Genomic DNA, 57,671 nt, shown 5'->3' on the forward strand with positions numbered 1-57,671 from the left:
TGAACTGCCCGCCCCCGACCCGGCCGCCTACGTCGCCGACCATCTGGCCGCAGCCCCCGCCCGCTACACCCTCCACGCCACCGTCCCCACCGACGCCCCCACCGTCCGCGCCCGCACCTACTCCCTCTCCGGCCGCGTCCACCCCCTCACCGAGACCACCAGCACCCTCGACCTCGCCGGCAACGACCCCCGCCGCATCGCCGAACAACTCCTCGGCATCGACCTCGGCCCCACCAACGCCATCACCGGCACCCCCGAACTCGCCCCCCACCTCGAACAGTTCGGACGGCGCCTGCTGCGCGCCGCCCGCGCCCTCGCCAGACCCGGCCCGCACAGCGGCGGCACGGGTGCAACAGACAGGGCGGCTCACGACGACTGTGCCGGGTAAGCGTGAGCACGTCCCCGGCACAAGGCTTCCGGCGGGCAGGGCCCTTGGGGCGGGAGTCCGGTAGTGACCTCCATGGCCCATCTCAGCCAGTCGTCCAGGACCCCGTCGTCGAGCCTCTCCTCTGCGAGGGCCGCCCAGCGCTTCCGCTCCTTGCCGGGAAGACGAGCTGCCGGGTGCCGGGCCGGGCCAGGGCCTCATCCATCCCCTCCGGCCCAACCCGCACCATCAGGCGCTCCTCGTACACCTTGGCCAGCGCATTGCCCCGCAGGAGGAAAGTGATCCCGCCGAACATCTTCTTTCGCGCTCGCCCGCTCCGGCTCCAGCCGCTCCTCGGCCCGCTCGCCAGCACCTCGCCGTACGCCCATGGCCCTCACGCCAACCGCCCCAGCGCACACCCGCGCGCCGACCGGCCGTGTCCGCACGCCGGATGAAGGCCGCGCTCCCGGCAGGCGTCACAACGGCGACGGCCGGGAACCGCAGCGGGCAGCCAGCCGAGCAAGGCACCGCGCGCCAACGCATGGCCATGGAAGCGCAGGCCAGCGGATTGTGCAGGTTGACCGATGCCCGGCAACGACGCTTTCAGACCGTGACGATGGCTCTACTTCCCCAGCCCCACGTTCCGAGGCCGTTGCCGCCTCAGGCGCCAGCCCTTAGGTGCACCCGCTTGTCAGCGGACAGCCTGCCGCTACCGCTGCCCTCGAAGGTGGAAGAGGACGTGCCACTTTTTCCTGTGCCGCAGGGGCTCTCGATCCTCTTCCACGACTCACCGCTGCCGCCGTACTCGAGGGCCATGTCCGGATTACGTGCGAGGAAACTGCCCCGGAGGCACTCGCCGTACAAGTACACGGTGAGCGAGTACCGGTCACTGCCGACGCTTGTCACCCTGACGTCGGCTCTCACGTCATACGAATTCGGCGAAAATCCGCTGGCGGGATGGGAGTAGTAAACGGTCCCACCAGCTGTGGCCGCAGCGGCTGAAGTAGGGTCAAACCCACCCATCACCATGGCCACCAAGGTGACCGTACAGGCCATCAGGCGTGCCCGCGCACGACTGCGCCCGCGCTGGCGAACAGCCGTATCTCCTGCTGCTGTACATGGTTGTGGTATCACTCCCCCTCCCAGGGACGATGAGCTGTGAAGAGCGGAAAGACCGCTCTGAAAGCTGGATTTCGGCCCAGCAGGTCCAGGAACAGCGCGATGATGCCCAGCAGTTCAAGGACATAACTGCATCACGGATTGGCGTTAACGGCGGGCTGACTCCTAGAAGCACGGCGGCAACGCTCAGTGCTGCCGCCGCCTGGCGTCAAGACACGTTCAGAGCAGCCCGGTAGGGCCTTCGATGAGGGCACCGAGTTCCGAGGAGATATCACTCGCTGCCTCTCCGGTCCCGGGTAGCACATCGCTTACGACATGCGGCAGATCGGACAGGAACGTCAGGCCCGCCGGGTCCGCCCATGCCGGTCCGGCAGAGCCACGGCCACCAATACGCCAGCCACAACCAGAAGACACAAACGCTTGAGCACAGCCACCCCCTAGGCCTTCTCCAGCCCGCCGATGCTGGGCCGGTACGGCTCTACCCCTCACGACGGTTCATACCAAGCGACTGATGCGACAACCCCACGAGGGGTAAGTGGGAACGAGCGTCCACACGGCTTGGCTCAGGCCGCACGATCAACGGCACCGGCCGTCCAGGGAGCGGGATCGCATCTCACCGAGCATACGGATCATTCTCTCCGTCCAGGCGACCGAACGGGCCGCCGTGGATTCAATGGCGGGAACGTTCGGATTGCCCCCCGAAGGTGGGGAGTGGCGTCAGGATAATGGGAAATAAATCTCGCTGTTTTCCAAAAAGTGAAACCTGCTGGCCGAACCCGGGCCGGCGAGGATGATCGCAGGGGATGCCGTGATGCAAGGCCGCCGAGTGTTCCGAAAGTCCACCGTACTCGCCATGACCATCATCGGCCTCGCATGCGCCCAGCCGTCCTACGCACAGGACCGCCTCCTGGGCCCTGCCAGCAGTGTCGAAGCCCTGACGCACAGTCCTTACCTCCCGTCGCCGCTGAGGCCCTCGAACTCTGTGGACGTGCTGCCCACGAATATCGCTGTGCCGCCTGTTCTCTGAGAGAGCGGCAGGCCCAGTGGGAACAGGCGGCCATAACCGCCAGCACCGCCCCAGAGCAACGGGCATCCGCCACCCCGGACCAACCGCCAGCACCCCGGCGCATGCACAGCAGACCGAAGAGAGCGGCACAGCCACCGCCGACCGCCGGACAGGAGGACACGACATGCCCGGGGCTCCTTCCCTCTTCAGACGAACAGCCCGCAGCATGGCCCGCCCCGCGGGGTGCCTGCTGGCAGCCACCGTTGTGGCGCTCGGCGGACTGCCCGCCCAGGAAGCATCCGCGGCAGTGCAGTCCTTCAGCGTCGGCTACGTCTCCAACGGGGGCGCGGGCCGCTACTACAGGGTCAGTCTCTCCGGCCGTGTCTACTCCATCGGGGAGAACCGCTACGGGATCGACGCCATCCTGCGGCCCTTCTGCAACGCCGAAGCCTTCCTCGGAGGCCGGGCCAAGGCAGCCGGGCAGTTCGGCTCCGACAGCGAGTCATGGCGGGCCTCCTGGCACTACTGCACGACGGAGCAGCCACAGACGTACCGGGTGGTTTCGGAAGGGGAACTGTCCCCGTCCGGACGTGTGCACGTACGGGCATGCGCATGGGGCGGGTTCATCCCGACCACCGGATGCGGCCCCTCCCAGATCCTGAACCTCCGCGCCACGGCATAACGCCCCCCTGGAAGGCCCGGGAGAGAACGACCTGCGCCGCGCAGAAGCCTGTATGCCCACAGAAGTGAGGCTCGGGCCCACAGCCATGCCGCTGACGGCCCAACAGCTTCTGACCAGCGAAGACAGACCGGCCGTTCCCAGATCACCCTCGACGCGTTCCGGCCCCGGAGCCCGCTCCCGCCCTGACCTGCGGTTGACGACTTTCACGCAAGCCCCGTCCCGGGCCCTCCACCTCACCTACGCAGACAGGCAGTTCACGTATGCCTCCCTGGGTGCAGGCAAGGGCGCGGTCCTCCGCGGTGACCATGACTCCGAGATCTGTGTGACCCCGGGAACGCACGCAACCGGGCCGGCGTCGTAAGCCTCGGCACGGCCGCGGAGGGCACCGACGCGGTAGACCTTGCGCTCGCCCTGATTTTCGAAGGCCGTGTCCACATCCGGCAAACTCCCGAATAAACAATCCCGTTCGAAGTATTGTTCGAGGCGGGGTCGTGAAGAACGAGCTCAGGAGAACGAGCTCAGGAGCCGGTCGGCCCGACCGGTGGCGGAGGCGGCTCCAGGGGCGGCGGTAGGGGCGAGTAGCGGGCCCGGTTGGCGTTGAAGTGGGCCAGGTGATAGGTCGCGCTCTCGAACTCCAGCTCCATAGGCGGAGGATCGGTGACCGGCGGGGCCCATCGAGTGTAGTCCGTGCCCTCGACCTCAACCTGCGTTTCCAGCCTCGGCGTGCCCCAGTACCGCACGTAGCTCTCCGCACGCTCTTCCGTCCAGAGCGGGCCACCACCGAGCGCGCTCAGCAGTGCTGAGCTGTACACGGCACGGACCCGAAAGTTCTCCAGGAACCGGCGCGGGATCACCATCGCGCTGTAGCGGCGGCTGTTGCCCCGACGCCGACCGACGACAGGCACGCTCGGGCTGCCTCCGTCCCACCTCAGCGGTGCGATCCAGACCTTGGCCCCAGGAGCGAAGTGCCGCAGTCCGGTACGGATCTCCAGTCCGCCGTCGCCATGGCTAGTCTCCCGCGCCACGTTAGCCACCACACAGAGGCCCAGCGATTCGGGGCCAGTCTCGTCCGTCATGGCCACCATCATGGTCGAGCGGTACCCGCCGCCCGGTACCGGGTTGCCGGGCGGGTGGCTCGGCACCGTTGATCACGTCGCGATCAGTGGTCGCCCGGATCAAATGAAGGTCGTGTCCAAGTCCCGCGAACTCCTGGATGAGCGATCTCATTCGACGCCAGACCATAAAGAAAAGCCTACGACCCGTTCCAAAACTCGGCGGCACGCCCATACGAGTCCCGGATCGGGCTATGTCAGTGGCTGGTGCCAGGATCCAAGGATGCTGATCAAGGGATACGACGACGGCCCGCTCGTTGCAGGCGAGTCACTGCTGCCTCGCCCAGGTTTCTGGTCGAACTACCTCATGGCGATCTGCGGCAATGAACCGGGGGCTTCGTACGTTCCGGAGTGGTTTGGCGATGACGGCGCCGATGCCGATGACTTGTCCGAGGTCCTCTTCGATCCCGAACGCTGGCCGGTCTTCCGGGCGCCGGCGCAGGGCGGTCCCGGAGTTGTGGTGATCTACCGCAACCTGCTCGGCGACTACGGCATTGACTACCTCCTCACCCATCCAGGCCGGAGTCACGCCCAGCACGTCGCCAGCTGGGAAGGCGACCTTTCGGGGACCGGGCTGTCGTGGGACGAACTGATCCGCATCGCCGACACCCCGGCCACGGGCGAAGGCGTCAAGGACTCGGCCGCCCGACTCCTGCTGGTCCTTCCCCTCCTGACCGACCCGGACCTGCCAGATACGGCCCCGGCAAGGCTCACCGCCGCCCTGAGTGAGGCTGGCGCGCCGCAAGACACTGCCTCCACCACGGCGGAGCACCTGCTTGCCCAGCTCACGAGAAGATCCCAACACGATCCGACGTGGGAGTCTCCTTTGAGTGGCGCCTGAGTGCCGATACGGGACTGGCGAAGGTTGGAGTGACTGTGAGCGCGCAGCGGCCGTCTGGGTGCTGTGCATACTTCTAGGATGACTGTCCCGCTCGCCGCCCGCATCCATCTGCTGATCACGCTGATGCTGGTGACCTGCGCGTCTGTGAGTGGCTTTGGCGTGGGTCTGCTCCTGGGCGGCCGGATGGCGGCTGTGGTTGCCGCGGGAGCGGCTGGGTTGGGGGCAGGGATCGGTTCATGGCTTGCTCGCCGGCAGTTCAGGGTCTGCGTCTCACGCGGCAATCAGCAGGCGTCGGCTGATGGATACGCGCAAGGCATTGCCGACGCGGTCATCTCCCATATCGCCATCTACCAGGCCGCGGTCTTCCCTCGTCCCCGGCGGCGTGAGTGAAGAGGAACGAAAGGCGCGCCGCACGCTCGCGTACCGAGTCTCTGCCTTCGACGCCCTGCCGCGCCCGGTACAGCTCGCCGCGGCCGCTGCGCTCGAAGCTATCGATCAAGGAACGGACGCCGAGCAGGTCGAAGCGGCGATGAAGGACCTTGCCCTTACGGCCTACGACCAGCGTTGCAGCCACTGAGCAGCCGTCTGGGTCTCCGGCAGACCTCTGGCCGGCCCGCGTAGCGCAGCGGCCTGGGCAACAGTGCCGGGGGCTGGCGTGACAATCAGGCTGGCAAGTCGTTCACCAAGCGGGTGCACAAAGTGCCACCGGGCCGCCGGACCACGGCCCGGAAGGCCACTCGGGTGATACATGCGGGACGTGGTGGCAGCGCGGAGGTTGGGTAATCGGTCGTGGCCGAGCGCCCCGCTCGGACCGTGCCGGTTCCTTCCCCGGTGACCGAGGGGGCCGCCGCCGTACGGCTGGGCTCAGCTGATGATGTTGTCGGGGGTGCCGAGCCAGACGTGCTGGCCCTCGGAGGTGACGGTCATCCCGGCCCGGTCGCGTTCCGGCCGGCCGCGCTCCTCCCAGAGCCGGAATGCCGCTTCCACCTCGTCCCACAGGCACCGTGGTCCGTACTGCTCGACGGCGAAGGTGTCGTGTCCGGGAAGGTAGTCCACCGATGCCCATGACTTCTGGTCGTCAGCGAGGAGCCACAAGGTGGCCTCGCCGCTGCCGTCGTCGGCCTCGACGGTCAGGGGCCTAGCATCGGGAAGGGCAAGGCCAATAGAGAATTTCGCTTCGTACTCGGCTTCCAGGTCCCTGGGCGAGAGCCTGGTGGTACTGCGGGTGACCTCGTCTCGGTGGTGGAGGAAGTCGCGCAGGTAGCCACGCGGGGGCCGGTTGGTTCGGGTGCGCATGAAGGCCGGGTAGCCCGTGAACCGGCCTTCGGCGATGCCGTCGCGGGTGTTGAGGACGGCGAACGAGTACGCGTGGTAGCTCCCGCCCCACGGGGCGACGATACGTCCGGCCGGGGTCTGCTCAACCCATGCGTAGGGGATTTCGGGGACGGTGAAGGTCGCGATCCACCGGTCGTACGGTGCGCCGTCGGGGTGTCCCTTCTCGGCGTCGCCGCAGATAACCTGTGGGGTGTATCCGGCTGCATGCAGGTTCTTGATCGCCTGTTCCACGATCGCGGCGTCGATGTCCATGCCGAAGACGTTCTGGGAGCCGAGCCGGTGTGAGAGCCAGGCCAGGTTGTAGCCCGTGCCGGCTCCGGCATCCATGACCCGGTGTCCTTCATGCACGTCCAGCAGCTGGAGCATCTCCAGCATGAGCGAGGGCATGGAGGACGAGGACGTCGGTAGCCGGTATGCGTCCTCGCCCAGGTCCTGGCCGTCGTTGAGCCGGGTGACGAGCGGCAGGTCGCCGTAGACCACGGTCAGCCACCGTTCGGGCCGGTCACTGCGCGAGAGTGGCCGGTCGTCGACCTCGATGGTCTCGGGCACGAACAGCTTGCGATCGACCGAAGCTACGGCGTCCTTCCATTCCGGGAGAACCGCCCCTTTGTTGGTGAGGATCTCCAGGAGCCGTTCCGGTGAGCTCATGCCGCCTCACTTCTTCTTGGGAGGATCGGTCACCGGTTTGTTCCACTGACCGTCCTTTTCCTTGTTGGACTGGTTCTTGTTGCCTTCCCCGCCGCCTTTGCCGTCACCATGCGTACCCATCGCCGGTGGTCCCTTCTGTCGAGCGGTGCTGTGTGGGCCAGGAAATTACAGAACGAGAGCCGTCAGCGGCGGATGGGACCACAGCACGCTTGCGGACATCACCAGCACCACGCCCGCCGACCTGCCCGCCACGGTCCGCACCAGCCCTACTACCGGTCACTCGGCGCCCTCCGCCACTGAGTGAGCGGCGCGCCTCCGCCGCCCTGCGGGCTCTGGCCCTGCGTTACACTGCCCGGCCCGACGCCGACGCGCTGCGGTTGGCCGCGGCAAAGGGCCGCGCACCCGGACAGCGAGTCGAGACCCAGCGGGAGTGCGGGAGCTGCGCGAACGCCAGGCGCACATCGCCGAGCGTGCCGCCTACCACCGGGAGCGCGAGAAGCAGTACCTCGCCATGGCCGCCTAATCCAACGTCCCCGCCGCACACATGCCCCCACCTGGAAGGAGCCCGTGGAGATCTCTGCCAAGGTCCAGCATCGGCACAACCACTGCGGCGCCCCGGGCGCGCGCTGGCCGTCGCCTTCAACGCCGACGGCGGCCCGGCGCGCGCGGCGCGCTCACGGGCGTCCAGCCATGCGACAACCGACCCTTCAGCCGCCGCGGCAAGGCTGGCGGCGAGGACCGGGTCGTCGGCGAAGTGCGGCAGCCGGACGGCGAGTCACGCGTGACGCTGCTGGAACGCGGCGACCTCGAATGGGCCCAGGTGGCAGCCGCGGGCGGTGGCCCGGGAGATCAAGGCCACGGACTCCCTGTCGTCGTCCGCCATCGCCCGCAGCACATCGGCGTCAGCCGTGGGCTCCGGCCGCGACCGGTCCCGCAACAGCGCCTTGGTCTCCTCACGGACCCGACTGGTGGTCTCGGCCGTGGTCCCCTGATCCGTCACCGTCTCGCCTCCGTCGCTGTGTGCTGCATCAGGATGGCACGGACTCGATCCTGTGCGCCGGACTCCGTCAAGCCGGGGTGCAGGAGAACATGCACCGACCACTGTCAACGAGCTGACCGGATCGGACGATACTGCCCGAAGGAGTGGTAGTGATGAGTCGAACAGGAGGCAGGCTCCGGAGCGTTGGTCCAACCACATGCAATAATCGTCTGCATGACGATAACGGTCTCGGATGTGATGCCCGCCGCGCGTGACATAGCTGCCAAGCTTGAGGTATCGGTGCGGCGCGTGATCGCCTTCAGCGCCTGTAGCGACTTCTCCACGTATGTAGATATCGATGGTGATGGCCTCCACTGGATCGTGGCGGAGCGGGCAGGCCGGGAGGTCAAGCGCCGCACCACTGACAGCATCGACGAGCTCATGCACTGGCTCGCCGTCGAGGTCACCTTCCAGATGGCTGGGGAGTGGGCGTGGGAGCAGCGGAGCCGCTTCCCCGAGCGTGAGGTCACCGGCACCGACCGACTGGCCAAGCAGGTCGAACTCCTGCGGCGCCTTGACGGCTCCTGGGCCGTGCAGGCCCAGGCGGAGTACGACGACGCATACTCACCCGCGTTCGGCTGACGGCATCAGTGACCAAGGGGCTATCGGCGAGCCGGCGCCACCGAAGAGGCCGTCGGTGTCTTGAACAAGCACGAAGGATTTTGTAGAAAAAGATGACTACACCTGCAGGTTTCCGCTTCCCGGTCAAGGGCGAGGTCGCCGTCTTCCGCGGTGAGCTCTACCGGGCCCGTGCCGCTGCGAGGCTGTGGCCGTGCGCCGAGCTGCTGCCCGAGCCGGGCCACCCCGCGCCCGACGGACTCACGCCGCGCGAGGCCGCCGACGGGTCGGTGGGATACCCGGTTGCGCCGGAGCGCCTGGACGCCTGGGATGCCGTGCACTGGTCGTTCCGCTGGCGCGGCGAGCTCTTCAAGTGCACCCGTGCCACGACCTCCGCCTACTCGGGCGACTATCTCGGCTCCGACGAACGCTTCGCCAAGGAACACCTCAAGCGTCTGGCCGTCACTTACTACGGCGTCTTCCCGCGTGACGAGGTCACCGAGCTGAAGATGCACCGTAAGGACTTGATCCAGCCCCTGCACGCCCTGGTGCGGCGTCTGGACGAGGTCGACCACTTCCGCCCCAAGGCCTACGCGGTCCACCACGGCCGGACGTACCCGGCCGCTGCCGAGGCCGACGCCTCGGGCCTCATCGCCCTGACCGCCGGGGACGACCGGCCCGATGATCTCATCGCCGACCCCGAAGACCCGAGCGGCGAGCGCTTCCTGGCCGCCCCGGAGCAACTGGACGCCTGGTACCGCACCCACTGGACTTTCTGCTGGCAGCGCGGCCCCTTCGACGCCGTCGGGACGGTGGACGGCAGGATCAAGGGCGTCTACACAGGGGGCAGCTGGGGCTTCGCGGACAGCTGGCAGCTGACCCACGAGCCGGAGCCCAACGGGGCGTATACCCGGTACACGGTCACGGCGGGCCTCAAAGGCGTCACCGACCTCGAACACCAGCGCACCGACCTGATCGCGTTGGCAGGAGCGCCGCTGGATCTGCAGATGGGCGAACGGGTGTACCGATTCATTCGCGACCGCCAAACCGAGGATGAGAAGCAACGCCCGGAGGGGTACGACTGGGAGGTAGGGCGCGAGCTTTGGAGCCTCAGCCGGAACTACGCCAACGCCGTGCAAGCGGGCGACACGGGTGAAGCCGGCCGGCTTCTCGGCGCGCTCATGGCCAAGGCCGACCAGTGGAAGAGTCATCCCCACCACGCGGTCGTCTCCGCTGGCGTCCCCATCCCCTGAGCTGCGGTGGCATCTCGGTCTCTGCTGCGCCACCGGCTGGTACGCGCCAGCGATCCGCCGCCGCCGCATCCGGGCAGTCGCACCCATTCCTGGGAAGTGAGTGCCGCTGCCCTGTACTTGGCCCCGATTGTCGCAGTCGAGCTGGCCGTCGAGCAGAGCGCCCCCTGATCGGATACGCCGTCCTCAAGCACGGCTGTCCGGTCCCCATATGCAGGCGTGCGCCACAGGGCGTGACCGTCAGCCGCAACGGCACGGCGAGCGGCCGTTTCGTCCACACCGCCAGCTACATGTGGCTGCGCTCGCACCGCGGCCCCAACGGCAAACCGCCACAATTGGGCGAACCCCGCTGCTCCGCTTCAACGGCCGCACCCAATCAGGTCCTCGACGACAGCCTGCACGCCACCTTTGCCATCGGCCTGCAGATCCCGGGCCTGACCATGCGGCGAGCCGGCGCTGGAGATGACCGGCGCATCCTGCTGTGGGATGGTCACGAGTCGTTCGCCTCCGTGTACTGCGAAGGCTGGAATGACCCCGACGCCGTTCTCCAGCAGGGGCCCCGGTCCCTGTGGTCGGAGATCACCAGCGCCCGCACATGGTGGGAAGAGACGGGAAGGCCCGAACTGACCCGCTTCGGGGTATCCGTCGACGGTGCGGGACGCCATCATGTCTGGCTCGACTCACCCGACACGGTGGTGAGATCGCCAAACATGGTCCGGTCCCACACGTAAACGCGGTGAGGCTCTGCTTCGGGGGCCCGGCTCAGCGGGCCCACGGCGAAGCCATGGCGGGTCTGGTACCGCTCAGGCTGTTGGGCTGTCGAGGAGTGCGAGGAGCCTCGTGAACGGTGAGGTCGGGGATGACGTGGTCGGCTCCTGCGTCCTTCAGGCTTGAGGCTGTGGTTGTCCCGGAGGCGAGAGCGATGACCCTGGCACCTCCCTCGATGCCGGTGCGGACGTCCTGGAGCGAATCTCCGATGATGACCGTGTTGTTCCGGGTGAATTCCTGCCCGTACGCCGCTTCGGCTCGCTGTTGGGCGATGCGTACCAGTGCCGGCCGGTGGGCGTCGTCTGAGGCATAGCCTCCCAAGTCCGTGTCGAGGTATCCGGTCAGCCCGAATGTCTCCAGCTTGATCTCCGCGCTGCCCCTGAGGTTGCCGGTGACCACGGTCGGGATGAGGTGGGGGGCCTGGTGTACTGCGCGGAGCGCCGCCACCGCTCCTGGCATCAGGCGCCCGTTTGTGCGGAGCTCCGCTTTGTGACGGCTGAGCTGCGCCGGCATCTTGTCGGTGATCTGTGTGACGAGCTGGTCGGCTGCAGGGCAGTCGTTGGTGAGGAGGAGCTCGCGGACCGCGGCGGGCATGGTGACGCCGGTGCCTCGTTCCGGCAGCACCTGTGGCGGATGGCCTATGACCTCTTCAAAGATCTCGCGGTAGACGAGCCGGTCGGTATCGCCAACGTAGAGGAGGGTCCGGTCGATGTCCCACAGCACCAAGATCATCGGGTGGTTCGTTCCTTTATGACGGTGCGCCCGCGTTCCAGGAGGGAGCGTGCCGGGGCGGTGGTGTTGTATCGGCGTGCTTCTTGGAGCATGGAGTGGAGGTGTTCGTCCAGGCGTGCGGAATGGATGCCGTCTACCAGTGTCAGGACTTCCTGGCCTGTGGCGCAGCCGGCATCGACGTCTCCCGCTCGCATCTGAGCGGTGGCGGCGCGGGAGAGGAACTGGGCCCGGGTGCGGATGTCGTCCTGGTTGAGGGCTCCGCGCGCTTCAGCGAAGGATGCGGCCGCTTTGGCGGGGCGGGCGAGTTCCAGGTAGCAGCTGCCTCGCTGGCCGAGGATCTCACCCTTGTTGATCCAGTAGAGCCAGTGAGGATCGTGTTCTCCCGGGCCTCGCATGCGCCACTCTTCCGCTTCGTCAAGGGCAGCGAGGGCGTGCCGGTCTTCGCGTAGGCGGGCGTGTCCGCGGGCTTGGCGGGTCAGGAGCATGGCGTGCAGGGCGGGTGAGTCCTGGTCGCTGATGCTCGTGCGGGCAGTGCGTGCGGCAGTGATCGCGTCGCGTGGGTCCCCGACGGAGTAGCTGTGGGTGGCCAGGAAGGACAGGGCGGCGGCTTTGAGGCGGGAGTCGCCGGATGCGTGAGCCGCTCGCAGGGCGCCAAGGAGAAGGTGCTGTGCTTCGGTGTGCGTGCCGCTGTCAAAGGTGTACCAGCCGGTCTGGATGGCGGTGTCCGCGGTCACTGCGGCAAGTCGGCGTCCCATTTTTTCGTCGTAGGTTCCGTGTTTCACCAGCCCGAGGAGCACCTTCAGGTGTGCCCGGGCATCGCCGTAGAGGGCGGAGACGACGAGGGTCTGCGGTCCTTGACCGGAGGCGTTGGTGTACTGGCCGGCGGCTCCCTTCATGTTCCGTTCGTTGCCGTCGCTGCGCTTGCCTGCTATGCCGTTGTCCAGCATTCGGCTGAGGTCTTTCTCGATGGTGTAGTCACCGCCCAGAAGAGAGGACGGCACGGAGAGCCGGTATCTCGTGGGAGAGCTTTCCCTGTTGCGTGAGTCGCCGCGGTCGGCTCCGTTGGGGGCCGGAGTCGATGTCCGGGCCGGCTGGTCATTCCCGCCGAAGGCCAGGAGAACGAGCGTGCCCAGAGCAACGACACCGGCCAGTGCTCCGACGACGATTCCGGTGATCGCCCAAGGCCCGATCTTGCGGGGTGCTGGTGCGGCCGGCGGCGGTCCCCACATGACGGGCTGCGGGTGCGTCGGCCACTGCTGCGACGCGCCATAGGGCGGAGATGGGGTCCGGGGCGCCTGGTCGGGCGGCGGAGTCGTCATTGGATCGGCTGTCCTCTCAGAAACTTGGCGCTTCATCGTGTGGTGCCCTGGGTGTCATCGTTGCTTGTCAGTACAGGCCAGACGACACGATCAGACGATCTCCCAGTCCAGTTCTCCGTCATCGACGTTCCGCTCGTAGTAGTGGAGTGCGTTGCCGGTTTCCAGGGTCGAGGCAACCTGGGCGAACAGTTCCGGGAGCGAGGACCACATCGGGTGGGGGTCAAAGCGGCAGCCGTCCTCATGACAGGCGTCGCCGATCCTGCCGAACTGGTCAATCACCAGGTGGTTGCCGCTTCCATCACTCGCGAAGGGGACCCAACGGCGGTCCCACCACGGCCCGAACTCCGCAGCAGGGTCATCGTGGACATCGTCCGCATCGCTCCCGGCGATCTTGGTGCGCAGCGCCCAGGTGTCAGCGATCTCCTTGGCGCTGAGGAGATGCCATCCCGAAGGAAAGAGCGTCCGGAAGTCCGTTCCGTCATGGCGCAGCAGGGACTCGGCCAGCGGTGCGGGCAGCGGCATACCGATCACCTTCTCGGTCGCGGTACGTGCTGCCGGGTCGGCAGGGGAAGCCAGGTCGGCGTAGGTGACTGGAGCATGCTGAGCCAGCCACGTCTCTATCCGCGACCAAGATTCGGCAAATGGAAGAAGTCATGAGTGGATGCTGTCAGACCCGCGCCGCCCAGCCGGAGCAGACGTTGTCGGCGTGCCAGTGTCCCAGCGGCGCTCACCCGTCGCTGCCCCGGCCGGGCCCGGCTAGGTGAGCGGGATCTGCAGCAGCCATGCCGACGTGTGCCCGCTCCCGCGCGCGACCCGTACGTGCTTGAGTCAGCCCGCCGCCACCAGTCAGCTGTTGCTGTCCTTCGACTTCGCGTGGCGCATCGCCTCCGGCTGCCACACCGACACGTCTGGCTTCAGGCTGTTGCTCCACCTTCGGAAGGGACGTGCTTGTCCACAACGCCGAAGCAGCCGTTCTGTTCGACCCGGTGCGCTGCAACGTCATGAGGTGGATGCTCTCCCTGCCCCCTCACGAAGGCAGCCGACCGCGGATGCCTGACCGGCACGCCACGTGCCCCGTCGCCCTCTCCCGACTCCGCAGCGTCCTGTTCGAAGGCCCGTGCCATCAAGGCCTGAGGCGGATCGAAACCGGAGTCCCGGCCAGTGATGACCTGTCAGCCCTCGATCAGGGCACTCTTGCCCCCTCCATCCACCCCGGCGGAACCCGGCGCCTGATGTACCGGCCGAGCCTGAACCAGACCGGGATGCTGAATGCAGCAAGCCTGCGAGCCCTTGGCTTCCATCGGCGTCCGCGCGCTCTTCCTACACTGGACCCCTCAGAAACACCTACACATTGCCGGACAAACTGCCCGACACGCTCCAGAGTGCCGCATGGCTACCGGGCAAGAATCGCCGTCCGGGTCCCGGTAACCCCTATACCCCACACCTACGGCACCACAGAGTCAGGATGACCGCCCTCTGGGCGGGGTCAGGCGGCCTGGCCGAAGCCGGCCGCGGCCAGGCCCTGCTCGCGCAGCAGGGCTTTTGGACTTCGGTCCGAGACCCATTCGCACTCCTAGCATCAATTCCTTCAGGCCATCAATACCCCGGGATGCTCGCGGAGTTAGCCAAAGGCGGGCTGGATGGGCGATGACGCGTCAGTCGACACGGTTCATTCGCCCGCGGTGTCCTCGGACTCCCAGCGCAGCAAGTCGCCCGGCTGGCACGTGAGTACCTCGCAGAGCGCGGCGAGCGTCGAGAAGCGCACCGCCTTGGCGCGGCCGTTCTTGAGTACGGCCAGGTTGGCGGGCGTGATCCCTACACGGTCTGCGAGTTCGCCCACGGACATCTTCCGTCTGGCCAGCATCACGTCGATGTCGACGACGATCGGCATCAGATCACCTCGTCCAGCTCGGCCTGCATCTGCGCCGCTTCGGCGTCGCGGGCGACGGCCTGGGCGAGCAGCATCCGCAGCACGAGCACGATGAGCGCGACTCCCAGGATGGCCACGCCGATACCGCCCATGATGAGGGTGACGCCCGGGTCGTCCCGCTGGCCGGGCGCGTTCAGGGCCGTGACCGCGAACCATAGGAGAGCAGCCGCAACAATCGCGCCGATGATGACGTCCACGTACCGGAAGGCGGCGTGGGAGAACACGGTTCCGCGCCGCACCATCGTTACAAGCCGCCATACACAGACCAGGGCGACCTGGGCCGCCCCGATGCCCAGGATCGTGATCACGCGCAGCGATGTCAGCGGGAGCGACCCGTCCTCCGGGTCGCTCCCGCTGACCAACACCCACACCATCAACGCCTGCACGCACACGGTGCCGGTGAGCACCACCACGAGCACGGTACGCAGCGCGCGCACTGCCAGCTTTCCCATCGCTCATCCTCCCATCGAACTACGACAGAAATCTATCGAATGTCGATAGATTGAGCAAGAAGGGTGAGCCGGAGAGCGGCTGCAGCCTCGCTGCATGACATGGTCCCTCCATCCCCTCCTACGACATCGCGTGACCCGACGGCTTCCGACCTTGACCAAACCGACCCGCCAAGCCATTCACCGGACACCACACAACGACGCCAAAATCTCGTCCACCCCCGCGCACGTGGGGAGCACCCCCTTGGGGAGGGCATCGCGGAAACTCCCGTGATACCACCCGCATAACGCTGTATCCCTGGACGAGGACAGGGCAGGTCCCGTCCGAAACCGACAACGATTGCGAAGAACCACACGCTGAGGACCGAGATCCAGGAGTTCCTCGACCAGGGATGGAGCCCCGAGCAGAGCTCCGGGTACCTGCGCATGACGCACGCCGGCGGCAGCCTCATGACGGTGGCGCACGAGACGGTCTACCGCTCGTTGTATGCGGACGGGAGTGACGAGCCGCGGCGCGCGGCGAAGAAGACGCTCCGCTCCGGGCAGTCGCGGCGGCATCGGCGGATCACCAAGCCGGTGTGCGTCAGGCCGGTGCGTCCTGGGCGAAGTGCTGGAGGAGGCCTCAGCCGAGTACCCGGGGCACCAGTCATTCGCACCGTGCTGGAAGGGCCCGGGCGCACCGGGTGCTGCTCGACCAGGTGGCCGGGGCCGGCCTGCTGGTGCTCGGCGTCGGCCCGGCCGCAGGACCTGCTCGGCCTGCATCTCGGCCGCCACGCCGCTCTGCACCGGGCCGCCTGCCCGGTCACGGTGGTACCTCACCGGTGAACCGCCTGCGCCACGGAGCTACGGAGCCACGAAGCCACGACGGATCGCGCAGCGGCCGGGCGGTGTGTCCCGGTGTGGTGACGCACGCGAGCGGTGGGATCTTCCGCGAATCCTGCCGGGCATCGCCCAGGCGGGAGGGCACGGAGTGCCGGGCCGGGTTGCAGTGCCCTCGACGGGATCGAGCCGCCGACCGGGGCGGGCCGGTCGGCGGCAGTGCGGAGGGGGCGGGAGCGAGGGGGTCAGGGCTCAGTAGTGAGGGCGGGCCAGAGGTTGGCGGCGGTGAGGGGCCGGGCCAGGCGGCGTGCCCAGTGGGTTTCGTCGCCGTCCTCGTCGCGCCAGGACCACAGGCGGGTGGTGGCGAGGTGGAGCGGGTTGAGCCGGGTGGTGCCGATGGCGCCGTGGAGCTGGTGGGCGATGCGGGCGATCTCGGCGGCGGAGGCGGATGCCTGGGTCTTGGCGGCGGCGACGGCGAACCGTGCGGCCGGGACGCCGGTGTCCAGCGGTGCGGCGGCGGCCTGGACGGCGGCGCGTACCAGGGCGGTCTCTTCGATCAGCCGTGCCTCTTCCTGCTTGACGGCCTGGAAGCGGCTGAGCGGGCGGCCGAACTGGGTGCGGGCGGTGGTGTGGGCGACCGTCAGTCCGACGCAGCGTTCGGCGGCTCCGGCGATCAGGGCCGATCGGGCCAGGGCCGCGCGGAGCCCGGCTTCCTCCAGCAAGTCCGGAGGAACCCGCCGGACCTGTGAGGCGGGGATCTCGAGGGCGGCGAGGTGCAGGTCGTCGCGAGGTTCCCCGGCGAGGTTGGCACCGGGGGTGAGGACGGCCTGGTCCGGGGTGAGGGTGAACAGGACGGGGCCGAAAGGGGCGGTCGCCAGGACGACCACGGCGCCGGCGGCGCGGGCCCAGGGGACGCGGCGCAGAGTGCCGGTGACCAGCAGGGCGTCGTCGTCGCCCGAGCAGCCGGCCGAGCCGACGCCCGAGGCGGCAGGGTGGGCGTAGCGGATCGTCAGGTCGGGGGCGAGAGCGTAGCTGAGCGGGCCGTCCGGGATGGGGAGGCGGGCGCGCCGCAGCAACGGGCGGGCGACCAGGGCGGTTTCGGCGAACGGGGCGGGGACGGCGCGGCGACCTGCTTCCTGGGCTGCGGCGAGGAGTTCTGCGGTGGAGGCGTCCGGGTGCGGGAGGGCCACGGCATCTGCCGCGGTGGTGTGGGCGACGACGGCGATGGCGTCGGGGTCGGCGTAGAAGACGGTGGCGTCGTAGGCGTCGGCGCAGATGACAGGGGCGCTGGTGTCGATCGTGTGGGCGTTCATCAGTGCTGCTCCAGACCACGGGTGATGATGCCGCGAAGGATTTCGTTGGTGCCGCCGCGCAGTGTGTATCCGGGGCTGTGCAGCAGGGCGAAGGCGAGGAGTTCGGGGTGACTGCCGGGGGTGGCGTGCGGGTCGGCCGGGGTCGGCAGGACGCTGCGGACGGTCTCGGTCAGCGTGCCTTCCAGGCGGGTGCCGAGGTCCTTGACCAGGGCGGCCCGGATGTCGGCCGGGGCTCCGGCGTCCAGTGAGGCGGCCACGCCGAGGGAGAGCCGTCGGATGCTGTGCAGGCGGGCGGTCAGGATGCCGACATGGGTGAGCTGCTCGGCCGTGACGGAGCGCTGTTCGAGTTCGCGGAGCAGGGAAACCAGCAGGGGAAAGGTGGACAGGTAGCGTTCCGGGCCGCTGCGTTCGAAGGCGAGCTCGCCGGTGACCTGCTTCCAGCCGTCGCCTCGCCGCCCGAGCAGCATGCTGCCGGGGAGTTCGACTCCTTCGAGGTGGAGGGCGTTGAAGCGGTGCTCTCCGCTCATCAGCCGGATCGGCTCGATCCGCACGCCCGGGGCGCGCAGGTCGACGATGAACTGGCTGAGGCCGGCGTGCTTGTCCTCGGTCTCGTCGGTACGGGCCAGCACGATGGCGTAGTCGTTGGCGTGGGCGCCGCCGGTCCACATCTTGGTGCCGGTCAGCCGCCAGCCGCCGGTGGTGGTGCGTTCGGCGCGGGTGGCGACCGAGGCGAGGTCGGATCCGCTGCCCTTCTCGCTCATGCCGATGGAGAAGAAGCACTGCCCGGCGGCGATCCGGGGCAGGAAGAAGCGGCGCTGCTCGTCGGTGCCGTGCTCGAGGACGGACGGGCCGGCCTGCCGGTCGGAGACCCAGTGGGCACTGACCGGGGCGCCGGCGGCGAGCAGTTCCTCGATCACCACGTAGCGCTCGAGGAAGCCGCGTCCGGCGCCGCCGTACTCGGTGGGCAGGGCCATGCCGACCCAGCCGCGCTCGGCGAGGCGGCGGCTGAAGCCGGGGTCCCAGCCGGCCAGCCAGGAGTCAGGACGGCCGAGCACGGTGCCGCGGGCGCGCTCCTCGTCGAGGAAGGAACGGACCTCGGTGCGGAGCTGGCTGGCCGATTGAGGCAGGATGACATCGGGGAATGCGATCGGTGAAGGTGTCGCAGGAGACATGGATGATTCGCTCCCGGGTTGGTGAGTCGGTCGGGGCATTTCTTTTCGCTACGGAGATCGGTCAGCCCGTGGGGTTGGGGTGCAGCAGGGAGGGGTCGAAACCGACCTCGCGGAGCACCTCGTCGGTGTGCTGGCCGAGGCCCGGGCAGGGCCGTAGCTCGGGCTCCCGGTCGGCCGAGTAGCGGACCGGCCGGCCGATCACCCGGTACGGGCCTTCGGTGGGGTGCTCGGCCTCGCGCAGCAGGCCGCCCTCCTGGGCGTAGGTGCTGGTGGCGGCGGTCTCCAGGTCGAGCACGGGGGCGGCGGCGATTCCCGCCCGGTTGCAGAACTCCTGCCATGCGGCGCTGGTGTGACGTGGTGTGAGCTCCGCGAGCAGCGGATAGAACGCGTCGGCGTTGCGGGCCCGGTCGGGGCCGGTGGCGAAGCGCGGGTCGTCGGCCAGGTCGGGGCGGCCGACGAAGGCGGTGAAGTCCCGCCAGTTGCGGTCGCTGTGCGGCAGGATACACATCCAGCCGTCCGCGGTGCGCTGTGCCCGGCGCTGCGGGCTGAGCGAGCGGGCCGAGCCGAACGCCCCGTCGGTCTCCAGGGCAGCCGCACCCAGGTGCTCGACCAGGTTGAAGGCGAGCATGGTGTCGGCCATGGGGACCTCGATGTGCTGGCCGGTGCCGCCGTGTTCCCGGTAGTGCAGCGCGGCGAGCACCGACAGCGCGATCTGCATGCCGCAGACTTTGTCGGCGAGGACGGTGGGGACGTAGTGGGGCCGGCCGGAGACCTCGTGGTTGAGCCAGACCAGGCCGCTGGCCGCCTGGATGACGTCGTCGTAGGCGGCGTGGGTGCCGTAGCGGCTGTCGCTGCGGAATCCCTGGGCGTTGGCGTAGATCAGGCCGGGGTTGACGGACGCGACGTCGTCGTAGCCGAGGCGGAGCTTCTCCAGGGCCTGAGGGCGCAGGTTGGTGATGAAGACGTCGGCGGTGCGCAGCAGGGCGAGCAGGGCATCGCGGCCGTGCGGGGCCTTGAGGTCGATGACGGCGCTGCGCTTGTTGCGGTTGAGGTTGAGTGCCGTGCCCCCCATGCCGGGGTGGCGCCGCGGCGGGTAGTGGCGCGTCATGTCGCCCGCGGGCGGCTCGACCTTGATCACATCCGCGCCGAGGTCGCCGAGTTGCTGGGCGGCGTACGGGGCCATGATCACGCCGGCCAGCTCGACGACGCGAACTCCGGCGAGGAGTCCTCGGCCGGACGGGTCTGACGGACCGGACGGGTCTGACGGACCGCTTGGCTTCTCGGCCGTCTTCCGGCTCTCGGCCGTCTTCCGGTTCTCGGCCGTCTTCCGGTGGGACATCTTGCGGTGCCTCCTGGGGTATCTGGTGGGGCGGACGAACGGTGGGGTGGGCAAGCAGTGGGGCGGTACGGGCAGCGGGGCGGTACGGGCATCGGCCGGGCGCTTGGTGCTGTTGCCGGGGCGGCGGCTCACTGGCCAGGTGAAGAACGGCGGTGGTGAGGCGGAGTCCGGGCCGGAAGACGGTTGCGGTGGTGCCCGATGTGAGTCGAGGGACGTGGCCTAGCGCCACTGGAGCGCGGCGGACCCGAGCGGGGAACGCCGGCCGGGCTGGGGAACGGTGCGCCCGCTGTACGCGAACGGTGTCGCCGGTTCGGTGAGCGGGCCGAAGTCGGTCCGGGTGGTCGACAGCGCGGCGAACGGTGCGCGTCCGGGCCGGGGCAGGCCGAGGACGTCCTCCCGCGCCAGCAGCCCGAGTTCCTGCACCCAGTGACACACCCCTGCCAAGGTCACGCGGATCCGCCATGAGCCGCCCTCCGCCGCGCGTCGGCGCAGGACCGTGGCCACGGCGGCGGCCCCGAGGTAGGCGGCGAGGTAGTCATTGAGGAGGTACGTCGGCGGCAGCGACGGCCGGTCCGTCCACTCCTCGACGGCAAATCCGGTTGCCGAGCAGGCGAGTTGGTCGAATCCACCGCGTTCGCCCCAGGGGCCGTCGGCGCCCCAGGCGTGGTATTCGAGGGTGATGAGTCCGGGGCGGCGCCGGACGAGTTCCTCGGTCGACGCCCCGTGCCGGGCGAGTCCCCGGTAGGCGTGCACGAAGACGTCCGCTTCCCGGAGCGCGTCATGGAAGGCCGCGCGGTCGTGAGCGTCACGCAGGTCGCAGTAGGCGTTGCGCTTGCCGCCGCCGGTCATCGCGATCATCGGGATCGGGTCGGGGCGGTCGGGGCGCGTCAGGTGCAGCACGTCGGCGCCGAACTGGGCGAGGAGCCGCGCCGCGACGGGACCTGCGATGACATGGGTGAGATCGAGCACCCGTACGCCCGTGAGCGCCTCATCCGCCTCACCGATCGGCTCCAGGGGCCGGGCCGGACCGTCACCGACGCGTTCGATCTCGACGACAGGGCGCTGCGCGAGATACCGCCCTGCGGGGTGGGCGAGCCACTCGTCCCGGCTGCGGACCGCGCAGGCGACGCCGCCCCGCGCGCAGATGGCCTCCTCCAGCGTGAACGCGTCCCAGTCGGCGGTGGCCCGCGCGATCCCCACCTTGTCGGATCCGCACCTCAGCACGGAGTGGACCGCGTCCCGCAGGTGGGGATAAGTGGTGATGATGAAGATCCACCGGCCGTCGCGCGCCCGGTAGAAGTCGTTGTTGCCGAGCAGCGCCGGATCGTCCAGCAAGACGCCGATCGGTCGCCCCGACAGCGTCGTGTGATGCGTCGCCATGAGCTGGTCGATCGCAGCGCCGGCTTGCACCTCCACCCTCTGGTGCCGGTGACCGCGCTGTTCGCCGAGCATCGCCGTCTGCCGTCCGAAGACACCGATCGCGGCGGACATGGCATCGGCGAGGCGGTGCACCGAGGGCACCAGGGGATCGGCTCCGACGACGGTGATGTCCTCGGCGCCCCGGGACGGATCGGCGTCGCCGAGGGTGTGCAGCAGCCGGGAGATGATCTCGCCGGAGGGTGCCGGCGGCGCCGGCTCGCTCGTGGTCAGCGTGTTCGAAGTCATGCCCGGATGTTCGTTCCCGCCACTGCACGAGCGCCCGGATTCACGGATATCCGTGAATCGATGCGGACGTCACGTCCGGCTCTCCTGGAGGTGCGCGAGCAGCCGGGCCGCCGCCCGGTCCAGGCGCAACCGCTCCGAGCGGCCACGACGCCGGTGTATGAGAGCGAGGGCTCCCGTGATGACGGGGCCGTCGGTGACGGGGATCGCGAGTGCGCTGACCTCAGGGTCGGCCAGACCCTCGCTGCGGCTGATCCGCGACGCGCGGATCGCCGGAAGAGCGGATCGGAACTCGGCGACCCCTTCGGGGTCGTCGCGGGCCAGCTCGTCGAGCAGCCCACGGCGCTCCGCCTCGTCGGTGAAGGCCAGCAGCAGACGGCCCGCGGCGGTACGCAGCAGCGGCCGGGCCACATGCCGGTCGGCGAGCGGCACGAGGCGGGGAACCTCGTCCTCGCCGCCACGCGCGACGTACACGGCGTCAAGCCCGACCCTCACCGTGAGCAGCACCGGCGCACCCGCGACACGGCTCAGTTCGCTGAGCTCGGCCTGACTGATCCGCGGGACGACCCGGCCGGCGATGAGGTTGAGGACGTGCGGGGCGGGCCCGAGCCTGAAGCGCCGGTTCTGTTCCAGCAGAAAGCCGGTCGCGACGAGGCCGTTGACCAGATCCTGCACAGAACTCGCCGGCGCCCCGACCGTCCGCGCCAACTCGGCCACGGTCACCCCGCCCGGCGCCCGCGCGGCGGCCTCCAGGATCCACACGACCCGGTCCACCGTACGGTGACGCCGCCGTCGACCGTGCTCGCTCATCCCGCCCCACCTTGTCCTTTTGTCCTTCTCATGCATCGCCGACCGCTCGCGCCGACACGGCCCGCCGATCCTTTCCCGCACCACCCCGACGAGCAAGTCGGCCCCGGTCTTGCCGACGCCACCGGCCCCGCTGATGCCGATCGGCCATCCCGGCGGCTTGCGCGGAAGAAACCGTGGCTGGTGGCCCAGGCCCGGCACTCCGGGGCGTACGGCTTCGCGGCGACCGTCATCGACCACCCCGGGCACGGTGACCGGCGGCAGGTGGCCAACGGGAACTTGTGGAAACTGTCCAAGGGGGCGGCGGCCCGGCGGGACCTGCCGGAATGGTACGGGCCGTGGAAAACGGTCTACGAACGTTCCGACGATCGGTCGGCGAACGGTACCTGGGCCGGTCCACCTGGCCTGCGACGGACACAGCCGGCCGCCGGCCTTCACCGTCACCAGTGGGAACGTCAACGACTGCAGCCGGGCCGGCGCCGAGCTCTGGCCACTGCTGGCGCACAGACCCGCTGTCGTCAGGCCCGTCGCCACCGCGCAGGGCGGCTTTTGGTGTGGCATCGGGGCGTCAGCTCTTCACTGCGCGGCGTTTATTGAACCACTCGCGTTGTCCGGTGACGGAGGACAGGATCCCGTAGTCCTCTTGGGTCACCTCATGGAAGGTATCGACCATGAAGGGCCTTCCCTCCGGAGGCCATCGGTAGGCGCGCAGCCCACCGCCCATGTCCAGCGCCATACCGCTGGGGTAGACGTCCTGGCGGGCCCCTTCGACGGCCGGTAGCTCCTTGAGCAAGTAAAGGTCCGTATGAGCTCGTAACAGGATCTTCTAGGTTGGCCCAGGGTGAATCGGTCGGGAGAGATCTTCGAATGGTGCAAGCTGACGAAGCGATCTTCCGGGCTGCTACTCGCTCGGTCGCTTTCCGTAATAGCGGCTGACTGTCCGGGCCAGCTTCCGCTGGATTACGCGCAGCATCCTGATCGTCGCCTCGTCATCGCGCCCCGTGGTCGTTGACCATTCGACGCCCGAACCAGCGAGGTCGCTGACGAAGACGATCTCCGTAGCCAGAAGTGTCCGCGCCCAGTCCGCTGCGTTGAGGGGGGCGTCTTCGCGGAGCGCGTTCCGGAGCCTACGGCCCTGGTCGAGTAGGTCCTGTGCGCCGCCGAACCCCATGCCGACCGCGAGTTGATCGCTGCAGTGCGCGGGTCCGCCCCATTCCAGGAGTGCACGAGTCAGCAGTTCGACCTCGTCCTGGGTCAGCAGCTCGCTCGCTCTCACCATGCCGTGCGACACAGGTGCATCCTTCCCCATAGTCCGCCGATGTGGTCGGGCCCGGTGCCGCCCAGACGGACGCCACGGACGCCACGGTCCACCGGATCCGGGATGGCATTTGCCGTCGCATCCGGTCTGGTCCGGTCTGGATTTTCACTCAGCCCTCAGGTGGTCACGCTACCTGTCTCTTGAACCGGCGCCAGCAGATGATGCTGCAGGCCGGCGAGACGAAGGCGTCGTGGAGTGCGAGTCGTCGTTCCCAGCGGACGGCGAGGCGTTTGGACTGGTGGAGTAGTGCGAAGGTCTGCTCGACGACGAATCGGAGCTTGCCCAGGCCCTTGATGTTCGGGGATCCCTTGTGGGAGATCACCGGCAGGATCCCGGCGGCGACGCGGTTCACGCCGCACAGTCTTCGAGTCGTACGCCTTGTCGCCCAGAACACACTCGGGCCGCCGTCGCGGTCAGCCGGGTCGCCCGGCGACGGGCGCGATGCCGTCGGCCAAGGGGAGCGCCTGAGTGATGTCGTTGAGGTTGGCGGCGGTCGTGATGCCGTGGAGCGGGGGACCGCGTCCGTCGCAGATCAGGTGGTGTTTGCTGCCCGTCCTCCGCCGGTCGACCGGTGACGGACCGGTTGCGGCTCCCCCTTTTTCGCGCGCACGTGGGAGCCGTCCACGCACGCGCGAGTCCGGTCGAGTGCGCCGGCCGCGTTGAGCGCGGCGAGCAGGAGACGGTGCAACTGCTCGAAGGCCCCCTGCCTTCTGCCAGCGGTCCAGGCGCCGCCAACAGGTCTGACCGGATCCGAATCCCAGCTCCAAGGGCAGCAGTTGCCAGGCAATGTCTTGATGCGGGACATAGAGAATGCCCTGCAGACACAGCCGATCCGGAACCGGTCTCGGCCCAGGTGAACGCTCCGGCCACGGCGACAGCAACGGTTCGATCAGCACCCACAAGCCATCGTCCACGATCCACGGCCGAGTCGTCACACACCACGAACGGTCGAATCCTCAGAGCGGTCACGCCCGGCCAGGGCACTTCGGCAAGATCCTGTTACGAGCTCTATGAGCGTGGATCCGAATTCCGCTGTCCATGGTCAGCAGCCATCATCTGAATCCGTTCTTGGGAATCCCGCCGGAATCCGCCGCGCCCCCCGGCCTCCCAACCGGCCCGGGTGAGACACCGGCCCTGGCGTGCCGCCGCCGTGAGGACTGGCCGCTGTCCGGCGGGCTGCCAGGCGCAATACCCCTGCCAGCGGGTTCGCCGAGGTCCTCAGACCGGACCCGGGCACCCGCCTCACGCAGGCAGCCGGGCCAAGGCCGGGTGTGGGTGGGCGCAGCGCGCGAGTGTCGGCGGTTTGGCCGCTGGCGGATGTCTCACTGATTCCGGGGCTGTTGTGCTCGGCGAACGGTTTTTCGGGCGCTGGATTCAGTGGGAGTCACGCCAGACGTCCGTCCCGCTGCCACCAACGGCCCCGGCGGCCACCCCATCCGTTGGTCCCGCGCTCCACAGCCGTCCGCACCGCCGCACCCGGCAGGTTGAAGGGCGGTCAACGCCCTGGGACCGGCATGTCATGCAGGCGGGCGAACCTCCTGCAGCGTGGAACTGAGCATTCAGTTGGCCACACGGCCCAACTCCGGTTGTCTGGTCGTGTCGCTGGAAACTCGTCGAAATAGCCTGCCGGGCGCGCCCGAGGAAGCCCCGTTCCTGGCTCCTGAGGGGCACTGGGGCGGAGGCTGGGCAGGGAGCCGGAGTGGGTTCCTCCCTGTCGCCGCCAGGGCCCGCAGCAGCCCGCTCAGCTCGTTGAGATATGCCATCTGACCTGGTCTTTCGCCCCGCTCGCTCCTACGATCCATCTCGGTTGAAGGGGGGCCGGATGGACCGGACCGTACGCACCGTCGAGGACGTTCTCAAGCTCTTGGACGGGCTCTTCGCGTCTGAATCCGAAGCCGGCCGCTTGGCGACCGGCGACGGCAAGGACTTCTGGGACCGTTTCTACGCCGACCGGTCACGGCAGGTCCCGTTCTTCGCGGCAAAGCCGGACGAGAACCTGGCCGCCTACCTCGACCAGGGCCTGATCGCCCCCGGCCGAGCCCTGGACTTGGGGTGCGGGCCGGGCCGCAATGCCCTGTACCTCGCATCGCACGGCTTCGAGGTGGACGCCGTCGACCTCTCCCCCGTTGCCATCGCCTGGGCCGAGGACCGGGCTCGCGAGGCTGGAGTCGACGTCCACTTCTTTTGCGGTGACGCTTTCGCTCTCCCTACCACTGATCTGAGCGGTCCGTACGATCTGGTCGTCGACTCAGGTTGCTTGCACCATCTGCCGCCGCACCGCCGTGTCAGTTATCTGGACCTCCTCGACCGCCTTCTGACCCCCGGGGGCCATCTCGCGCTCACCTGCTTCGCCGCCGGCGAGAAGGGAGCGGGGTCCGAGCTCCCCGACGCAGACCTCTACCGTGAACGCACGTTGCAAGGCGGCCTCGCCTACACACCCGAATCGCTGCGCTGGATCTTCTCCGACCTCACGGAGATCGAACTGCGTCGCATGCGGGAGGAGCCGCCCGAGTCAGCCCTCTTCGGCGTGACGTTCCTGTGGACCGCATTGTTCCGCCGGAACACGGCTGCGGCACCTGGCGGACGCTCTACCGCAATAGGTGACGTTCGCCCTGGTCCCGACCTTGCGTAGGCGCTCGTCCCGGCATGCTCGTTCCGCCAGGTGATTTAGCGACGGATCAGGTTACCGGGGTCGGCGCCGTGGGTTCCGGTGGGCGGTCAGGGCTTCGGCGTAGTCGCAGAGTGTCTGGTTCGTGATGGTCTGCCGGCTCAGCGGGGGCCTGGGAAGGTGACAGGTACGGGCTCCCAAGATCGTGGAGTTCTCTACGCCCCGTGATCCGAGTTGGAAGACCGTGCCTGCTGACGAGCTATCGCCGATTCCACCTGCCCTTGCCCAACTCCGCGGGCACCCCGAGGCTGTGGCCGGGGAGATCCCGGGCCTGCTGGAGCGGTTGGTCGAGGTGCCCGATCCACGAGACCCGCGAGGCGTGCGGCACGCTCTGGTGGTTGTGCTTGCGCTGACCGCGTGCGCGGTACTGGCCGGAGCGAGCTCTGTGCTCGCGGTCGGCGAGTGGATCGCCGACACCCCCTCCTCGGTCCTGGAACGCCTCGGCGTACGGCCCGATCCGCTGTTCCTGAAACGGTCTTTGCCTGCGGAAACAACGGTGCGGTGTCTGCTGGGCCGCATCGATGGTGACGCACTGGACCAGGCGGTGGGCCGCTGGCCGGCCGACCGGCGCATAAGCACCGACGGCCGACTACGTGCGCCGGCAGTCGGCGGCAAGAGCCTGCGCGGCGCCGCCAAAGCGACCGGGCGTAAAATCCATTCGCTTGCCGCCTGCGATCACATCAACGGCCTCGTCCTGGCACAGCTTGACGTGGGCGAAAAGACCAACGAAATCACCTGCTTCCAGCCCCTGCTGAAGACTGTCGCCGACCTGGCAGACACCGTCGTGACCAGCGATGCGATGCACACCCAGCGCAAGCACGCCGAGTACCTGCTCGGCCGGGGCGCGCACTACACCGTGATCGTCAAGGGGAACCAGAAGCAGCTCCGCAAGCAGCTGAAGTCCCTTCCCTGGAAGCGGATCCCGCTGCAGGGCCGCACTCGTGGCACCGGCCACGGACGCGGCGAGATCCGTCGGATCAAGGTGTGTACCGTGAACAACCTGCTCTTCCCCGGGGCGCGTCAGGCCATGCACCTCAAGCGTCGCCGAATCGACCGGAAGACCGGCAAGGTCAGCATCAAGACCGTCTACGCCATCACAGACCTGACCGCGGAGCAGGCCACCCCGGCCCGGCTCGCGGTGCTCATCCGCGGCCACTGGAAGATCGACTCACTCCACCACATCCGCGACGTGACTATCGCGAACCAGACATCGAGCAACTCTGCCGAAGCCCTGGGCCGGATAGCCGGGCAGGAACGCGACTTGGGGCTGTGGAACTCGCGGGTTCGAGGGGCTCACAAGCGGGCGGACCTGGAGCCTATGGAGTTCAGGTGTTGCTCAGCCAGGTGAGGCGGCGAGCGAAGTGAGCCCAAGCGGCCAGCACCATGAGCGTGGCGGTGAGCCCGCCGAGGGTCATGACTGTAGATGGGGAGGTCCGGTCGACAATGACGCCACCGATCAGCGCGCCAAGTGAGAAGGTCGCCTGGAAGGAGGAAGTGAAGAGCACTGATGCTGCCTCGGGTGCATCTGGCGTCGCCTTGGCGAACCACGTCTGGGAAGAGACCGGAACGGCACCGTAGGCAGTACCCCAGATAATGAGAAGCGCCACGACGCCGGCCTGCCAGCGTCCCAGGATCGGCAGCAGCAGGGTGGCAGCCGCGATCATGGCAGCCGCGAGACTGAAGGTGACTCGGGGATAGCGTGCGACCACCGCCCCGCCCAGGAAGTTGCCGACGATTCCTGCGACACCGTAGACCAGCAGGAAGACGGTGATCAGTTGCGAGTCGGCACCGGTGACCCGCTCCAGGAACGGCGTGACGTAGGTGTAGGTCCCGAAGTGTGCCAGCACGATGAGGAAGGTCAGCAACAACGCGAAACGCGTGTTGACGCTCTTGAGCATGCCACGCAGCACATTCAGGCGAGTCGTCTGAATGGGCGGCAGTGGCGGTACAACCAGCACGAGCATGATCAGCACACCACCCGTGAGAGCACCCATCACGACAAAAGCGGTGCGCCAGCCGGCCAGGTCTCCGATAAACGTGCCAGCCGGTACACCGAGCACGGAACCGAGCGGTACCGCAGAGAAGATCAGTGCCGTGGCGCGGCCGACCGCCTTGGCCGGCACCAGACGCTCGGCCAATCCGGCGCCGATCGACCAGAAGCCACCGATGACAACACCGACGACGGCACGGGAGACCAAGACAAGCCAGTAGCCGGGTGCCGCGGCGGCCAGGAAGTTTGCCACGGCCAGCAGGAGCATGAACACGCACAGCATCAGCCGACGGTCGACACGTGCCGTCGCCACGGTGACCACCGGTGCGGAGATGGCCGCAAGGAACCCGGGCATGGTCATCATGAGCCCAGCCATACCGTCAGAGAGGGCGAAGCTGGAGCCGATCTCGGTGAGCAGACCGATCGGCAGGATCTCAGTTGTGACGATCGAGAAGATTCCCAGCATCACCGAAACCACGGCCAGCCACCCAATCAATGGAGATCGGGTCGGTAGATCTGCTCCGCCAGTGTGATGCGTGGTCGCAGTGTTCGTTGAGGCCATGGGTTCCGTCCTGTGAAGAGCCTGTCGTCTCGTGATGAGTGCAGCAGGCTCCGCACGAGGAACGCTGGCAGTTGAGCGACATCACCCTCGTAAGGCAATGGTGATGTCGCAGATCTGCTGACTCAGCGCTACAACCTCAGGGGCCGACCGGCGCACCACCACCGACAGCCAACTACGTGCACTGGCAGTCGACGGCCACGGGGCGCAGAGCACTCCATGATCTTGGGAGCCCGTACCTGTCACCTTCCCAGGCCCCCGCTGACCCGGCAGACCACCACGAACCAGACACTCTGCGACTACGCCGAAGCCCTGGGTGGGCGGTGGGACCGCCCACTGGACCTGGCCAGCCTGAAGCCGAAGGTTCCACACCCATCGATGGACGCTCTTATATTTCGCTAAGAACGTTCCCTTAGCGTCTCGTTCATGATGACGCAACGTGGTGCAGTCGGATCTGTTGTCCTCACCGCCGTCGCCCTGACGGCCGGCGCCGGGGTCACCGGCGCGACTCCCGCCTCCGCCAAGGCCGCCGCCGTGTCCCACGGCAAGGTGACGGACAATCTGTACATGTCGCTCGGCGATTTCGAGGATGCCACGTCCGGCGAGAACCCGAAGGTCAAGGCCATGATTGACCGTTCGGACATCGGCGGCGTGCAGGTGGTGGTGCCCTGGAAGGCCCTTGAGGGGAAGAAGGGGGAGTACAAGTGGTCGCGGTTGGACGCCGCCCTGAAGTATCTCCAGGACCGCCACAAGAAGCTGTTCGTCCAGGTTCAGGACCGGTTCTTCGATGTGGCCATGAAGGACGCCAATGTGCCCCAGTACGTGAAGGACGAGGGCGGGGTCGCGCCGACGGTCGATGAGAACCCTGACAATCCCACCACCCATGGGGCTATGGCCGCGCAGTGGAACAAGGATGTGCGGGCGGACTTCCAGGCCATGCTGAAGGCGATGGCGGAGAAGTTCGACGGCAAGCTCGCCGGCGTGAACCTTCCGGAGACCGCAGTAGACGTGGACACCAAGAAGGATCAGACCAAGTACACCTCGAAGTCCTACATCGATGCCGAGATCGACAACATGCGATACGGCAAGAAGGTCTTCACCAAGACGCAGTTCATCCAGTACATCAACTTCCTGCCGGATGACGACGACCACAAGCGCATGAAGGAGATGTTCGACCTCGCCAGGGACAAGAAGATCGGCATCGGGGGGCCGGACACCCTGCCGGACCGGGAGTACCAGATGGAGAACTCCTACAAGTTCCTCCACGCATACAAGGACGCCCTCCCTCTCGTCGCGATGGCCGTCCAGGAACCCGACATCAACGCCAAGGACCCCAAGACCGGCAAGCCGTACACTCGCGAACGGTTCACGGACTTCGCCCACGACTACCTCGGTGCGCGCCACATGTTCTGGACCACCGAAGCAGACTGGCTGCAGAAGCCCGCGGCATGACACATGCACGAGTGCAGCTCCTCAAACCCGTGTGAGTGACCGAGCACTCCCGGGGTGACACGGCCTCGCGATGTGATCACAGCCTGGCCAGCGGGAACTGCACACCAGAGTCGCTCCCGGAATCAAAACAGGCCCCGGCCACCCTCCTTCGTAGAGGGCGGCCGGGGCCTACTGCGGCACGCGGGCGTCGGCTGGCACCCGGAGCTCGGGCCGGCAGGTGCCCTGCCATGCCGTGCGCAGCCGAAGGTGCGCGGGGCGGTGATGTCCAGTCAGAAGCACCTCACCGGCCGGATATCCAGGGCCCCACACACGCGGGGAGCAATCGAGCCGCTGCTCCAGACACGCCACGATCGAGGGTCCATCCCCACACGAGCACGAGACAGACCACAACGACCACGCAGCACCGGCATCCCCAGCGCCGGCCAGATGCCCGCCGAGTTCCAGGGCTGCTGGCCCCTCAGCAACCCGAGACCATCGCCGAGGCCGCCCGGACGCGGGCGTCGCTGGTGGGGCACAGCGGTCCGCATCGCCGGCCCGGGAGACGTCTCGGCTGTGCCGCCTGGTGGGCTCTTCGGCCGGCCCGGGAGCCGGGGCCGATTGTCAGTGGTGGGTGAGAAGGTGAGAGCACCTAGTCGGAAAGAGGGGGAACGGCCTTGTCCGGAAACCAGAACTACATCAATCACGTTGCTCTTGTGCTGGATGCCAGTTCGTCCATGTCGCACCTGAGCCGGAAGGTCATCGAAGTCGCCGACCAGCAGATTGCCTACCTGGCCCGCCGTTCGGAGGAGCTGGACCAGGAGACCCGGGTGACGGTGTACGTCTTCGCGGACAAGGTGGAGTGCGTCATTTACGACAAGGACGTGCTGCGGATGCCGTCTTTGAAGCAGCTGTACCGGGTGGGGGGAATGACGGCTCTGCTGGCGGCCACGCTGAAGTCGCAGCGGGAGCTGGCGCAGACGGCTCAACTGTACGGTGACCACAGCTTCCTGACGTTCGTGCTCACCGACGGGCAGGAGAACGCAAGTCATCACTGCCCGGATGCCCCTGCCAGGGATCAGCAGGCACTGGTCAAGGCCGTGGCCGAGATGATCGCCACGCAGGAGGACAACTGGACGCTGGCCGTCCTTGTGCCGGATCAGATGGGCAAGCGGGAGGCCATGCAGTACGGATTCCCGAAGGAGAACATCGCCGTCTGGGACGCTACGAGCACACAAGGCCTGGAAGAGGCCGGGCAGGTCATTCAGCAGGCCACGGAGAAATTCATGGTGGGCCGCACCCAAGGCATCCGTGGATCGCGGGCGGTATTTTCCACGGGTGCGGAAGCGGTCAACAAGGACACCATCAAGGCAGCCGGTCTCACCCCGGTGAACCCGTCGGAATACCAGCTGGTTCCCGTGACTCGTGAAACCGCGATCCGGGACTGGGTCACCGAATCCGGGCACACCTACCGTACCGGCTGCGCGTTCTATCAGCTGAGCAAGACGGAGAAGATCCAGGCGCGCAAGCAGATCGCAGTGCTGGAGAAGAAGACGGACCGCGTGTACACAGGTCCTCAGGCTCGGGCCCTGCTCGGGCTGCCGGACGCGGAAGCCCGCGTCAAGCCCGACCACAACGACGACTTCACCATCTTCGTGCAGAGCACCAGCGTCAACCGGAAGCTCGTACCGCACACGCGCCTTCTGATCATGCCCTGACCTCTCGGAGCGCTCCCCCCGGAGGCCGGCCCGCAGGGCAGAAGACCCGGGGGCCGCGGGCAGAATCCGGCCCGCGGCCCCCGGCCGCTGTTTACCAGCTCCAGTAACCGTGCGAGATCCAGCCGGACACGCCGGTGTTCACGTCGTAGACCTTGTCCCACTGGCCGTCGCCGGAGACGTCACGGTGCGCCAGGCGGTGGTCGCTGTAGCACAGGCCGACGACCGAGCTGGACGTGCTCGCGGCGGCGCGGATGCGCACGCCCTCGCCCGTGCAGTGGCCGTAGACGTCGTCGGCGTACGCCGGCGCCGCCAGAGCCGCGCCGCCGAGCGTGGCCGCGATCAGCAGGCCCGCCACGGCACCAGCACGACGGCCCGCGCTCTTCCCCCGAATGACAGAACTCACTTGTTGCTCCTCAGCATTGGTCGAGCCGGGACCGATGATCTTGGACCCGGCGAGACGCGAACCTATCAGCGGATGATCTTGAAAAGGGGCCCGGGACAGTTCTAAGACATGCTCATGACCAACCGGTGACAGCCCGGCGCCGCGGGCGCGCGGCTGGCTCCGCGGCCGCCCGGGACGGGCCTGCCGGCCACCCGGCCCTGTCGACCGGGTCCTGTGGACCACCCGGCCTCCGGGCAGGGCTACCCCGCGGTGTCCCGATGAGCCGACGGCGTCAGGCCCCGCACCCTCTTGAAGGCCGCGCTGAACGCGAACCCGTCGGCGTACCCGACTTCCCTGCCCACTTCCGCGACCGTCATTCCCGGCTCCCGGAGCCGGTCGGCGGCCAGGGCCATCCGCCAGTCGGTGAGGTACGCCAGCGGCGGCCTCCCGACCAGTGCCGAGAAGCGGCGTGCGAACGCGGTACGGGACATGCCGGCCTCGTTGGCGAGCGAGGCGACCGTCCACGGCCGGGCCGGTTCCTCGTGCAGCCGGCGCAGTACGTGCCCGATGTCCGGGTCCGCGAGGGCCCGGTAGCCGGGTGGCGGGGTGGTGCCCGGGTGTGCGAACCAGGTCCGCAGGGCCCGGACTAGCAGCAGGTCCAGGAAGCGGTCCAGGACGACCTGCTGCCCGGGCTCGTCGTGCTCGACCTCGGCGGCGATCAAGTCGAGGAGCGCGGACAGACCGGGATCCGGGCGCACGACCGCGACCGGCGGCAATGCGTCGAGCAGCGGCCGGCACAGGTCGCCGCCGACCCGGTACCCGGCGGTGACCAGCAGATCCGTGGCGCCGCCCGCCGCGTCCCCGACAGTGCGGCCGGTCACCCGCCAATTGCGGCCCGATGCCTCCGGATCGCCGACGAGCGTGCACCGGTCGTCACCGTCCACGAGCACGCGCACCGCGCTGTCCGTCCGGTCCGCGACCGTGTAGGCCGTGCTCGTCCGTACAAGCGCGACGGCGCCCGCCGGGAGTTCTACCGGTTCGCGCCCGGAAGGCAGCAGCCACGCGTCGCCGCGCAGCATCGCGTTGAGCGTCAGCGGCGCCGGATCGGTGAACCGCATCCCCCAGGGCGGCACGCTCACCGTGTTGCAGAACACCGCACCGCGCGCCCTGACCCCGGCGAGATAGTCATCAAGAAGATCCATGACTGGAACGATCACACATGGATCCGGCCGTCTCGGCCATGGATCGTCCCGCCGGGCCCCTGTTGACTGACGGACATGACACAGATCCTCGTCCTCGGCGCCACCGGCAAGACCGGCAGCCGCGTCGTTCCCCGTCTCACGTCCCTCGGCCACACCGTCCGTTCCGCCTCCCGCTCGGCCGGAACCCGCTCGGCCGGAATCCGCTTCGACTGGACCGACCGCTCCACCTGGGACCCGGCCCTGGCCGGCGCCGAGGCGGTCTACTTCGTCCCGACCGAAACCCTCGGCCTGCCCGAACGCGCCGAGCTGGTGGACCGGGCCAAGGCTGCCGGGGTCCGGCGGATCGTCCAGCTGTCGGTACGCGGCCTCGACGCCGAGGGTGGCGTACCGGAGACGGAGGCGGCGGTCCGCGAATCGGGCCTGGAGTGGACGATGCTGCGGCCCTGCTGGTTCTCGCAGGACTTCTCCGCGCCGGACTTCTTCCTCCCGGCCGTCCTGGCCGGTGAGCTCGCCACCCCCGCCGGGGACGGCCGCGAACCGTTCGTCGACGTGGAGGACATCGCCGACGTGGCGGCGGCCGCCCTCACCGACGCCCGCCACGCGGGCCGCACCTACGAACTGTCCGGCCCTCGCGCCCTCTCCTTCGCCGAGGCCCTCACCCTGATCGGAACCGCCGTCGGCCGCGAACTGCGCCACCGCCACCAGGACCCGGCCGCGTACGCTGCCGCCCAGGTCGCGTCCGGTCATGCCGCCGCGGACGCCGAGGCCATCGCCGCGTTCCTGGACGGCATCCGCCGCGGCGAAGACGACTACGTCAGCACGGGCGTACAGGAGGCACTCGGCCGGGCCCCGCGCTCCTTCGAGGAGTACGTGCGGGCGACGGCGCCCACGGGGGTCTGGAACGCCTAGCTTTGGACGCCCTGCGGTGATGGTGGCTGGCCGGGGCGCGCACAGCGCCGTCCGTGTCAGGCGTTGATGGAGGGTGCGCGGGCGCCGGCGTCGTTCCTCGCGTGCTCGCGCTCGGCGTCCGCGCCCTGCCCGATGCCAGGGCCGGGTGCGCAGTCCCGTGACGGGGCCGGCCGCCATCGGCTGTCGTCCCCCGGTGCCGCTCACCTGCTGTTTCGCTTCGTCCATCGGCTCAACAACCGCCTCGGTCCGCTTCACGCCGAGGAGGCGATGACCGCGGGGTTTCTCCCGGCCTCCCCCACGCCGCTGTTTATCGTTTGTTGAATCCCTTCTCACTGGTGGAGGAGAGGCTCGTGGGAGACGAGACGTTCACAGCGTCGTCCCCCTCGTCTCCGTTCCGTAGAGAAAGGACTGTCATGACCGCTATGGCCAGCATGACACCCACGAGCACCCGCACCCAGCGTCCCTCGGCAGCTCGTCGCCTCACCGCTCTCGCGGCGTCCGCAGTGGTCGCCACGGCCGGCCTGCTGTTCACCGGCGGCACGGCACACGCAGCCATCAACCCCGAGCACACGGCCATCTGGGACGACGAGCCCCTCTACGCGGACTGGCACCTGGACAACGGCCCCGCCAGGCTCATCATGCAGAAGGACGGCAACTTGGTCGTCTATGTCAACGACAGCGCCCGCTGGGCCAGCAACACGGTCGGCTGCGGCTCCAAGGCCGTGATGCAGTCCGACGGAAACCTCGTGGTCTACTCGCAGAACGGGCGCGCCTGCTGGGCCAGTGGGACCCAGCGGGGCTCACGTTCCTACCCCGTGAAGCTCTTTCTCGACTCCACCGGTTCCCTGAGCATCTACGGTGACAACGGGCGGTGGTGCCACAGCACGGCCCCGTACAGCGCGCCCCTGCCCTGTGACGTGCTCTGGAGAGCGTGACGTCCTCGCTCAAGCCCACGCGGCCGAGCCCACGCGGCCGACTATCCGTCACCCGGTCATCCGCCCAGTCACTCGGTCACTCGGTCACTCGGTCGACCATGCTCGCCACGGACCAGTGCGGCCGGGCGGCGAGCCGTGCCGCCGTCGCGCGCAGCAGCGCCGGGTGGCGCCGGCACGCCTCGGCCAGGGCTCGTGCGGCGTCCGGTTCGGCCTCGACACGTGAGGCTCCAAGGGTGCGGACGAGCAGGCCGAGTGCGTCCTCCGGAGAGAAAGCGCCCAGGGCGAGCCACTGGACGTCGGGCAGGAGTCCGGTGAGTGCCCGGCCGGTGACCACGGCTGCGCATCCCGGTTGCCGGGGGATCAGTGGGCGGACGGCGTCGAGGTCCCGTACGTCGTCGAGCACGACCATGACCCGGCGTCCGTCGAGCGCCGCCTGGTAGGCCGCGGTCACGGCTGCCTCGTCGCCGGGCACGTCCTCGCCGAGTGCCCGGATGAAGGCGGCGAGGACCCGGCCGGGGAGGCCCGGCAACGCGTCAGAACCGGTCAGAGCGGCGTAGAGCTGACCGTCGGGATAGAGGTCGCGCAGTTGGTGGGCGACGTGGACAGCGAGGGTGGTCTTCCCGGTTCCGGCGGCTCCGTGGACGACCACCGGCCGCCGGACGGCGGTGCCGTCGGGAGTCAGGGCTTCCAGGAGAAGGGCGGTTTCGGTGGTCCGTCCGGTGAAGTCACCGATGTCGGGCGGCAGGTGGCACGGGCGGACCGGGCCGCGGGGTCCGGACCGGGCCGGCACGGCGGGGCTGCCGAGGATCTCCCGGCGCGACCGCTCCAGTTCGGGGGCGGGGTCGAGGCCGAGTTCCTCGGCCCGGTCCCGGGCCCGGTCGTAGACGGCGCACGCCTCGTCACGCCGACCGCTGCGGAAGAGAGCGAGGACGAGCAGCGCCAGCACCTGCCCGGAGGCGTCGGGGTCCTCCGCGAGAACGGCGATCTCCGGCAGCACCTCTGCGTGCCGGCCGCTGGCCATGTCGATGGACAGCCGTGCTTCCAGGGCCGCCGCGCGGCTGGCCGCCAGTCGTTGCCGGATCCGCTCGGCGAGCGGGCCGGGCACCCCGTCCAGGGCGGTCCCGTGCCACAGGGCCAGCCCCTGGGTCAGGAGTGCGTGGGCGCCGTCCGGGTCGCCCTTCCTGCGGGCCGCCGCAGCGGCCTGCACGGCGTCGTCGAAGCGGTGCATGTCGACGGCCCCGGCCTCGACCGACAGCCGGTACCCCTCACCGGCCTGCAGCAGGGCCGCACAGGCGCCGCCCGGCGAGAAGCCCGATGAGAGGTCCGGCGTGAAGTCCGGCGTGGCGCCCGGCATGACGTCCTTTGAGAATCCCGGTAGTTGACGGATGCGGTAGATGTGTGTGGCCAGGGCGCGCTTCGGATGGGACGGCCAGTGCTCGTCATCCTCTCCCCATACGGCGTGCAGGAGCTGAGTAGTCGTCAGGGGCCTGCCCCTGGCCGCCAGCAGCGCCGCGAGGACGGCCTGTTGCTGGGGCCGCCCCGCGGGAACCTCGGTGCCGTCCTGTCTCAGGCGCAGCGGTCCCAGCGTCTGGAATCGAACCGTCACTTCTCGCCCCAAGCCAGCCATACCGTCGTCGTCATCGCGGTGTTCCGGACAACAGATATCCCATCACATACGTACTTCCTATGAAACTTCGTCTGCGGGAAGGAAGCAAGCCATGGAGACGCACGGGGATTCCCACGTGGGGAGCCTGCCGTCCGAGGCAGTGGCACCGGCATTCCGCTTCTCCCTGCTGGGACCGGTCCGGGCCTGGCGCGACGGCGTGGAGCTCCGTCCGGGCAGGCGACAGCAGCGCGAGGTGCTCGCCGTCCTGCTGGGCGCCGCGCGGCGGACGGTGTCGCTGCCCCTGATCGCCGAGGGGGTCTGGGACGAGGCGGACCGGCCGTCCAGACCGGACCACTCCGTCCGTACCCACGTCTACCGGTTGCGCCAGGCGCTGGGACACACCGCCGGGACGCCGCTGCTCGTGACCGTCGGCGACGGCTACGCGCTGCGGGTGCCCGCCGGCGCCGTGGACACCTGGGAGTTCGAGCATGCGGAGGCGGAAGCCGAACGCCTCCGGGCCGCCGGAGGCACGGCAGAGCAGGCCAGGGACGTCCTGTCGCGCGCGCTCGCACTGTGGTCGGCCGAGCCGCTGGCCGGGCTGCACGGCCCGCACGCCCGGGCGGAGCGGGAGCGTCTCGGCGCCGTACGGCAGTCGCTGCTGGAGGCCCGCCTGGAGCTCGACGCCGAGATTGGCGACCGGCCGGACCTGCACGCCGAGGCCGGCGACCTGGTCATCGAGTACCCGGCCAGTCAGCGGCTGCGCGGCGTCCAGATGCTGGCGCTCTACCAGGCGGGCCGGCAGGCCGAGGCGCTGAGCGTGTACGAGGACACCCGGCGGTTCCTGGAGGACCGGCTGGCCCACCTCCCGCAGTCCGGGCGCAGGCCCTCCGCCGCCCTGCGGGAGCTGCACCAGCGGATCCTGCGCGCGGAACCCGTGAGCGGGAACGGGAGGCCGGCCCGGCCGGCCCTCGACGCGGACGGCGTCCCGGGAGCCCATCGGCTGCCGCCGGGAATCGACGACTTCACCGGGCGGGGCGAGGCGGTCAGCGCCCTCACCGGCATGCTCACCCATCCCGGCACCCGGGCCATCGTGGTCTCGGCCGTCAACGGTGTTCCGGGCGTGGGCAAGACCGCCCTCGCCGTCCACGCGGCGCGACAGGTCGCCGAGCGCTTCCCGGACGGTCATCTGTACGCGGATCTGCGCGGTGCCGACCGTGAGCCCCTGGCCGCGCAGACGGTCCTGGTGTCGTTCCTGCGCATCCTGGGCGTGGCCGACGGCGGGATCCCCGACGACGTCGACGAGCGCATCGCCCTCTACCGCTCGCTGATGGCGGAACGCCAGGTCCTGGTGCTGCTCGACAACGCCGCCGACGACGATCAGGTGCAGCCGCTGGTGCCCGGATCGGGACGCAGTGCCGTCCTGGTGACCAGCCGCGCCCGGCTGACCGGCCTGGCCGGGGCACAGCACCTGCGGCTCGACGTGATGCGGCCCGGGGAGGCCCTGGAGCTCCTGGGCCGGATCGTGGGCGAACGCCGCTGCGCGGCCGAGCCCGAGGCGGCTGCGGACATCGTGACCGCGTGCAGCCGTCTTCCGCTGGCCATCCGGGTCATCGCCTCGCGCCTGGCCGCGGAGCCGGGCACGGCGCTCTCCGCCATGGTTCGCCGGCTCGGCGACGAGCACCGGAGGCTGAACGAGCTGTCCACCGGCGAGCTCGCCGTGGAAGCCACCTTCGAGCTCTCGTACTCCAAGCTGTCCCCCGAACAGGGCCGCGCCTTCCGGCTGCTGTCGGCCGTGGAAGCCCCGGACCTCGGCCTGCACTGCGCTGCCGCACTCCTCGGCCGGGACCCGAGGACCACCGAGGACCTCCTGGAGTCCCTGGTCGACCTCAATCTCGTGGAGTCCCGGCGGATGGGCCGCTACCACTTCCACGACCTGGTACGGGTCTTCGCACGGGCCCGGAACACCCGTGACGGCTCCCCCGCCGCGACGTCCAGGGCCTTCGCCCGGCTGCTGGACTTCTGCCTGGCCACCGCACGTGCCGCGGATGCGGCCTCGCACTCCGTGGACCCCACGGAGCGCCGGCTCATCGACGTGCCGGTGACCGCGGCCGGTCTCCGCTTCGGCAGCGCGCAGGCGGCGACCGACTGGATGCACGAGGAGATACCCGTACAGCAAGCTCTGATCGACCGCGCCTGTGCGGACGAGTCCCTGCCGCTGGCGCAGGCAACCGACCTCGTGGACAAGCTCAACAACGTGCTGCCCGGCACGTCCCACCAGACCGGCGTGATCGCCCAGGCCGGGCGCGTCGCCGCGGTGGCGGCGGCGCGCGGCGACCGGACGTCCGAAGCCCTCGCCCGCTACGTGTGCGGCAACGCCTTGTGGCACACGAACGCCTTTGCGGAAGCGGAGTCCGAGCTGCGGCGCTCGATCGCGCTGTGCGGCGACACGGCGGGCGGCTCAGGCGGCTCGGGCAATGCAGGTGACTCGGGCGAGGCAGGTGACTCGGGCGAGGCAGGTGACTCGGGCGACGCGCGGCTGCGCGGCTGGGCCCACCTCACCCTGTGCGCCGGTGCGCGCGTCGGCGGCCGGACCGACGAGGCGGTCGAGCACGGCGAGGCGGCCGTACGGCTCTTCCGCTCCGCTCGGGCCGGGACCGCCGAAGGCACCGCCCTGGGCGAACTGGCGTTCAACTACGCCCGGCAGGAACGACTCGCCGAGGCCCGCACCGCCGCCGAGCAGGGCGCGCGCCTGGTGGGGCGAGAGCCGTCGGTGTCCAAGGCGATCGGCCTGTACTACCTGGCCCGCGTGCTGCGGCTGTGCGACGACGTGAGCGGGGCGCTGCACCACGCCCAGGAGGCCCTGGAGCTGTTCCGGTCCCTGAACGTGCCGGCTTTCCAGGCAGCCACCGGCGCCCTGATCGCCGACCTCCACGTCCAGGCGGGCCGGCACCGCCTGGCGGCGGATGTCGCCGAGACCTTCCTGCCCGTGGCCCGCACGACGAGCGGCATGCTCGAGGCGAGCCTGCTGCGGGCTCTCGCCCGCGGCCTGGCCCACCTCGGCCAGCTTGCCAGGGCCCGCACCTGCCTGGAAGCCGCGCTCGGACTGTTCGAGCAGCGGCAGGCACAGGCGGACGCCGACCAGACGCGCGCCCTCCTCGTCGAATTCGGGTGAGCGGGGGCCACGGGTGCGGACGGGGAAGCCCTGCCGGCTCAGCGCCGGGCCGTCGATCCGTGCGATACCCGCCGCCGGCCGTGGAGCGACCGGCGGAACCGAAGAAACTCTCCCCGGCCCGCGTCCGGCGAGGGTTTCGGAACCTCCGTGTTCCCTTGCCATGCCCGGCCCGGGCAGGCCCCTCGCCTCGAAAACAGGGCGGCCCGGTGGTCAGGTCGCGGTGGGTGTGTGGGGCGCTGCTGCGACCTGGGCCATCGTCCGAAGCCTCGTGAAGTAGGAGGCGCAGTACTCCTCGTTGATCAGAGGAACGACCTTGTCGAGGTCAGCGATGCAGCCCCACAGGCAGGCGACCCCGCTGTCGTCGAGCCCGCCCTTCAGCTCCCTCTGCACGAGGCCGGCGACGTCGGCGTCCAGGAGGACCAGGTCTATGCCGTCGAAGTCCACGCCGCGGAATCCGTCGGGGAACAGTGCGTGCAGGTGGTCCTCCCACAGCCGCGCGAGGCCGCCGTCGGGCTGTGCTCCGCCCGCGTCGGCGGCTGTCGCCTCTGCCGTGGACGGTGGGCGAAGGAGCAGGGAGACGGCATCGAAGACGGCACGCACCATTTGCACGGCCCGGAGCGGGTGGAGGGCGGCACTTGACTCGGAGCCCTGCATGAGCTTGTCGCGCAGCAGTCGGCTGCGGTCGAGTTCGGCGGCGAGTCCGGCCGTGAAGAGCCCTGAGTCGGTAGCCCGCTCGATGAGGACGTGGAACGGTTCCTTCGTGGCCAGACGCTCGGCGAGAACGTGCTCCAGGGCGATCAGGGAATGTGTGACGGCGACGGTGGCGAACTCGTACCGGTAGTAGGAGTGCCGGATAAGCTCGCGGGAGGTTTCCATTGCGCTCATGACGTACATCGACGCGTCGCCGGGCAGCACCAGGTCGGCAACCAGGGCGTGCATGTCCGCAAAGTCGAGAACGAGGTCGCGAGCGCGCGGGTCCCGGACCGGCAGGAGGAGTGGGTCGAACGGTGGTGGCAGGGTGTTCACCAATGCAGTCTTGTCGCCGGAAGGCTGTCGGTTCCATCGGATTTAATCGGGGTGGTTGGCGTCCCGCTGCCATATGTTGCCACCAGCTCGGTCCGGCCTTAAAAACGAGCTCAGAGGTTGTTCTTATCTTGAGCCTTGCGTGCAGAGGGCACATGCTGGACATGCAGGCAGCAAGCTCTGGCGGGCTTGTTTGCCATCTCGTACGTCTCGGCCGCGTTAACGCCCCAGGAGCGAGGCTGTGCCCCGGCTGAAGGCGTCACCAGTCAATATGCGTGTTGATCCAGTCGGCCAGGCCGTCCTCGTCGTCAGCGGAGGGCAGGTCGGGGCCGCAGTCGAGAGGGGTGCAGGACAGCTGCAAGTGAGTGAGGTAACCGTACGGGCCGTTGTCGGATGCCGGCCCGAGTATCAGGGCGTGAGTGGGGGTGCGCCAGATACGGTGCGTCAGTGCGGGCCCGGTCATCACGGTCGAATCGGACACGACCGTTCGCTCAGGCGGCGTGCCGAGATGTTCCGTCACCGCCTGCGCGGCCTGCGCGAGTACGGCCTCACAGTCCTGGTCCGTGCATGACCTGCGGCCACTCCAGCCGGGCAGCTCCTGCCAGCGGTCGATGAGGCCGTACAGCCATGATTCGTTGGCCATGCCTTCGTCGTGCGGGTTCACGGGGTACAGCTCGCCGAAGACCAGGAAGGCCCGTGCGTCCGGGTCCCCGAAGGGGCTGGCGCTGTCGGAGCACAGCACATACTGCTCCGCGGTACGGAAGGACTCACAGACGAGGCTGTCCTCCCAGCACCACCCGCGCCGCTGCACTTCGGCATCGATCGCGTCGAAGTCGTCGGAGAAGGAAGGCCCGGTCGGCAGACCCTCAAGTTCAGCAACGGCTCCCACGGTCAATGGCCGATGGGCAAGGGCATGTACAGAAAACAGCATGCGCAACACCCTAAAGGGCGGCGCTGCCACTGCCCGAACCGAGTGCTCCGCTTCCGCCGCGCCTCGCTCACACAACCTCATAGCTCGCCCTCTCACCTGGGGAGAACCGGTCCCAATGAAGCTTTCCCGATGGACACCTCCGGCGCCCGGAACCCTGCGCAGGCCCGCTGCCCGGGCCAGTGCCTCCGCCCTGACCGCAGCCTGCACACGGCCTGAATCAAGTCCATCCGCGCATGGCCGTAGTACCGCTTCGGGGCCGTGCAGAGCGCTGTCGCAACCGTTACACGCGACGGTAATCTGCGGGCCCGTCCGCAGTATGGGGGTGGCATGGAGATCGTCAGGAGATTCGATCCCGTCGCCGAGCACGAGAGGACTCGCACCGCGTTAGGCGCCGCGATCCCGCGGCTGGTTCGGCTGCTGCGCGACGTCCCCGACCTGGACGCGGCCTCTGGTGTTCCGGCGTGGACGGTGGGTGATGTCGGCGCGCACCTCGCGGCCGTGTATCTCGCGTACTGCTCCGCCGTCTCCCCCGACGCGTCCGTGGAGTGGGACGAGGTCCTGCCACCGGGCGACGGGTCGTTCACCGAGCGGATCACGGCCGTGAATGCCAAGTCCATCAGCCTCCTCAGCGGCGGCGAACGCGCCCGCCTGGGCGACTTCGTCGCCGAGCGGGGCGAGACGTTCTTGCGGGCCACCGAGGGCCTCGCCCCGGACACCCCCGTTTCCGCGCCCTGGTACGGGCAGGAGTTCACGCTCACGCTTGCGGCGGCGACCGGCCTGATGCTCAGCGAGAGCCTCGTCCATGGTCTGGACATCGCGCGCGGAGCCGGATTCCCGTGGCCGATCGGCCCCGACGAGGCGCGTCTGGTGCTCGGGCAGTCGATGCCGACGATGATGCCGCTGGTCCTGGACACAAGGAAGGCGCGGGGTGTCAGCATCGCCTTCGACCTCGCGGTCAAGGGTGGTCCGCGACTGGCGGTCGTCATCGACGGCGGGACGGTGACAGTGACCCGCGACGCTCCGCCGCGCGCCTACGACTGCAGGATCACAGCGGCGCCCACCGCGTTCCTGCTGGTCTCCTTCCGGCGTACGCCGGTCTGGAAGGCGATCGCACGCGGCCGGATACGGGCCGGCGGCCGCAGGCCGTGGCGCGCCTTGCAACTCAGCAAACTCATCGCCAGTCCCTGACCCGAGGCGAGCCCACCCCACGCGTGGGGGCAGGATGGCGCCATGGCACAGCACATCAGGCCCCTCTCGGAGTCCTGGCACCGGATCGACGCCTGGCTGGCAGCCCACGCTGCCGCCGATTTCGCACTGCTCAACCCGCCGGCGACACCGGACGAGATCCGGCAGGCGGAGCGGATTCTCGGCACCCCGCTTCCCGGCCATCTCGCTGAGTCCCTGCAGTGCCATAACGGCGTGAGCACTTGGGCGACGTTTCTGCCGGAACAGTCTCCGCTCACGGTGAGCGGCATCGTGGACCATTGGCAGACCGCCGCGAACATCGCAGCAGAGAACGACGGCCTGGCCCCCCGTCCCTGGGAAGACGAACCCTGGTGGCACCCGCTCTGGATTCCCTGGGCCGAGAGTGCCGACGGTGCAGCACAGGTGATCGATCAGCGTCCGGGCCCGGGTGCGGGCCGCCTCGGCTGGGCAGGCCACAGCGGTGGCGGCGACTTCACCGATTCCTGGCCTGATCTCGCGAGCCTTCTCCACGCCGTCGCGCAAGCCCTCCACAAGGGCGGAGGCGTCCGCGGGCTGCACCCGTATCTCACCGCGCAAGGCGGAATCTGGTGGGACGAGTACGGCTGCGAGGAACTCAACGGTCATCCGCTGCAGGCAGCCCCCATCGGACTGCCCTGAACTCCGGCCATCGCGCACGCGGCCGCCGTGAACCACCCGGCCGCTCTCACTTCGCCCGAAGGCAACTCACCGGAAGGAAACTCAGACGTCGCGGTCCAAGGCTCTGGTGAACAGCATTGCGAGGTCGGCCGCTCGCTCCCGGCCGGCCTCGTCCATGGGTTCAGGCCGGGATGCCGCCTCCAAGATCAAGACGGCGGCCTGGACGAGCGCGGCGGGCATCCGTACGTCCTGAACGGCCGCGATCAGGGCGGCCGCCTGGTCTGCGGGCGAGCCGATCTCCGAAGGGATGAGGGCCTGGACGCCCTTGCCGAGGGAACGGGGGCGGCTTGGTGTCACGGGTGGTGTGGTCACGTGGGCAGTGTGCCGCACGGCGGCGCGGATCCCAGCACTCGTCTGCACCCGTCGACACCGATGCCACGCCCCATCCCGTCGCGGATGTGCGCCGCCCGGCCGGACAAACCGGGTCACCCTCATGCGACCCCGTGGCCGGGGACGGAAAGCTGCAGGCCGGCTACGAGAGGTAGGCATGCGGACGCACCGGACGGCAGACTTTTCCTGATCCACAGGAGGGTGGGTACAGCGTCGGGATCAGTCCCAGGGGTCGACCCAGGGGACACCCGGTTCCGCATTGTTCAGCATCTGATCGAGGGTTCGTGTGAGCCCGTTCTCGTCGACATGTGCAATCCACGGAACGTCATCGAGGACGCCGGCCAGGTCGTCAGTGACCAAGGCGTCGAGCGTCCTGTGCAGATCGTCCGGGACGGGGTCGTCCACGAGGCAGAGCCAGGCGAGGGCGGCAGGTACGCGGACGTCCGCCGGCTGTTCCGGATCCGCACAGAGAGCGCGGGCCCAGGAAGCAGCGTGGGGGTCGGCGTGCTCGCGGGCGAGCTCCGCGGCGGCCAGCACGAGGCTGGCGCGAACTCCGGGGATCCGCTCGATGGCCAGGCGGGCATGGAGGGCCTCGGTGATGCGGCGGGCCTCACCTGAGGCCGTGGCCAGCGCGTAGCAGGCGGAGGCACGGACCTCGGGGTCCGGGTCGTGGAGAAGTGGGAGAAGCAAGCCGGCGTCAGCGGCGACGGCGTTGCGTGACGCTTCAATGGACCAGTTCATGGCGTAGCCGCCGCAGTCGCAGAGCCACTCCTGTGCGGCCACTTTGAGGAAGGTGTCGCGAGTGCCGTATCCCCAGTGCTCTCGTCGGGCCGCCGCGGCAGCAAGCCTGAGTGTGGACGCACGGTGATGTGCCGACGGGTCGGCGGCGATCCGCAGAAGGAACGGCACGGTCAGCGGGGCCACGGAGCCGACTGTGCCCTGGTGAACCACGCTCCCCCACAGATTGTTCAGGCTCTGCCTGACCATCTCAGTGTTCTGGGAACGCAATCGGGTCAGTAGTTCAGGTACGTCGTGACCCGAGCCGTAGGCGTGCCCGAAGCGGCTCCAGGGCACCTCCTCGAAACGGAAGCCGTCCTTCACGTCCTGTTGCATCCCCGCGATCACTGAGCGCACGTCGAGCGGAGTTCCCTCGTACAGTTCGAACCCGTCTATACGCACCTGCTCGTGATCAACCACAAGCTCCTCAGACGTCATACTTCTCCCCTGTCGCCTCACTGACCGGAAAGCCTCTATCTACCACGAGGCGAACGGTCCATGGACATCCAGGCTCATTCCCCCCTCCCCCGCAGGAACGCGCCCGGCCACAGGCCCTCGCTCGCCGGAACCGGCCCAGGAGCATCGTCCTCAGCCTTGCGGTGTACCGGCGCCTGAACCGGCCGCCCCGATCGAGGGCCAAGGCGGTCGGGCATCGGGAGCGGGAGGGGTTCAGGGCCCGCAGACTGCGACCAGTTCGGCGGCCTCCTCCGTGATCGACCGGGCGAGCACGTCCAGGTCGGGCACGGCGACGGCGTCGGCGAGCAGGCCGTAGCAGACACGGTCCTCGTACGTGGTGATGCCCACGGCCAGGGACTGCCCGGGGGCGAGCGGGGCGAGGGGGTAGGCCTCGCGGACGGGGCTGCCCGCCAGTGTCAGGCCGTCGGCGCCGCGCAACGGGACGCTGGAGATGAGCAGGTCGTAGAAGAGGCGGCCCGAGCGGGCGATCAGGCCGCCGCCGAAGCGGTGGCCGAGGGGCGGGATGGCGTCGGCGAGCAGCGCGGCGGCGCCCGGGCCGTCGGCGGGGCCTGCCTGCTTGTTGCGTTCCATGGCCCGGCGCACCGCGCGCAGGCGGGCGAGGGGTTCGGCCTCGTCGACGGGGAGGCGGGTGAGGTAGCCGGAGAGCCGGTTGCCGGAGGCGCTCGCGTCGTTCGGGTCGCGCAGCGACACGGGAACGAGAGCGCGGGGCTGTACGCCGTCACTGCCGTCACCCCGTTTGTCGAGCCACCGCCGCAGACCACCCGCGACCACGGCGAGGAGGATGTCGTTGACGGTGCCGCCCGTGGCCTCGCGGATGCGGTTCACTTCGCGCAGGCTGATGACCGCGCCGTCAGCCCGGCGAGCGCCGGTGGCGCGGGAGGTCAGGGCAGGTGAGGAGCGCACGTCCCAGGCGGCGCGGGCCATCGCGGAGCTGATCGAGACAGCCCGCCCGGCGTCGGTGACGGCATCGCGCACCAGGCCGGGCAGCTTGCGCGGGTCAGGCAGGCGCAGACCGGAGCCTGCCTCGCGCCGCCGGGGCGCGCCGACCGGGACGGGTGTGGCGCCGATGCCGGCGGGGTCCAGGAGCGACAGGACGTACGACGCCGCTCGCATGCCGTCCGCGTGGGCGTGATGAAAGGTGAACAGGACGGCGAAGGAGGTGCCTTCCGTGCTGGGCAGCACGTGCGCGGCCCACGGCGGCCGCCCGCGCTCCAGCGGCTGCTGCATCAGGACTCCGGCGGCTGCGTGGAAGTCCCGTACCGGCTCGGTGAGATGGACGTGGTCCGACGGATCGTAGTCAGGAGCTATGTGACGGGCAGCGGAGCCGAGGGGCAACAGGACGGGGCGGATACGGGTGTTGAGGCCCGGCGTGCGGGCGGCGCGGGCCACGAGCAGCCCGGCGGCCCGCTCGGCGGCGTCCGGGGTGTCGGCGTCGAAGACGAAGAGCCCGCCCATGTGCAGGGGATGCCCGGAAGACTCGATGTTCCAGAAAGCGAGGTCAAGCGGAGTGAGCAGTTCAGGAGCCACTTCAGACGTCACGGGTTCTCCGAGGTCACAGGGGAAGGGGTGCGCTCGCGCATCGAGTGGGCCAGGGGCCGGGATTGCGCTGCTGAACGTAAGCGAACTGAAGTCAACCGTCGACGGCCAACTACAGTCAAGAGCGACCACATCACACTACGTTAAGAACATGCACACGCCCGCTGATTTTCAGCCCCCTCACCCATCCCTGACTCATCCCGCCTGTGGCCCTCCTCGCCGCCGCCCGATGCCGAGGCCTCGCGACGCCGCCGGCGGCCAGCCGGTCATGCGCGCCGCTGCCGGCGACGACGTCCGCGAAGGTCGCAGCCAGGTCTCCGCTGTAGGTAATGTGCGGAAATGACAAGAAGCGAGCGACTCGCGGACCAACTGGACCGGCACTGGCACAAGAACCTGCGGCCGCGGCTGCACGGTCTTGCCGATGAGGAGTACTTCTGGGAGCCGGTGCGCGGCTGCTGGAGCATCCGCCCGCGTGGCACGTCGGCCACACCGATGCCGGTGGGTTCGGGGGAATGGACGATGGACTTCGCGTCCCCTGCCCCGGTGCCGGCGCCGGTGACCACGATTGCCTGGCGGCTGGCCCACGTCATCGTCTCCTGCCTGGGCTACCGGGTCGGATGGCACTTCGGCGGCCAGGACGTCGACTCCGGGACATTCGCCTACGCGGGGACCGCTGACGAAGCGCTGAAGCAGCTCGATGAGATATACGGGAGATGGAACGTGGGGGTCCGCGGGCTCTCGGACGCTGACCTGGAGAATCCACCCACGGTGGGTCCCGAGCGGTTTCCCATGGAGGGCATCGTCCTGCACGTCAACAGGGAGCTGATCCATCACGGCGCCGAGATTTCCCTGCTGCGCGACCTCTACCGCCGGCAGGACGGAGCCGTACCACGCCGAATATGACCACATGTCCCGGCGTTGCCGCGCCTGCTGGAGGCGGCGGCAGACGCTTCCGACCTCACGGTGCGGTCTCGAAGCGTGGTGGCTTGAGGGTGGTCAGGCATGCGGTTTTCGGGGCGGTGGGGTTGTTGAAGAAGGAGGTGGTGATCTCCTGGGCGCACCGTGACGTGGCGAAGACGACGTGGGGCTCGTAGGGGACCGTGACGACGGTGGCGCGGCTCAGTGTGCGGGCGACGTACGGCCCGTTGGCCGCTCCGGTCTGGGAGTCGAAGCCGCCCGACAAGGCGAGGGTGGGGATGTTGCTGCGCGTGACCTTCCGGATCGAGCGCGGCGCTGCGGGGACGTTCCAGACGCGGCAGTCCGGGCGGAGGAAGGTGAGCTGCGGGGCCTGGGCCAGTACCGAGCGGGGGAACGACGGGAACGCCGCCCGCCCGCCGCGGATCGCTTCGGCCCGGCTCTCGTACGGCACCCACTCGCTGCAGAAGACGCCGTAGGCGAGTCCGTGGGCGGTCCTGCCGATGGCCTGGGGGCTGAGCTTGCCGCCCGCCCACTGCTCGGCGATCCGCTGCGGTCTGCCGTGGTCCAGTTCGTCGAGGGAGCGGGGTACGCCCGGTGCCACGTGGGTGGCGGAGGTCATCCAGTTCACCAGTGCGCCGCCGTCCAGGACGACCTTCACGGGTCCCGGTCTGCCGGGGACCGTGACGGTGGTCGTGACCGGGTGGGCTTCGAGTCTGCGGACGAGGCGGTCGAAGGTGGCGGACAGGTGCGGATAGCGGCGGTTGCACGCGGGCTGCCGCGCGCAGGCCTTGAACAGGCCGTCGAAGCCCTGCCGGGCGCTGCTCCAGGTCAGCGCCGATCCCGCCCTGGACGGCGGCAGAATGCCGTCGATGCCGACCGACCGGATTCCCTGGGGGTGCTGGCGCATGTAGATGAGTGCCAGGTGGGTGCCGTAGGAGATGCCGAACACGTTCCACTGGCCGATGCCCAGTGCCTTGCGCAGGTCCGCGTAGTCGGCGGCGCTCTCGGTGTCGTTGTAGGCGCTGAGGTCGGCGCCGCGGCTCACCAGTTGCTCGCGGCAGGTGCGCGTCGCCTTGACGTGCAGGCGCCCGGTGGACGGCGCGTCGTAGACGAGGCCGACAGCGCCGGCGTTGAACTCGTCGATGTTCGGGCAGGTGAGCGCCGGGTCGGCCGCGTACGTCCCGCGCTGGGACATGAGGATCACGTCCCGGTCGCGGTTCAGGCCGCCGTCGATCGCCATCTGCGCCTCGCCGACCGCGTCGTCGCCTGGTCCACCGGCGAGCCACACGACCGGGTCGGGCTTCGGTGTGCTCGTGGCCGCCCGCAGGACGGCGACCCCGAGGGTGATGGTCCGGCTGTTGCGCCTGGCGCGGTTCTCGGGAACGGTGAGCGTTCCGCAGCGGGCCTTTCCGAGTGCGGGGACCGGGTCCGCCGTCTTCGGGCAGGGGCCGGGTACGAAGCGGGCCTGACCCACTGTGCGGCCGACCGTCCCGATCGCCGCTCCGGTGCCGGTACTGGTGCCGTGCTCCGCGTGGGCGGGCATGGCGAGCAGGCCGGTGATGAGGGCGCCGGCCGCCACCCCGGCCGACGCGGCGCGGAGTCGTCGCACGGCGCGGAGTCGCACGGTGCGGCGACGGCGGGACGTCGCTCGGTCGAGTGCCATCGGGCCTCCCGGTCACTTCGGGCTGATCGTGAACGGTTTCGGTGTGAGACCGGCTGCGCAACCGGTGTCGGGCGCGGTCGGACGAGCGAGGAACGAGGCCAGCACGCGCTGGGCGCAGGGCGACTGCGGGACCACCCAGTGGCCGATTCCGGGGATCCGCACGGTGGTCGAGCGGGACAGCGTACGGGCCGCGTACCGCCCCCAGCTCGCCCCGGTCTTCGTGTCGAACGTCCCTGAGACGATGAGCGCCGGCACGGGGCTGGAGGTCGCCACCCGCTGGATGCGGGTGCGGTCCGGAACGTCCCAGACGCGGCACGACTCCTTCTGGAAGGGCAGCTGCGGCGCCTGGGCCAGGACCGTGTCCGGCCACCCGGGGAACGCCCGGCGCCCGGCCTTGAGCAGGTCGGACGCCGAATGTCCGGGCACCCACTCGCTGCACGCCACCGATTCGATCAGGCCGTGGGCGGTCTCGCCGACGGCGGGGGCCGAGCCGGCCGCGCGGGCCTGGGCCAAGCGCTCCGGGCGTCCGTGGGCGAGTTCCTCGATGGCCGCCGGCACGTCCACGGGCCGGACGGTGTTGGCGACCAGCAGGTCGACGATCGCGCCCCCGTCGAGGACGACCTTCACCGGGTCTCCCCCGTGCGGCGGCCGCGCGTTCAGGGTCAGGGGCCGGGCCTCCAGCCTGCGCACCTGCTGCGTCAGCGTACGGGGCAGGTCCGGGTAGCGGCTCTTGCAGCGAGGCTCGGCCGCGCAGGCGGCGAAGACGGCGGCGATGCCCTCCCGGGCGCTGCTCCACGTCCACGGCAGGCTCACGACCCGTGGAGGCGTGACCGAGTCGAGCGCCACCGCGCGAATCCCCTGGGGGTGCCTGCGCAGGTAGGTGAGGGCCAGATTGCTGCCGTAGGAGTACCCGTAGACGTTCCACCGGGCGATCCGCAGTGCCTTGCGCAGGTCGGCGAAGTCTGCCGCGTTCTCCGTGGTGTTGTAGGCACTCAGGTCGATTCCACCGGATGCCGTCAAGCGGTTCCGGCATTCCTTCACCGCGCGCAGCAGGAGCCGTCCCGTCGACCGCGCGTCGTAGCGCAGCCCTACGGCCTTGGCGTTGAACCGGTCCACCTCCGGGCAGGCGAGGTTCGGCTGGTCGTAGCGATTGCCGCGCTGCGCCATGATGATCAGTTCGCGGTCCCGGTTCAGGCCGGAGGCCGTCAGGAAGGGGATGTCATCGAAGGTGTCGCCTCCGGGGCCGCCCGCCATGAACACCACCGGGTCCTCGGCGGGCCTCGCGGAGTCCGCCGGAATGACCGCTACGGCCAGACGGATGGTCCGCCGGCCGGGGTGGGCCCGGTTCTCGGGGACCTCCAGGAAACCGCACCGTGCGGTGCTCAGCGCGGCGATCTGCTCGGGCGTCGCCGGACAGGGGCCGGGCACGAACCGCGGCGGAGCTGCCGGGCGGGACTCGCCGGGAGACGGTGACACAGCACTGCTCGGTGCCGGGCCGACCGCCGACTGGAGGACCAGGGCAGCGGTGGCGATCGCCACGGTGGCGAGCAGGCGGCGGCAGCGCCGGACAGCCATACGCCCGGAACGCCGGACGGGCACGCAGCCGGAGCGGTCGGAACGCCGCTGGATGCACCCGCCCTCCGCTCCGGTCCGTACCGGCTTGCCCCTCTCACCCTGCTGCGTCAGGTCCTCCGATGCGGATGACGGGCCGTCTGCCGGAGTGATGCTGCCGTCCTCTGCCATGTGACCCCGCATCTGATCCCGCATGTGACCCCGCATCTGATCCCGTTCCTCTGCCGACCTCTGCGGCGGCCCGGTGGCCGGACAACGCCGCAGCGATTCGGGCGGATCGCACATTGCGGACGATACCGGGCAGTGTGGGGGTGCGCACACGGGCAACCGGATCCCCTGCTGCACGCGCAGGGGGCTCGCTCGGCGACGCCGCCCCCAGGCCTTGGGGCACCCCGAGCCACAGTCTGCCTGCCGGAGTCGGGACCGAGGCCGGAGCCCAGGATCCTCGAACGGCTGCGGCCAACCGGATCAGATCAGCCACCCCTCCCCCGTACGGCGGAAGCATTCGGCATAAGCGGAATAGAGCGACCCCATTCCATTGGTCCAGACCGAGACATCACCCCGGCATCGCGAAATCCTGTCACCCCCACTGACTACACGACACCGCCTTCACCCCCGGAACAATCCGACAGCGAAGGCAGAAATATGCAATTAACCCATGAGGCGGCTGCACTCTCTTTTGGACATGTCGCCGAACACCGACACGATCACGTCATGCGCCTCGCCGCCCCGGGTCGTCACCCCACCCACCCCGGCCATCCCGGCCGCCCGCGGCAGCACGCCGTAGTGCACGAACGACAGGAAGCTGAGGGGAAGTTGCCGCCGAACCGGAGCCCGTAGAAGATCCACCGCAGCCCGCCGGCCGCCACCACACGGAGGCCTCACCCGGGTGCCGGGCGGGCTGCTGTGGCACACGGTGGCGTCAAGGCACCTTTAAACGATCATCGATCAGCGGGTCCGGTCTCAAAACTGAGCACAAATCACACACATCCCCTCTACATACTGGCTTCGATGGTCTAGATTGTGCGTGCTTCAGCCGCTCGGGCACGAGGCCGATCAATAACGATCTCGACCAATAATGATCTTCAGGTCAGGCGCTACGGACAGCCGGCAGTCGCATTCCCGGCGCCGGACGTGGGGGTGATCAGTTCCTGGAGCCCGGAAGAGAGCCTTGGGTGCGGGGAGCACTTGAGGGTTCCGACGGGTTCCCGCGCACCTCGGGGGTCTGGCAGAACATGCGATTCCGCTGCCGCCACGGCGGGTTGGCGGGTTGTCCGAGCAGCACTGAAGTCGTTCAAGCAGCACTGAAATAGCCGGGATGTCATGCGCGGGGGGCGTGGGCCTCCCGCGGGGTGAAACAGTGCGGGGGGCGGGGGCCTCCCGGGGGGAGGAACAGTGTCGGGCGAACACGTTGTACCGCTGGCGACCTGGGGGGTCCTGTGCGGCAGGGGGGTTTAGTCAGCCCGTCTCCGTCGGCGCGAAGACGTCCGGCGAACGGGGCGATCAGCCGGCACGAGAGCAACTGGGAGCTGCGGTACCGCCGTACCGTGATCACCAGCGACACACTCGCCACCGCCTTCGTGGTGGCGGCCATCGGCATCTTCTTCGGGGCCCGGGACGCGGCCAACTGGCATGAGAAGTGGGGCATCCTCGCCTTCGGCACCGAGCTGCTGGTGCTGGGAGCGCTTGCGGTCAGCCGGGCGTGGGCGCCGGCCGTGCTCGGCCAGGGCGCCGAGGAATTCCGCCGGCTCGGACGCTCCCTGTTCGCGACGGCCGTCGTCCTGGCGCTCGGCGGGATCGCACTCACCTCACACAACATCAAACTCTGGATCTTCGTCGCGATCCCCGCGATCGCGCTCGTCACCATGACCGCGCGGTATCTGCTGCGCCTCTGGCTGCACAAACAGCGCAAGGAAGGACGGTGCCTGCGACCGGTGCTCGCTGCCGGGAGCGCGGCCACCGTCCACGACCTGATCACCCGGACCCGCAAGTTCCCGCACCTCGGCTGGCGGGTGGACGGGGTGTGCACGACGGACGATCTCGGGCTCGACGGTGACCACGTGGACGGAGTGCCGGTCGTCGGACGGCTGGCGGACGTCGCGGGCCACGTCCGTCACGGCGGCTACCGCGTCGTCGCGGTCACCCCGGACCCGCACTGGTCACCGGACCGGCTGCAGCGGCTGGCCTGGAACCTCGAGGGCAGCGACGCCGAGATGGTCGTGGCCCCCGTGCTGATGGAGGTGGCCGGCCCGCGGCTGCACGTCGACGCGGTGCTCGGGATCCCGCTGCTGCGGGTCAGCATGCCGGCCTTCACCGGGGGCCGACGGGCCGTCAAAGAGGTCGTCGACCGGATGGGCGCGGCGATCCTCCTGGTGCTGTTCGCGCCGCTGATGCTGCTCGTCGGGATGCTCGTGCTGGCGGACAGCCGGGGCGGGGCGTTCTACAGCCAGCGCAGGGTCGGCAAGGACGGCCGCGAGTTCACCATTCTCAAGTTCCGCACCATGGTCACCGGGGCCGACGCGGCGCGCGCCGAGCTGGCCGCCCTCAACGAGGGCGCCGGCCTGCTGTTCAAGCTCCGCCGGGATCCGCGGGTGACCCGGGTGGGAGCGGTGCTGCGCCGGTACTCGCTCGACGAGCTCCCGCAGCTCTTCAACGTGCTCACCGGATCGATGTCGCTCGTGGGCCCGCGGCCTCCGCTGCCGGAGGAGTCCGCCGCGTACGGCCCGGACATCCGGCGGCGGCTGCTGGTCAAGCCCGGGCTCACCGGCCTGTGGCAGATCAGCGGACGCAGCGACCTGCCGTGGGAGGAGGCGGTCCGGCTGGACCTGCGGTACGTGGAGGACTGGTCGCTCGCCCTGGACACAGTGATCTTGTGGAAGACGCTGCGTGCGGTGCTCTACGGGCAGGGGGCCTACTGATGCGCGGCAGTCATCCGATGTGCGGCAGTCATCCGATGTGCGGGGCCCTATTGATGCGCAGGGGTCGTCCAATACGCGGGGAGCTGCGGCTCAAGGGTCCCGCCGGTGCGCGGACCGCAGGCCGGGAGTGCCTGCCTGGGGGGAGAGACGGGGCATGAGAATCAGCGTTTTCGGGCTCGGCTACGTGGGCTGCGTGTCGGCCGCGTGCCTGGCCGGCATGGGGCACGAAGTCATCGGGGTCGACGTGAACCGGGTGAAGGTCGACCTGGTCAACGACGGCAAGGCCCCGGTGGTCGAGGAGCGGATCGGCGAGCTCATCGCCGACGTCGTGCGGAGCGGAGCGTTACGCGCCACCGGCGACGTCCGCGAGGCGATCAGGGAGAGCGAGGTGTCGCTGGTCTGCGTGGGCACGCCGTCGGAGCCCAACGGCAGCCTGTGCACCACGTATCTGGAGCGGGTCACCGAGCAGATCGGCGCCGCGGTGGCCGAGCGGGGCGGGCGGCAGACCATCGTGTTCCGCAGCACCATGCTCCCGGGCACCTGCCTGAACCTGCTGGTGCCGATCCTGGAGAAGCACGTCGGCGGCACGGCCGGGGTGGACTTCGGCGTCGCGGTCAACCCGGAGTTCCTGCGCGAGGGCACGAGCGTGCGGGACTTCTTCGACCCGCCCAAGACCGTCATAGGCGAGTTGGACCCGGCGAGCGGCGACGTGGTGGCGGCGCTGTACGAGGGCCTGCCCGGCGAGGTGTTCCGGGTGGCCGTCCCGACGGCCGAGGCGATCAAGTACGCGGACAACGCGTTCCACGGCCTCAAGATCGGCTTTGCGAACGAACTCGGCGCGGTGTGCCAGGCGCTCGGAGTGGACCCGCACCAGGTGATGGACGTGTTCCTGGCCGACCGCAAGCTGAACATCAGCCCCGCCTATCTGCGGCCCGGCTTCGCCTTCGGCGGCTCCTGCCTGCCCAAGGACCTGCGCAGCCTGGTCCACGCGGCACAGCGCGCCGACGTCTCGGTGCCCATCCTCTCCCACGTGCTGCCCTCCAACTCCGACCACCTGCAGCGCGCGGTGGAACTGGTCGGGCGCACCGGCAAGCGCCGGGCGGGCCTGTTCGGGCTGTCCTTCAAGCCCGGCACCGACGACCTCCGCGAGAGCCCGCTCGTCGAGCTGGCGGAGAGACTCATCGGCAAGGGGTACGACCTGCGGATCTACGACGCCAACGTGAACCTGTCCCGGCTGCTCGGCGCGAACCGCGAGTACATCGAGACCCGGCTGCCGCACATCGCGCAGTTGCTCGTGGACTCCGTCGGCGAGGTGCTCGATCACGCCGAGGTGTGCTTGGTCGGGACCAGGGATCCGGCCGTGCTGTCAGCGCTCCCCCAGGGCGACGGCACGGTGCTCATCGACCTCGTCCGCATTCCCGACGCCGAGGCGCGCCGGGCCGAGCCGGGGTACGTGGGCCTTGTCTGGTGACACAACGTTCGGTGATGCAACATTCGGCAATGCAACGTCTGGTGACACACCGTTCGGTGGCGCGGCCGGCGGCGACCGGCCGGGCCGGCGCGCGCTGATCCTGGTGGAGAACCTGTCGGTGCCGTTCGACCGGCGGGTGTGGCAGGAGTGCACGACGCTGCGCGACGCGGGATGGGAGGTGCACGTCATCTGCCCCCGCGGGGAGAAGCGGGACACGGAGCCGGAGGCGGTGATCGACGGGGTGCGGATCCACCGCTACTCGTTGCGCGCGGCCACCGGTGGACCGGCCGGCTATCTCCGGGAGTACGGAACGGCGTTGTGGCACACGGCCCGGCTGGCCCGCAAGGTCGGCCCGGTCCACGTGGTCCACGCCTGCAACCCGCCCGATCTGCTGTTCCTGGCTGTCCGGTGGCTGAGGCGGCGCGGCGCGCGGTTCGTCTTCGACCAGCACGACCTGGTGCCCGAGCTGTACCTCTCCCGGTTCGACCGCGGCGAGGACCTGCTCTACCGCGCCGTGTGCGCCCTGGAACGGCGGACCTACCGGGCCGCGGACATCGTGCTCGCCACGAACGAGAGCTACCGGGACGTCGCGGTGAGCCGTGGCGGCAAGCGGCCGGAGGACGTCTTCGTGGTGCGCAGCGCGCCCCAGACCGAGCGGTTCCAGCCGGTGCCGCCCGAGCCGGAGCTGAAGCGCGGCAAGCCCCATCTGCTGTGCTACCTCGGTGTCATGGGCCCGCAGGACGGCGTCGACTACGCCCTGCGGTCCCTTGCGAAGCTGCGCGACGAACTCGGCCGGACGGACTGGCACGCCGTGTTCGTCGGTGCCGGCGACGCCTTCGACGCGATGGTGGAGCTGTCCGGGAGGCTCGGGCTCTCCGAGCAGGTGCAGTTCACCGGGCGCATTCCGGACGCCGATCTGCTGCGCTACCTGTCCACCGCGGACGTGTGCCTCTCCCCCGACCCGCGCAATCCGCTCAACGACGTGTCGACCATGAACAAGGTCCTGGAGTACATGGCGATGGGCCGGCCGATCGTCTCGTTCGACCTCCGGGAGGCGCGGGTCTCCGCCGGTGACGCCGCCGTCTACGCGCCCGCCGACGACGAGGCCGAGTTCGCCCGGCTCGTCGCGCTGCTGCTGGACGATCCGGAGAAGCGGGCCCGGATGGGCAGGATCGGCCAGGAGCGGATCAGCGGGGACCTCTCCTGGCGGAACTCGCAAGCGTCGCTGCTCGCCGCCTACGCCGCTGCCTGCCGTGACCGCGCTCCGGTGCCCGCGGGCGGCCGGGTCCGGGACAGGGAGAGGCCGCGTCGTTGAGCGATGACACCATACGCCTGGTCACGATCGGGCGGATCCTCCGCCGGCGCCGGCGGCTGCTCGCCGTCCTCACCCTGGTGGGCGCGCTCGTCGGCTACGGCACCTCGGTGCTGTTTCCGCCGCGCTACACGGCGTCGGCGTCGGTGCTGCTGCCGGGGCAGTGGGAGGAGCGCGCGCTGCTGACCCAGGCGGAGATCGCGACCAGTTCGGCGGTGGTCGACCGCGCGGCCGACACCCTCGGCTGGACGGGGGTCAGCAGAGGCGAGCTGCGGGACCGGGTGAGCGCCACGGCCGCCGACGGGAACATCATCAAGATCTCGGGGACGGCGGACACCCCGGAGCGCGCGCAGCGGCTCTCCGACCAGCTGGCCCAGCAGTTCGTCGCGTTCGCCGCGCGGATCGCGGGCGACGACACCAACCCCGACGCGGCGGCGGGGCCCGAGGCGCTGCGGCAGAAGGTGGAGCAGACCAGCCGCCGCATCACCGAGCTGGCCAACGCGGCCGATCCGGGGCGGACCGTGGAGAGCGTGCAGGCCCGCACCGAACTCGAGAAGCTGCGCTCCACGCTGCAGGAGGCCATGAAGAAGCTGGACCAGGCCGATCTGGTGACCAAGAAGGCCGGCATGGTCGTCATGGGGCCGGCGGCCCGGCCCACCGGCGAGGCACCACCGACGAGGGTGCAGCTCA

Annotated in this window: 49 protein-coding genes and 2 pseudogenes (1 of these 51 running past the window's edge); 23 read left to right on the top strand and 28 right to left on the bottom strand. The window is 69.3% G+C overall.

Annotated elements, in window-relative coordinates; genetic code table 11:
* Positions 1 to 388: hypothetical protein (locus B7P34_RS37450; protein ID WP_223267761.1), on the top strand; the 388-nt coding region annotated here is incomplete at its 5' end.
* Positions 389 to 470: 82 nt separating this feature from the next.
* Here B7P34_RS37450 and B7P34_RS39705 read toward each other — a convergent pair.
* A complete protein-coding gene (locus B7P34_RS39705; protein ID WP_223267762.1) occupies positions 471 to 680 on the bottom strand; it encodes a TfoX/Sxy family protein in 210 nt (69 codons plus the stop codon).
* A gap of 1,993 nt (positions 681 to 2,673) precedes the next feature.
* Here B7P34_RS39705 and B7P34_RS12000 point away from each other — a divergent pair.
* Positions 2,674 to 3,171 carry a hypothetical protein gene (locus B7P34_RS12000; protein WP_146166799.1) on the top strand — a complete coding sequence of 166 codons (498 nt, stop codon included), beginning with the start codon at positions 2,674 to 2,676 and terminating at the stop codon, positions 3,169 to 3,171.
* Between the two features lie 518 nt (positions 3,172 to 3,689).
* On the opposite strand, the gene B7P34_RS12005 is transcribed toward B7P34_RS12000, so the two are convergent.
* Positions 3,690 to 4,076, bottom strand: coding sequence for a hypothetical protein (locus tag B7P34_RS12005; RefSeq protein ID WP_146166800.1), 387 nt, complete (start codon positions 4,074 to 4,076; stop codon positions 3,690 to 3,692).
* A 169-nt stretch (positions 4,077 to 4,245) separates the two neighbouring features.
* Between B7P34_RS12005 and B7P34_RS12010 the strand changes: the two genes are divergently transcribed.
* From B7P34_RS12010 to B7P34_RS36730, 3 genes are all read left to right on the top strand, one after another.
* Complete coding sequence (locus B7P34_RS12010) at positions 4,246 to 5,124, top strand: hypothetical protein (protein WP_223267763.1); 879 nt, start codon at positions 4,246 to 4,248, stop codon at positions 5,122 to 5,124.
* Between the two features lie 78 nt (positions 5,125 to 5,202).
* Entirely contained in the window at positions 5,203 to 5,514 is a 312-nt protein-coding gene (locus B7P34_RS12015) for a hypothetical protein (RefSeq protein WP_106675843.1), read from the top strand.
* Entirely contained in the window at positions 5,507 to 5,701 is a 195-nt protein-coding gene (locus tag B7P34_RS36730; RefSeq protein ID WP_146166801.1) for a hypothetical protein, read from the top strand. The genes B7P34_RS12015 and B7P34_RS36730 overlap by 8 nt, the downstream gene beginning before the upstream one ends.
* Positions 5,702 to 5,988: 287 nt before the next feature.
* Here B7P34_RS36730 and B7P34_RS12020 read toward each other — a convergent pair whose 3' ends face one another.
* Together B7P34_RS12020 and B7P34_RS12025 are read right to left on the bottom strand one after the other, a co-directional pair.
* On the bottom strand, positions 5,989 to 7,107 hold the full coding sequence (locus tag B7P34_RS12020; RefSeq protein ID WP_106675844.1) for a methyltransferase domain-containing protein: 1,119 nt from the start codon (positions 7,105 to 7,107) through the stop codon (positions 5,989 to 5,991).
* 775 nt (positions 7,108 to 7,882) lie between these two features.
* On the bottom strand, positions 7,883 to 8,107 hold the full coding sequence (locus B7P34_RS12025; protein WP_106675845.1) for a hypothetical protein: 225 nt from the start codon (positions 8,105 to 8,107) through the stop codon (positions 7,883 to 7,885).
* A gap of 213 nt (positions 8,108 to 8,320) precedes the next feature.
* On the opposite strand from B7P34_RS12025, the gene B7P34_RS12030 reads away from it, so the two are divergent.
* The 3 genes from B7P34_RS12030 to B7P34_RS12040 all read left to right on the top strand — a co-directional run bounded on the left by B7P34_RS12030 (position 8,321) and on the right by B7P34_RS12040 (position 10,685).
* Positions 8,321 to 8,728, top strand: a complete 408-nt coding sequence (locus B7P34_RS12030) for an Imm63 family immunity protein (RefSeq protein ID WP_106675846.1) — start codon at positions 8,321 to 8,323, stop codon at positions 8,726 to 8,728.
* 92 nt (positions 8,729 to 8,820) lie between these two features.
* On the top strand, positions 8,821 to 9,957 hold the full coding sequence (locus tag B7P34_RS12035) for a hypothetical protein (RefSeq protein ID WP_106675847.1): 1,137 nt from the start codon (positions 8,821 to 8,823) through the stop codon (positions 9,955 to 9,957).
* A 230-nt stretch (positions 9,958 to 10,187) separates the two neighbouring features.
* The gene (locus tag B7P34_RS12040) at positions 10,188 to 10,685 is read left to right on the top strand and encodes a hypothetical protein (protein ID WP_106675848.1); all 498 of its coding nucleotides are present in this window, start codon (positions 10,188 to 10,190) and stop codon (positions 10,683 to 10,685) included.
* Between the two features lie 31 nt (positions 10,686 to 10,716).
* On the opposite strand, the gene B7P34_RS12045 is transcribed toward B7P34_RS12040, so the two are convergent.
* From B7P34_RS12045 to B7P34_RS12090, 10 genes are all read right to left on the bottom strand, one after another.
* On the bottom strand, positions 10,717 to 11,454 hold the full coding sequence (locus tag B7P34_RS12045) for an HAD family hydrolase (protein WP_106675849.1): 738 nt from the start codon (positions 11,452 to 11,454) through the stop codon (positions 10,717 to 10,719).
* Positions 11,451 to 12,455: a hypothetical protein gene (locus tag B7P34_RS12050; RefSeq protein WP_223267764.1), complete on the bottom strand. Its 1,005-nt coding sequence runs from the start codon at positions 12,453 to 12,455 to the stop codon at positions 11,451 to 11,453. Before B7P34_RS12050 ends, B7P34_RS12045 begins: the two co-directional genes overlap by 4 nt.
* A 408-nt stretch (positions 12,456 to 12,863) precedes the next feature.
* The gene (locus B7P34_RS12055) at positions 12,864 to 13,394 is read right to left on the bottom strand and encodes an SMI1/KNR4 family protein (protein ID WP_106675850.1); all 531 of its coding nucleotides are present in this window, start codon (positions 13,392 to 13,394) and stop codon (positions 12,864 to 12,866) included.
* Positions 13,395 to 14,442: 1,048 nt separating this feature from the next.
* Positions 14,443 to 14,664 carry a helix-turn-helix domain-containing protein gene (locus tag B7P34_RS12060; RefSeq protein ID WP_106675851.1) on the bottom strand — a complete coding sequence of 74 codons (222 nt, stop codon included), beginning with the start codon at positions 14,662 to 14,664 and terminating at the stop codon, positions 14,443 to 14,445.
* Complete coding sequence (locus B7P34_RS12065) at positions 14,664 to 15,155, bottom strand: DUF2975 domain-containing protein (protein ID WP_106675852.1); 492 nt, start codon at positions 15,153 to 15,155, stop codon at positions 14,664 to 14,666. The genes B7P34_RS12060 and B7P34_RS12065 overlap by 1 nt, the downstream gene beginning before the upstream one ends.
* A 1,061-nt stretch (positions 15,156 to 16,216) precedes the next feature.
* Complete coding sequence (locus tag B7P34_RS12070) at positions 16,217 to 17,284, bottom strand: acyl-CoA dehydrogenase family protein (protein ID WP_106675853.1); 1,068 nt, start codon at positions 17,282 to 17,284, stop codon at positions 16,217 to 16,219.
* Entirely contained in the window at positions 17,284 to 18,456 is a 1,173-nt protein-coding gene (locus B7P34_RS12075; protein ID WP_106675854.1) for an acyl-CoA dehydrogenase family protein, read from the bottom strand. Before B7P34_RS12075 ends, B7P34_RS12070 begins: the two co-directional genes overlap by 1 nt.
* Positions 18,457 to 18,517: 61 nt before the next feature.
* Entirely contained in the window at positions 18,518 to 19,795 is a 1,278-nt protein-coding gene (locus B7P34_RS12080; RefSeq protein WP_106675855.1) for a CaiB/BaiF CoA transferase family protein, read from the bottom strand.
* 219 nt (positions 19,796 to 20,014) lie between these two features.
* A complete protein-coding gene (locus B7P34_RS12085) occupies positions 20,015 to 21,460 on the bottom strand; it encodes a CoA transferase (RefSeq protein WP_106675856.1) in 1,446 nt (481 codons plus the stop codon).
* Between the two features lie 69 nt (positions 21,461 to 21,529).
* Positions 21,530 to 22,267, bottom strand: a complete 738-nt coding sequence (locus B7P34_RS12090; RefSeq protein ID WP_189382707.1) for a helix-turn-helix domain-containing protein — start codon at positions 22,265 to 22,267, stop codon at positions 21,530 to 21,532.
* Between the two features lie 249 nt (positions 22,268 to 22,516).
* On the opposite strand from B7P34_RS12090, the pseudogene B7P34_RS39900 reads away from it, so the two are divergent.
* Positions 22,517 to 22,736, top strand: a pseudogene (locus B7P34_RS39900) (transposase); the annotation flags it as partial.
* Positions 22,737 to 22,832: 96 nt separating this feature from the next.
* On the opposite strand, the gene B7P34_RS37455 reads toward B7P34_RS39900, so the two are convergent.
* The 3 genes and pseudogenes from B7P34_RS37455 to B7P34_RS12105 form a co-directional block, all read right to left on the bottom strand.
* Entirely contained in the window at positions 22,833 to 23,057 is a 225-nt protein-coding gene (locus B7P34_RS37455; protein WP_189382715.1) for a hypothetical protein, read from the bottom strand.
* Positions 23,058 to 23,165: 108 nt separating this feature from the next.
* Positions 23,166 to 23,555 carry a hypothetical protein gene (locus B7P34_RS12100; protein WP_223267766.1) on the bottom strand — a complete coding sequence of 130 codons (390 nt, stop codon included), beginning with the start codon at positions 23,553 to 23,555 and terminating at the stop codon, positions 23,166 to 23,168.
* A gap of 151 nt (positions 23,556 to 23,706) precedes the next feature.
* Positions 23,707 to 24,499: pseudogene (locus tag B7P34_RS12105) on the bottom strand (IS5 family transposase).
* 905 nt (positions 24,500 to 25,404) lie between these two features.
* Here B7P34_RS12105 and B7P34_RS12110 point away from each other — a divergent pair.
* Positions 25,405 to 26,214, top strand: coding sequence for a class I SAM-dependent methyltransferase (locus B7P34_RS12110; protein WP_106675858.1), 810 nt, complete (start codon positions 25,405 to 25,407; stop codon positions 26,212 to 26,214).
* 286 nt (positions 26,215 to 26,500) lie between these two features.
* Positions 26,501 to 27,598, top strand: coding sequence for an ISAs1 family transposase (locus B7P34_RS12115; RefSeq protein WP_223267767.1), 1,098 nt, complete (start codon positions 26,501 to 26,503; stop codon positions 27,596 to 27,598).
* Here the strand turns inward: B7P34_RS12115 and B7P34_RS12120 are convergent.
* Positions 27,576 to 28,706 (bottom strand): MFS transporter, encoded by a 1,131-nt coding sequence (locus B7P34_RS12120; RefSeq protein ID WP_223267768.1) that lies wholly within the window; start codon positions 28,704 to 28,706, stop codon positions 27,576 to 27,578. The genes B7P34_RS12115 and B7P34_RS12120 overlap by 23 nt on opposite strands.
* Positions 28,707 to 29,225: 519 nt before the next feature.
* On the opposite strand from B7P34_RS12120, the gene B7P34_RS12125 reads away from it, so the two are divergent.
* Together B7P34_RS12125 and B7P34_RS12130 are read left to right on the top strand one after the other, a co-directional pair.
* On the top strand, positions 29,226 to 30,251 hold the full coding sequence (locus B7P34_RS12125; protein ID WP_223267769.1) for a hypothetical protein: 1,026 nt from the start codon (positions 29,226 to 29,228) through the stop codon (positions 30,249 to 30,251).
* Positions 30,252 to 30,904: 653 nt separating this feature from the next.
* Complete coding sequence (locus B7P34_RS12130) at positions 30,905 to 31,945, top strand: vWA domain-containing protein (RefSeq protein WP_106675860.1); 1,041 nt, start codon at positions 30,905 to 30,907, stop codon at positions 31,943 to 31,945.
* Positions 31,946 to 32,036: 91 nt separating this feature from the next.
* Here B7P34_RS12130 and B7P34_RS12135 read toward each other — a convergent pair whose 3' ends face one another.
* A complete protein-coding gene (locus B7P34_RS12135) occupies positions 32,037 to 32,348 on the bottom strand; it encodes an SH3 domain-containing protein (protein WP_146166803.1) in 312 nt (103 codons plus the stop codon).
* A 239-nt stretch (positions 32,349 to 32,587) separates the two neighbouring features.
* Entirely contained in the window at positions 32,588 to 33,529 is a 942-nt protein-coding gene (locus B7P34_RS12140; RefSeq protein ID WP_106675862.1) for an AraC family transcriptional regulator, read from the bottom strand.
* A gap of 75 nt (positions 33,530 to 33,604) precedes the next feature.
* On the opposite strand from B7P34_RS12140, the gene B7P34_RS12145 reads away from it, so the two are divergent.
* Together B7P34_RS12145 and B7P34_RS12150 are read left to right on the top strand one after the other, a co-directional pair.
* Positions 33,605 to 34,438 (top strand): NAD(P)H-binding protein, encoded by an 834-nt coding sequence (locus B7P34_RS12145; protein ID WP_106675863.1) that lies wholly within the window; start codon positions 33,605 to 33,607, stop codon positions 34,436 to 34,438.
* 422 nt (positions 34,439 to 34,860) lie between these two features.
* Positions 34,861 to 35,373, top strand: coding sequence for a hypothetical protein (locus B7P34_RS12150; RefSeq protein ID WP_189382709.1), 513 nt, complete (start codon positions 34,861 to 34,863; stop codon positions 35,371 to 35,373).
* 76 nt (positions 35,374 to 35,449) lie between these two features.
* On the opposite strand, the gene B7P34_RS12155 is transcribed toward B7P34_RS12150, so the two are convergent.
* Entirely contained in the window at positions 35,450 to 36,979 is a 1,530-nt protein-coding gene (locus B7P34_RS12155) for an AfsR/SARP family transcriptional regulator (RefSeq protein ID WP_189382711.1), read from the bottom strand.
* A 112-nt stretch (positions 36,980 to 37,091) separates the two neighbouring features.
* Here B7P34_RS12155 and B7P34_RS12160 point away from each other — a divergent pair, with 112 nt between their 5' ends.
* A complete protein-coding gene (locus B7P34_RS12160; protein ID WP_106675866.1) occupies positions 37,092 to 40,151 on the top strand; it encodes an AfsR/SARP family transcriptional regulator in 3,060 nt (1,019 codons plus the stop codon).
* Between the two features lie 210 nt (positions 40,152 to 40,361).
* On the opposite strand, the gene B7P34_RS12165 is transcribed toward B7P34_RS12160, so the two are convergent.
* Together B7P34_RS12165 and B7P34_RS38485 are read right to left on the bottom strand one after the other, a co-directional pair.
* Positions 40,362 to 41,090 (bottom strand): hypothetical protein, encoded by a 729-nt coding sequence (locus tag B7P34_RS12165; protein ID WP_223267770.1) that lies wholly within the window; start codon positions 41,088 to 41,090, stop codon positions 40,362 to 40,364.
* Positions 41,091 to 41,433: 343 nt separating this feature from the next.
* Complete coding sequence (locus B7P34_RS38485) at positions 41,434 to 42,105, bottom strand: hypothetical protein (RefSeq protein ID WP_223267771.1); 672 nt, start codon at positions 42,103 to 42,105, stop codon at positions 41,434 to 41,436.
* A gap of 327 nt (positions 42,106 to 42,432) precedes the next feature.
* On the opposite strand from B7P34_RS38485, the gene B7P34_RS12175 reads away from it, so the two are divergent.
* Complete coding sequence (locus B7P34_RS12175) at positions 42,433 to 43,293, top strand: maleylpyruvate isomerase N-terminal domain-containing protein (protein ID WP_106675867.1); 861 nt, start codon at positions 42,433 to 42,435, stop codon at positions 43,291 to 43,293.
* A 42-nt stretch (positions 43,294 to 43,335) separates the two neighbouring features.
* A complete protein-coding gene (locus B7P34_RS12180; protein ID WP_106675868.1) occupies positions 43,336 to 43,968 on the top strand; it encodes an SMI1/KNR4 family protein in 633 nt (210 codons plus the stop codon).
* 81 nt (positions 43,969 to 44,049) lie between these two features.
* Here B7P34_RS12180 and B7P34_RS12185 read toward each other — a convergent pair whose 3' ends face one another.
* From B7P34_RS12185 to B7P34_RS12195, 3 genes are all read right to left on the bottom strand, one after another.
* Positions 44,050 to 44,319 carry a hypothetical protein gene (locus B7P34_RS12185; protein ID WP_146166804.1) on the bottom strand — a complete coding sequence of 90 codons (270 nt, stop codon included), beginning with the start codon at positions 44,317 to 44,319 and terminating at the stop codon, positions 44,050 to 44,052.
* A gap of 237 nt (positions 44,320 to 44,556) precedes the next feature.
* The gene (locus B7P34_RS12190; RefSeq protein WP_223267772.1) at positions 44,557 to 45,552 is read right to left on the bottom strand and encodes a HEAT repeat domain-containing protein; all 996 of its coding nucleotides are present in this window, start codon (positions 45,550 to 45,552) and stop codon (positions 44,557 to 44,559) included.
* A 231-nt stretch (positions 45,553 to 45,783) separates the two neighbouring features.
* A complete protein-coding gene (locus tag B7P34_RS12195; RefSeq protein ID WP_223267773.1) occupies positions 45,784 to 47,130 on the bottom strand; it encodes a wax ester/triacylglycerol synthase family O-acyltransferase in 1,347 nt (448 codons plus the stop codon).
* A gap of 336 nt (positions 47,131 to 47,466) precedes the next feature.
* Here B7P34_RS12195 and B7P34_RS12200 point away from each other — a divergent pair, with 336 nt between their 5' ends.
* On the top strand, positions 47,467 to 48,030 hold the full coding sequence (locus tag B7P34_RS12200) for a DinB family protein (RefSeq protein ID WP_106675871.1): 564 nt from the start codon (positions 47,467 to 47,469) through the stop codon (positions 48,028 to 48,030).
* Positions 48,031 to 48,085: 55 nt separating this feature from the next.
* Here B7P34_RS12200 and B7P34_RS12205 read toward each other — a convergent pair whose 3' ends face one another.
* Positions 48,086 to 49,708 (bottom strand): alpha/beta hydrolase, encoded by a 1,623-nt coding sequence (locus tag B7P34_RS12205; protein ID WP_106675872.1) that lies wholly within the window; start codon positions 49,706 to 49,708, stop codon positions 48,086 to 48,088.
* A gap of 12 nt (positions 49,709 to 49,720) precedes the next feature.
* A complete protein-coding gene (locus B7P34_RS12210; protein WP_106675892.1) occupies positions 49,721 to 51,283 on the bottom strand; it encodes an alpha/beta fold hydrolase in 1,563 nt (520 codons plus the stop codon).
* Between the two features lie 1,544 nt (positions 51,284 to 52,827).
* Between B7P34_RS12210 and B7P34_RS12220 the strand changes: the two genes are divergently transcribed.
* The 4 genes from B7P34_RS12220 to B7P34_RS12235 form a co-directional block, all read left to right on the top strand.
* Positions 52,828 to 54,198, top strand: coding sequence for a sugar transferase (locus tag B7P34_RS12220; RefSeq protein WP_223267774.1), 1,371 nt, complete (start codon positions 52,828 to 52,830; stop codon positions 54,196 to 54,198).
* Between the two features lie 154 nt (positions 54,199 to 54,352).
* Positions 54,353 to 55,669 (top strand): nucleotide sugar dehydrogenase, encoded by a 1,317-nt coding sequence (locus B7P34_RS12225; RefSeq protein ID WP_106675875.1) that lies wholly within the window; start codon positions 54,353 to 54,355, stop codon positions 55,667 to 55,669.
* Between the two features lie 103 nt (positions 55,670 to 55,772).
* A complete protein-coding gene (locus tag B7P34_RS12230; protein WP_223267775.1) occupies positions 55,773 to 56,984 on the top strand; it encodes a glycosyltransferase family 4 protein in 1,212 nt (403 codons plus the stop codon).
* Positions 56,981 to 57,671: the 5' end (the start) of a Wzz/FepE/Etk N-terminal domain-containing protein gene (locus tag B7P34_RS12235; protein WP_106675876.1), read on the top strand. It continues 707 nt past the right edge of the window; 691 of the gene's 1,398 nt are visible here — the first part of the coding sequence; its start codon is at positions 56,981 to 56,983; its stop codon lies beyond the right edge, outside the window. Before B7P34_RS12230 ends, B7P34_RS12235 begins: the two co-directional genes overlap by 4 nt.

This window comes from Streptosporangium nondiastaticum, assembly GCF_003011965.1.
Taxonomy (GTDB): Bacteria; Actinomycetota; Actinomycetes; order Streptomycetales; family Streptomycetaceae; genus Streptomyces; species Streptomyces nondiastaticus.

Excerpts from the sequence above, each read along its gene's own strand:
- B7P34_RS12010 (WP_223267763.1), top strand. The coding sequence starts at position 4,246 with ATGGCCACCATCATGGTCGAGCGGTACCCGCCGCCCGGTACCGGGTTG.
- B7P34_RS38485 (WP_223267771.1), bottom strand. The coding sequence starts at position 42,105 with ATGCTGTTTTCTGTACATGCCCTTGCCCATCGGCCATTGACCGTGGGA.
- B7P34_RS12190 (WP_223267772.1), bottom strand. The coding sequence starts at position 45,552 with ATGACGTCTGAGGAGCTTGTGGTTGATCACGAGCAGGTGCGTATAGAC.
- B7P34_RS12140 (WP_106675862.1), bottom strand. The coding sequence starts at position 33,529 with ATGGATCTTCTTGATGACTATCTCGCCGGGGTCAGGGCGCGCGGTGCG.
- B7P34_RS12150 (WP_189382709.1), top strand. The coding sequence starts at position 34,861 with ATGGCCAGCATGACACCCACGAGCACCCGCACCCAGCGTCCCTCGGCA.
- B7P34_RS12160 (WP_106675866.1), top strand. The coding sequence starts at position 37,092 with ATGGAGACGCACGGGGATTCCCACGTGGGGAGCCTGCCGTCCGAGGCA.
- B7P34_RS12020 (WP_106675844.1), bottom strand. The coding sequence starts at position 7,107 with ATGAGCTCACCGGAACGGCTCCTGGAGATCCTCACCAACAAAGGGGCG.
- B7P34_RS12000 (WP_146166799.1), top strand. The coding sequence starts at position 2,674 with ATGCCCGGGGCTCCTTCCCTCTTCAGACGAACAGCCCGCAGCATGGCC.
- B7P34_RS12225 (WP_106675875.1), top strand. The coding sequence starts at position 54,353 with ATGAGAATCAGCGTTTTCGGGCTCGGCTACGTGGGCTGCGTGTCGGCC.
- B7P34_RS12090 (WP_189382707.1), bottom strand. The coding sequence starts at position 22,267 with ATGAGCGAGCACGGTCGACGGCGGCGTCACCGTACGGTGGACCGGGTC.
- B7P34_RS12075 (WP_106675854.1), bottom strand. The coding sequence starts at position 18,456 with ATGTCTCCTGCGACACCTTCACCGATCGCATTCCCCGATGTCATCCTG.
- B7P34_RS12175 (WP_106675867.1), top strand. The coding sequence starts at position 42,433 with ATGGAGATCGTCAGGAGATTCGATCCCGTCGCCGAGCACGAGAGGACT.
- B7P34_RS12035 (WP_106675847.1), top strand. The coding sequence starts at position 8,821 with ATGACTACACCTGCAGGTTTCCGCTTCCCGGTCAAGGGCGAGGTCGCC.
- B7P34_RS12110 (WP_106675858.1), top strand. The coding sequence starts at position 25,405 with ATGGACCGGACCGTACGCACCGTCGAGGACGTTCTCAAGCTCTTGGAC.
- B7P34_RS12180 (WP_106675868.1), top strand. The coding sequence starts at position 43,336 with ATGGCACAGCACATCAGGCCCCTCTCGGAGTCCTGGCACCGGATCGAC.
- B7P34_RS12070 (WP_106675853.1), bottom strand. The coding sequence starts at position 17,284 with ATGAACGCCCACACGATCGACACCAGCGCCCCTGTCATCTGCGCCGAC.
- B7P34_RS12210 (WP_106675892.1), bottom strand. The coding sequence starts at position 51,283 with ATGGCTGTCCGGCGCTGCCGCCGCCTGCTCGCCACCGTGGCGATCGCC.
- B7P34_RS12085 (WP_106675856.1), bottom strand. The coding sequence starts at position 21,460 with ATGACTTCGAACACGCTGACCACGAGCGAGCCGGCGCCGCCGGCACCC.
- B7P34_RS12200 (WP_106675871.1), top strand. The coding sequence starts at position 47,467 with ATGACAAGAAGCGAGCGACTCGCGGACCAACTGGACCGGCACTGGCAC.
- B7P34_RS12030 (WP_106675846.1), top strand. The coding sequence starts at position 8,321 with ATGACGATAACGGTCTCGGATGTGATGCCCGCCGCGCGTGACATAGCT.
- B7P34_RS12165 (WP_223267770.1), bottom strand. The coding sequence starts at position 41,090 with ATGCACGCCCTGGTTGCCGACCTGGTGCTGCCCGGCGACGCGTCGATG.
- B7P34_RS12205 (WP_106675872.1), bottom strand. The coding sequence starts at position 49,708 with ATGGCACTCGACCGAGCGACGTCCCGCCGTCGCCGCACCGTGCGACTC.
- B7P34_RS12045 (WP_106675849.1), bottom strand. The coding sequence starts at position 11,454 with ATGATCTTGGTGCTGTGGGACATCGACCGGACCCTCCTCTACGTTGGC.
- B7P34_RS12060 (WP_106675851.1), bottom strand. The coding sequence starts at position 14,664 with ATGCCGATCGTCGTCGACATCGACGTGATGCTGGCCAGACGGAAGATG.
- B7P34_RS39705 (WP_223267762.1), bottom strand. The coding sequence starts at position 680 with ATGTTCGGCGGGATCACTTTCCTCCTGCGGGGCAATGCGCTGGCCAAG.
- B7P34_RS12120 (WP_223267768.1), bottom strand. The coding sequence starts at position 28,706 with ATGCTGGGAATCTTCTCGATCGTCACAACTGAGATCCTGCCGATCGGT.
- B7P34_RS12015 (WP_106675843.1), top strand. The coding sequence starts at position 5,203 with ATGACTGTCCCGCTCGCCGCCCGCATCCATCTGCTGATCACGCTGATG.
- B7P34_RS12145 (WP_106675863.1), top strand. The coding sequence starts at position 33,605 with ATGACACAGATCCTCGTCCTCGGCGCCACCGGCAAGACCGGCAGCCGC.
- B7P34_RS12065 (WP_106675852.1), bottom strand. The coding sequence starts at position 15,155 with ATGGGAAAGCTGGCAGTGCGCGCGCTGCGTACCGTGCTCGTGGTGGTG.
- B7P34_RS12125 (WP_223267769.1), top strand. The coding sequence starts at position 29,226 with ATGATGACGCAACGTGGTGCAGTCGGATCTGTTGTCCTCACCGCCGTC.
- B7P34_RS12080 (WP_106675855.1), bottom strand. The coding sequence starts at position 19,795 with ATGTCCCACCGGAAGACGGCCGAGAACCGGAAGACGGCCGAGAGCCGG.